Annotated in this window: 55 protein-coding genes and 1 pseudogene (1 of these 56 running past the window's edge); 23 read left to right on the forward strand and 33 right to left on the reverse strand. The window is 35.4% G+C overall.

The annotated features are described in order from the left end of the window. From HMPREF9333_RS13665 to HMPREF9333_RS09290, 6 genes and pseudogenes are all read left to right on the forward strand, one after another. Positions 1-390: pseudogene (locus tag HMPREF9333_RS13665) on the forward strand (transposase); the annotation flags it as partial. 278 nt (positions 391-668) lie between these two features. Continuing rightward, positions 669-1,772 carry a bifunctional diaminohydroxyphosphoribosylaminopyrimidine deaminase/5-amino-6-(5-phosphoribosylamino)uracil reductase RibD gene (gene ribD, locus HMPREF9333_RS09270; RefSeq protein ID WP_005541579.1) on the forward strand — a complete coding sequence of 368 codons (1,104 nt, stop codon included), beginning with the start codon at positions 669-671 and terminating at the stop codon, positions 1,770-1,772. After that, entirely contained in the window at positions 1,754-2,386 is a 633-nt protein-coding gene (locus HMPREF9333_RS09275; protein WP_005541581.1) for a riboflavin synthase, read from the forward strand. The genes ribD and HMPREF9333_RS09275 overlap by 19 nt, the downstream gene beginning before the upstream one ends. A gap of 21 nt (positions 2,387-2,407) precedes the next feature. After that, positions 2,408-3,640, forward strand: a complete 1,233-nt coding sequence (locus HMPREF9333_RS09280) for a bifunctional 3,4-dihydroxy-2-butanone-4-phosphate synthase/GTP cyclohydrolase II (protein WP_005541584.1) — start codon at positions 2,408-2,410, stop codon at positions 3,638-3,640. Between the two features lie 89 nt (positions 3,641-3,729). Then, positions 3,730-4,197: a 6,7-dimethyl-8-ribityllumazine synthase gene (ribH, locus tag HMPREF9333_RS09285; protein ID WP_005541585.1), complete on the forward strand. Its 468-nt coding sequence runs from the start codon at positions 3,730-3,732 to the stop codon at positions 4,195-4,197. Positions 4,198-4,465: 268 nt separating this feature from the next. Then, a complete protein-coding gene (locus HMPREF9333_RS09290; RefSeq protein WP_005541586.1) occupies positions 4,466-5,680 on the forward strand; it encodes an FprA family A-type flavoprotein in 1,215 nt (404 codons plus the stop codon). 120 nt (positions 5,681-5,800) lie between these two features. Here the strand turns inward: HMPREF9333_RS09290 and HMPREF9333_RS09295 are convergent, their stop codons facing one another. From HMPREF9333_RS09295 to HMPREF9333_RS09355, 13 genes are all read right to left on the reverse strand, one after another. After that, on the reverse strand, positions 5,801-6,166 hold the full coding sequence (locus HMPREF9333_RS09295) for a metal-dependent transcriptional regulator (RefSeq protein ID WP_005541587.1): 366 nt from the start codon (positions 6,164-6,166) through the stop codon (positions 5,801-5,803). A gap of 191 nt (positions 6,167-6,357) precedes the next feature. Further along, positions 6,358-7,044 carry a hypothetical protein gene (locus HMPREF9333_RS09300; protein ID WP_005541588.1) on the reverse strand — a complete coding sequence of 229 codons (687 nt, stop codon included), beginning with the start codon at positions 7,042-7,044 and terminating at the stop codon, positions 6,358-6,360. 163 nt (positions 7,045-7,207) lie between these two features. Continuing rightward, the gene (gene brnQ / locus HMPREF9333_RS09305; RefSeq protein WP_005541589.1) at positions 7,208-8,575 is read right to left on the reverse strand and encodes a branched-chain amino acid transport system II carrier protein; all 1,368 of its coding nucleotides are present in this window, start codon (positions 8,573-8,575) and stop codon (positions 7,208-7,210) included. A gap of 152 nt (positions 8,576-8,727) precedes the next feature. Beyond that, positions 8,728-10,221 carry a carbon starvation CstA family protein gene (locus HMPREF9333_RS09310; RefSeq protein ID WP_005541590.1) on the reverse strand — a complete coding sequence of 498 codons (1,494 nt, stop codon included), beginning with the start codon at positions 10,219-10,221 and terminating at the stop codon, positions 8,728-8,730. 312 nt (positions 10,222-10,533) lie between these two features. Further along, a complete protein-coding gene (locus tag HMPREF9333_RS09315) occupies positions 10,534-11,559 on the reverse strand; it encodes a branched-chain amino acid aminotransferase (protein WP_005541591.1) in 1,026 nt (341 codons plus the stop codon). A gap of 213 nt (positions 11,560-11,772) precedes the next feature. Next, on the reverse strand, positions 11,773-12,327 hold the full coding sequence (locus HMPREF9333_RS09320) for a 2-oxoacid:acceptor oxidoreductase family protein (RefSeq protein WP_005541592.1): 555 nt from the start codon (positions 12,325-12,327) through the stop codon (positions 11,773-11,775). Further along, entirely contained in the window at positions 12,327-13,076 is a 750-nt protein-coding gene (locus HMPREF9333_RS09325) for a thiamine pyrophosphate-dependent enzyme (RefSeq protein ID WP_005541593.1), read from the reverse strand. The genes HMPREF9333_RS09320 and HMPREF9333_RS09325 overlap by 1 nt, the downstream gene beginning before the upstream one ends. A 1-nt stretch (position 13,077) precedes the next feature. Continuing rightward, positions 13,078-14,136 (reverse strand): 3-methyl-2-oxobutanoate dehydrogenase subunit VorB, encoded by a 1,059-nt coding sequence (locus tag HMPREF9333_RS09330; protein WP_005541596.1) that lies wholly within the window; start codon positions 14,134-14,136, stop codon positions 13,078-13,080. Next, positions 14,133-14,369, reverse strand: coding sequence for a 4Fe-4S dicluster domain-containing protein (locus HMPREF9333_RS09335; RefSeq protein ID WP_005541597.1), 237 nt, complete (start codon positions 14,367-14,369; stop codon positions 14,133-14,135). Before HMPREF9333_RS09335 ends, HMPREF9333_RS09330 begins: the two co-directional genes overlap by 4 nt. Before the next feature lie 209 nt (positions 14,370-14,578). Next, a complete protein-coding gene (gene nifJ / locus HMPREF9333_RS09340) occupies positions 14,579-18,139 on the reverse strand; it encodes a pyruvate:ferredoxin (flavodoxin) oxidoreductase (protein WP_005541598.1) in 3,561 nt (1,186 codons plus the stop codon). A 35-nt stretch (positions 18,140-18,174) separates the two neighbouring features. Further along, positions 18,175-19,245 (reverse strand): butyrate kinase, encoded by a 1,071-nt coding sequence (gene buk, locus HMPREF9333_RS09345; protein WP_005541599.1) that lies wholly within the window; start codon positions 19,243-19,245, stop codon positions 18,175-18,177. 197 nt (positions 19,246-19,442) lie between these two features. After that, on the reverse strand, positions 19,443-20,333 hold the full coding sequence (locus tag HMPREF9333_RS09350; protein ID WP_005541600.1) for a bifunctional enoyl-CoA hydratase/phosphate acetyltransferase: 891 nt from the start codon (positions 20,331-20,333) through the stop codon (positions 19,443-19,445). Between the two features lie 98 nt (positions 20,334-20,431). Beyond that, on the reverse strand, positions 20,432-21,685 hold the full coding sequence (locus tag HMPREF9333_RS09355) for a Glu/Leu/Phe/Val family dehydrogenase (RefSeq protein ID WP_005541601.1): 1,254 nt from the start codon (positions 21,683-21,685) through the stop codon (positions 20,432-20,434). Between the two features lie 1,392 nt (positions 21,686-23,077). Between HMPREF9333_RS09355 and HMPREF9333_RS09360 the strand changes: the two genes are divergently transcribed. From HMPREF9333_RS09360 to HMPREF9333_RS09370, 3 genes are read left to right on the forward strand one after another with little or no spacing between them, the layout of a single operon-like run. Then, positions 23,078-24,526, forward strand: coding sequence for a nicotinate phosphoribosyltransferase (locus HMPREF9333_RS09360; RefSeq protein ID WP_005541602.1), 1,449 nt, complete (start codon positions 23,078-23,080; stop codon positions 24,524-24,526). Positions 24,527-24,566: 40 nt separating this feature from the next. Then, positions 24,567-25,451, forward strand: a complete 885-nt coding sequence (nudC, locus tag HMPREF9333_RS09365; RefSeq protein WP_005541603.1) for an NAD(+) diphosphatase — start codon at positions 24,567-24,569, stop codon at positions 25,449-25,451. A 26-nt stretch (positions 25,452-25,477) separates the two neighbouring features. Continuing rightward, on the forward strand, positions 25,478-26,602 hold the full coding sequence (locus tag HMPREF9333_RS09370; RefSeq protein ID WP_005541604.1) for an asparaginase: 1,125 nt from the start codon (positions 25,478-25,480) through the stop codon (positions 26,600-26,602). Between the two features lie 21 nt (positions 26,603-26,623). Here the strand turns inward: HMPREF9333_RS09370 and HMPREF9333_RS09375 are convergent, their stop codons facing one another. From HMPREF9333_RS09375 to pyrF, 15 genes are all read right to left on the reverse strand, one after another. After that, positions 26,624-26,917, reverse strand: coding sequence for a hypothetical protein (locus HMPREF9333_RS09375; RefSeq protein ID WP_005541605.1), 294 nt, complete (start codon positions 26,915-26,917; stop codon positions 26,624-26,626). 202 nt (positions 26,918-27,119) lie between these two features. Then, a complete protein-coding gene (gene acpS / locus HMPREF9333_RS09385; protein WP_005541607.1) occupies positions 27,120-27,539 on the reverse strand; it encodes a holo-ACP synthase in 420 nt (139 codons plus the stop codon). A 73-nt stretch (positions 27,540-27,612) separates the two neighbouring features. Then, positions 27,613-27,738 carry a hypothetical protein gene (locus HMPREF9333_RS13515; protein WP_005541608.1) on the reverse strand — a complete coding sequence of 42 codons (126 nt, stop codon included), beginning with the start codon at positions 27,736-27,738 and terminating at the stop codon, positions 27,613-27,615. Positions 27,739-27,812: 74 nt separating this feature from the next. After that, the gene (purD, locus tag HMPREF9333_RS09390; RefSeq protein WP_005541610.1) at positions 27,813-29,090 is read right to left on the reverse strand and encodes a phosphoribosylamine--glycine ligase; all 1,278 of its coding nucleotides are present in this window, start codon (positions 29,088-29,090) and stop codon (positions 27,813-27,815) included. 25 nt (positions 29,091-29,115) lie between these two features. Then, on the reverse strand, positions 29,116-29,721 hold the full coding sequence (purN, locus tag HMPREF9333_RS09395; protein ID WP_005541612.1) for a phosphoribosylglycinamide formyltransferase: 606 nt from the start codon (positions 29,719-29,721) through the stop codon (positions 29,116-29,118). Next, the gene (gene purM, locus HMPREF9333_RS09400; protein ID WP_005541613.1) at positions 29,715-30,740 is read right to left on the reverse strand and encodes a phosphoribosylformylglycinamidine cyclo-ligase; all 1,026 of its coding nucleotides are present in this window, start codon (positions 30,738-30,740) and stop codon (positions 29,715-29,717) included. The genes purN and purM overlap by 7 nt, the downstream gene beginning before the upstream one ends. A 17-nt stretch (positions 30,741-30,757) precedes the next feature. After that, positions 30,758-31,261: a 5-(carboxyamino)imidazole ribonucleotide mutase gene (gene purE / locus HMPREF9333_RS09405; RefSeq protein ID WP_005541614.1), complete on the reverse strand. Its 504-nt coding sequence runs from the start codon at positions 31,259-31,261 to the stop codon at positions 30,758-30,760. Between the two features lie 119 nt (positions 31,262-31,380). Continuing rightward, complete coding sequence (locus HMPREF9333_RS09410; RefSeq protein ID WP_005541615.1) at positions 31,381-33,570, reverse strand: aminopeptidase; 2,190 nt, start codon at positions 33,568-33,570, stop codon at positions 31,381-31,383. A 6-nt stretch (positions 33,571-33,576) separates the two neighbouring features. Further along, complete coding sequence (locus tag HMPREF9333_RS09415; RefSeq protein ID WP_005541616.1) at positions 33,577-34,032, reverse strand: hypothetical protein; 456 nt, start codon at positions 34,030-34,032, stop codon at positions 33,577-33,579. 30 nt (positions 34,033-34,062) lie between these two features. After that, positions 34,063-34,503 (reverse strand): VanZ family protein, encoded by a 441-nt coding sequence (locus tag HMPREF9333_RS09420; RefSeq protein WP_242822334.1) that lies wholly within the window; start codon positions 34,501-34,503, stop codon positions 34,063-34,065. A 42-nt stretch (positions 34,504-34,545) separates the two neighbouring features. Continuing rightward, complete coding sequence (locus tag HMPREF9333_RS13095; RefSeq protein WP_005541618.1) at positions 34,546-34,695, reverse strand: hypothetical protein; 150 nt, start codon at positions 34,693-34,695, stop codon at positions 34,546-34,548. 75 nt (positions 34,696-34,770) lie between these two features. Further along, positions 34,771-35,448: an orotate phosphoribosyltransferase gene (pyrE, locus tag HMPREF9333_RS09430; RefSeq protein WP_040882829.1), complete on the reverse strand. Its 678-nt coding sequence runs from the start codon at positions 35,446-35,448 to the stop codon at positions 34,771-34,773. Between the two features lie 15 nt (positions 35,449-35,463). Beyond that, on the reverse strand, positions 35,464-36,375 hold the full coding sequence (locus HMPREF9333_RS09435; RefSeq protein ID WP_005541622.1) for a dihydroorotate dehydrogenase: 912 nt from the start codon (positions 36,373-36,375) through the stop codon (positions 35,464-35,466). Between the two features lie 2 nt (positions 36,376-36,377). Further along, positions 36,378-37,178 carry a dihydroorotate dehydrogenase electron transfer subunit gene (locus HMPREF9333_RS09440; RefSeq protein ID WP_005541623.1) on the reverse strand — a complete coding sequence of 267 codons (801 nt, stop codon included), beginning with the start codon at positions 37,176-37,178 and terminating at the stop codon, positions 36,378-36,380. Further along, positions 37,178-38,110: an orotidine-5'-phosphate decarboxylase gene (pyrF, locus tag HMPREF9333_RS09445; protein WP_005541624.1), complete on the reverse strand. Its 933-nt coding sequence runs from the start codon at positions 38,108-38,110 to the stop codon at positions 37,178-37,180. The genes HMPREF9333_RS09440 and pyrF overlap by 1 nt, the downstream gene beginning before the upstream one ends. A 214-nt stretch (positions 38,111-38,324) precedes the next feature. On the opposite strand from pyrF, the gene HMPREF9333_RS09450 reads away from it, so the two are divergent. The 10 genes from HMPREF9333_RS09450 to HMPREF9333_RS09495 all read left to right on the forward strand — a co-directional run bounded on the left by HMPREF9333_RS09450 (position 38,325) and on the right by HMPREF9333_RS09495 (position 49,352). Further along, the gene (locus tag HMPREF9333_RS09450) at positions 38,325-39,218 is read left to right on the forward strand and encodes a GNAT family N-acetyltransferase (protein WP_005541625.1); all 894 of its coding nucleotides are present in this window, start codon (positions 38,325-38,327) and stop codon (positions 39,216-39,218) included. 354 nt (positions 39,219-39,572) lie between these two features. Continuing rightward, complete coding sequence (locus HMPREF9333_RS12340) at positions 39,573-40,931, forward strand: 5-bromo-4-chloroindolyl phosphate hydrolysis family protein (protein ID WP_005541626.1); 1,359 nt, start codon at positions 39,573-39,575, stop codon at positions 40,929-40,931. A 207-nt stretch (positions 40,932-41,138) separates the two neighbouring features. Next, the gene (locus HMPREF9333_RS09460) at positions 41,139-42,437 is read left to right on the forward strand and encodes a toxic anion resistance protein (RefSeq protein WP_005541627.1); all 1,299 of its coding nucleotides are present in this window, start codon (positions 41,139-41,141) and stop codon (positions 42,435-42,437) included. Between the two features lie 13 nt (positions 42,438-42,450). Further along, positions 42,451-43,467, forward strand: coding sequence for a diaminopimelate dehydrogenase (locus HMPREF9333_RS09465; RefSeq protein WP_005541628.1), 1,017 nt, complete (start codon positions 42,451-42,453; stop codon positions 43,465-43,467). A gap of 280 nt (positions 43,468-43,747) precedes the next feature. After that, positions 43,748-44,971, forward strand: a complete 1,224-nt coding sequence (pepT, locus tag HMPREF9333_RS09470) for a peptidase T (RefSeq protein ID WP_005541629.1) — start codon at positions 43,748-43,750, stop codon at positions 44,969-44,971. A gap of 27 nt (positions 44,972-44,998) precedes the next feature. Further along, on the forward strand, positions 44,999-46,138 hold the full coding sequence (locus HMPREF9333_RS09475; RefSeq protein ID WP_005541630.1) for an ATP-binding protein: 1,140 nt from the start codon (positions 44,999-45,001) through the stop codon (positions 46,136-46,138). Between the two features lie 121 nt (positions 46,139-46,259). After that, a complete protein-coding gene (locus HMPREF9333_RS09480; protein WP_005541631.1) occupies positions 46,260-47,099 on the forward strand; it encodes a pyridoxamine kinase in 840 nt (279 codons plus the stop codon). A gap of 118 nt (positions 47,100-47,217) precedes the next feature. Beyond that, positions 47,218-47,889: a uracil-DNA glycosylase gene (ung, locus tag HMPREF9333_RS09485; RefSeq protein WP_005541632.1), complete on the forward strand. Its 672-nt coding sequence runs from the start codon at positions 47,218-47,220 to the stop codon at positions 47,887-47,889. Between the two features lie 56 nt (positions 47,890-47,945). Then, positions 47,946-48,791, forward strand: a complete 846-nt coding sequence (locus tag HMPREF9333_RS09490; RefSeq protein WP_005541633.1) for an undecaprenyl-diphosphate phosphatase — start codon at positions 47,946-47,948, stop codon at positions 48,789-48,791. Positions 48,792-48,851: 60 nt separating this feature from the next. Continuing rightward, complete coding sequence (locus HMPREF9333_RS09495; protein WP_005541634.1) at positions 48,852-49,352, forward strand: CYTH domain-containing protein; 501 nt, start codon at positions 48,852-48,854, stop codon at positions 49,350-49,352. A 111-nt stretch (positions 49,353-49,463) separates the two neighbouring features. Here the strand turns inward: HMPREF9333_RS09495 and mgtA are convergent, their stop codons facing one another. From mgtA to HMPREF9333_RS12950, 3 genes are read right to left on the reverse strand one after another with little or no spacing between them, the layout of a single operon-like run. Next, positions 49,464-52,004: a magnesium-translocating P-type ATPase gene (gene mgtA, locus HMPREF9333_RS09500; RefSeq protein WP_005541635.1), complete on the reverse strand. Its 2,541-nt coding sequence runs from the start codon at positions 52,002-52,004 to the stop codon at positions 49,464-49,466. Positions 52,005-52,050: 46 nt separating this feature from the next. Continuing rightward, a complete protein-coding gene (locus tag HMPREF9333_RS09505; protein ID WP_005541636.1) occupies positions 52,051-52,767 on the reverse strand; it encodes a hypothetical protein in 717 nt (238 codons plus the stop codon). A 15-nt stretch (positions 52,768-52,782) separates the two neighbouring features. Further along, positions 52,783-52,950, reverse strand: coding sequence for a hypothetical protein (locus HMPREF9333_RS12950; RefSeq protein ID WP_005541637.1), 168 nt, complete (start codon positions 52,948-52,950; stop codon positions 52,783-52,785). Between the two features lie 529 nt (positions 52,951-53,479). On the opposite strand from HMPREF9333_RS12950, the gene HMPREF9333_RS09510 reads away from it, so the two are divergent. From HMPREF9333_RS09510 to HMPREF9333_RS12960, 4 genes are all read left to right on the forward strand, one after another. Beyond that, positions 53,480-53,962 carry a hypothetical protein gene (locus tag HMPREF9333_RS09510; RefSeq protein ID WP_005541639.1) on the forward strand — a complete coding sequence of 161 codons (483 nt, stop codon included), beginning with the start codon at positions 53,480-53,482 and terminating at the stop codon, positions 53,960-53,962. 115 nt (positions 53,963-54,077) lie between these two features. Then, positions 54,078-54,365, forward strand: coding sequence for a transposase (locus HMPREF9333_RS09515; RefSeq protein WP_005541640.1), 288 nt, complete (start codon positions 54,078-54,080; stop codon positions 54,363-54,365). Positions 54,366-54,399: 34 nt separating this feature from the next. Next, entirely contained in the window at positions 54,400-54,714 is a 315-nt protein-coding gene (locus tag HMPREF9333_RS12955; RefSeq protein WP_156797327.1) for an IS3 family transposase, read from the forward strand. Then, complete coding sequence (locus HMPREF9333_RS12960) at positions 54,708-55,202, forward strand: IS3 family transposase (protein ID WP_005541642.1); 495 nt, start codon at positions 54,708-54,710, stop codon at positions 55,200-55,202. The genes HMPREF9333_RS12955 and HMPREF9333_RS12960 overlap by 7 nt, the downstream gene beginning before the upstream one ends. 305 nt (positions 55,203-55,507) lie before the next feature. On the opposite strand, the gene HMPREF9333_RS09525 is transcribed toward HMPREF9333_RS12960, so the two are convergent. Together HMPREF9333_RS09525 and HMPREF9333_RS09530 are read right to left on the reverse strand one after the other, a co-directional pair. Next, positions 55,508-55,720 carry a helix-turn-helix domain-containing protein gene (locus HMPREF9333_RS09525; protein ID WP_005541643.1) on the reverse strand — a complete coding sequence of 71 codons (213 nt, stop codon included), beginning with the start codon at positions 55,718-55,720 and terminating at the stop codon, positions 55,508-55,510. Further along, a protein-coding gene (locus tag HMPREF9333_RS09530) for an AAA family ATPase (protein WP_005541644.1) crosses the window boundary here: on the reverse strand, positions 55,720-57,671 show its 3' portion. It continues 148 nt past the right edge of the window; 1,952 of the gene's 2,100 nt are visible here — the last part of the coding sequence; its start codon lies off the right edge, out of view; it ends in the stop codon at positions 55,720-55,722. Before HMPREF9333_RS09530 ends, HMPREF9333_RS09525 begins: the two co-directional genes overlap by 1 nt.

Here is a 57,671-nt window from a genome sequence, read left to right on the forward strand (position 1 = left end):
CATTCCATTTTTTATGCAGAAAAATAGTGAGGGAAAATCAGTACGGACGCAAGGAAGAACTGTATGAATGCGAAGACTGTAGCGGATGTCCATATGCAAAGAAAATGTAAGAAGACAGATAAGAATAGAACCGTTCGGATCAATCAGGAACTAACTTCCATGCATCAGGAAGTAATTAAAAACCTAGAAAGTATCCACGGTGCGTTATTACGAATGAACCGTTCGATACAAGCAGAAGGCACTTTCGGAATTATGAAAAATGACCGTTGTTACAAGAGAATTATCCGAAGAGGTATTCATTCAGTCAAACTGGAAGTTTTACTCGTGGCGATAGGCCATAATTTATATAAATATCAGAAAAAAAAGATGAGAAACAGAACTGCCGCATAGATTCAAAAAAAGAACTTCTATGGGGTAGGGGAAGTGTGCTTTTTTTGCGTATGATTTCAGTCATTTATACACAATAAGTGCAAAAAGGGAGATGCGAAAAAACTCAATTGAGTTTTTTCACATCCCCTTTTTTATTTTAAAACTGTGTCCCCTCTAAATTTAATCACAGTATACTTTAGCTTCACATGTCAAGAAAATCGGTTTGGATAGTTTAATTCAAGTAGTTTAATTCAAGGCATGTATTTTTTACTGCAATATTATTTCTAAGGAGGTTTAACTTGAATGATTTAGAGTATATGAAACTAGCCGTCGAACTTGCACGCAAAGGAGCCGGAAAAGTCAGTCCCAACCCTATGGTCGGTGCGGTAATAGTAAAGAATGACAAGATTATAGGGAAGGGATATCACAAAAAATTTGGTAGTTCTCATGCTGAGATAAATGCTCTAAAAGACTGTGTGGCTTCTACAAAAGATGCCACAATATACGTTACTTTGGAACCCTGCTGCCATTATGGGAAAACCCCTCCATGTACAGAGGCAATTATAAAAAGTGGTATTTCAAGAGTAGTTATAGGTACACTGGATGTAAACCCTGTTGTTGCCGGAAAAGGTTCTTATCAATTGCAGCAACATGGAATTCAGGTGGATATCGGTGTATTGGAACATGAGTGCAAACATCTGATTAGATTTTTTAAAAAATTTATAATTGATAAAAAACCTTTTGTATTGATGAAATACGCTATGACTATGGATGGTAAAACAGCGACTTACACAGGTGCTTCAAAATGGATAAGCTGCGAAAAGTCGAGAGAAAAAGTCCATCAGTTGCGAAGTGAGTTTTCAGCCATAATGGTAGGTATCACAACAGTGCTAAAGGATGATCCGATGTTGAATTGTCGAATAGAAAACGGCAGAAATCCAATTCGCATTATCTGCGATACTACTTTGAAATTACCTTTGACATCTCAAATTGTAAAAACTGCACATTCAATAGAAACATATATAGCAACCGCTCAGACGGATGATGAAAAACTGATTCCATACAAAGAGCTTGGGTGTAAATTTATCACGGTTGATAAAAAAGGGGATTTTATAAATTTAAATCAACTTATGACAAAACTAGGCAAACTGCAAATAGATAGTGTTTTATTGGAAGGTGGCGGTATGCTCAACTGGAGTGCATTAAATGAAAGGATTGTGCAGGAAATTGCAGTTTTTGTTTCTCCAAAAGTGTTTGGCGGTTCACCTCATACTCCTGTAACCGGTCAGGGCATATCTATACCTGATAATGCCATAAAACTGCAGCCCTGTTCATTTTCTTCTGTCGGCAGTGATTTTCTAATAGAAAGTGAGGTAATTTATCCATGTTCACAGGAATTGTAGAGGAATTAGGCAAAATTCAAAAAATTGAAGGCGGCTCACATTGTAAATTAACTATATCTGCAAAAAAAATTTTAGAAGATATCAAATTAGGCGACAGTATAGCTGTCAATGGCATATGTCTTACTGTAGTAAAATTCACATCCAGTTCTTTCACAGTAGATATTATGATGGAAACCTGGAAAAGAACTTCACTTTATAAATTAAATCCAGGAAGCCCTGTAAATCTTGAGAGAGCGATGCCTGCAAACGGCAGATTCGGCGGTCATATCGTATCCGGGCATATAGACGGTACGGGAGAAATAGTCAGTATCAGGCAGGACGGAAATGCCGTCTGGTACCGGATTAAAACCTCTAAAAAAATTATGAAATTTATAATCCAAAAGGGCTCTATAGCAATTGACGGCATAAGCCTGACAGTAGCAGAGGCAGGAAATGCAGATTTTTATGTATCTGTCATTCCTCATACTTTAAGCAATACCGTTTTAGCGACCAGGCATCCGGGAGATATTGTAAATCTTGAAAATGATATAGTGGGCAAATACATTGAATCCTTCACAAAAAAAAGCGAAAATTCGAAACTATGTGAAAACTTTTTACCGGGCAACTGGTTTTAAAATATGAAAGGATAAAAGACTATGAAATATCAAAATGTAAAGAATGCCATTAAGGCATTACAAAAAGGTGAACTGATTCTTGTTATGGATGACAAAGACAGGGAAAATGAAGGCGATTTAATTTGTTCGGCAAAACATGCTACAACTGAAAATGTAAACTTTATGGCGACATATGCCAAAGGCTTAATATGCATTCCCATGAGTAGTGAAATTGCCGACAGACTTAAGTTGCAGCCTATGGTTTTGAACAACACTGATAATCATGAAACTGCCTTTACCGTATCCATTGATTATAAAACTACTACTACAGGTATCTCAGCCGCAGAAAGAGCTTTAACTGCCCGCATGTGCATAGATGAAAAAGCAAGACCCGATGATTTTCGCAGACCGGGTCATATGTTTCCTCTAATTGCAAAAGCAGGAGGAGTTTTAGTAAGAAACGGTCATACTGAGGCTACTGTAGACCTTATGCGTCTATCCGGACTGGATGAATGCGGTCTGTGCTGCGAAGTTATGAAAGATGACGGAAACATGATGAGAACTTCCGACTTGCTGGATTTTGCAAAAAAGCATAATATCCCTTTTCTGACTATAAAAGAACTTCAGGAATACCGCAAGTTTTTTGATAACCTTGTAGAGTGTGTATCTATTTCAGAAATGCCTACAATCTATGGAGATTTCAAAGCTCACTGTTACATTAACAAGTTAAACAATGAGCATCACATTGCCCTGGTTATGGGAGATATTTCATCAGGCGAAAATATATTGTGCCGGGTACATTCCGAATGTTTAACAGGAGATGTTTTCGGATCGCTGCGTTGTGATTGCGGTGAGCAATTTGATAAAGCCATGAAGATGATTTCCAAAAATGGCAGCGGTATATTATTGTATATGAGACAGGAAGGAAGAGGTATAGGTATTGTAAATAAACTTAAAGCCTATCATCTCCAGGACAATGGTATGGACACTCTGGAAGCAAATCTGGCATTGGGATTTGATGCTGATTTAAGAGAATATTATATAGGTGCCCAGATACTGCGTGATCTGGGTGTCAAGTCTCTGGAATTATTGACTAACAACCCTGATAAAATATACCAGCTTGAGGATTACAATATGGTTATAGCTAAACGTCTGCCGATTGAAATAGAAGCTAATCCCTATGATCTCTTTTATCTGGAAACCAAGAAAAATAGAATGGGACATATTTTGAATATAAAGCAGTCCGGTAAACATACGAAAATAAAATTGCAATAGGTTGAGATATATTAACGATTAAACCAGCTCTAACAATAAAAACAGGTAGTTTTTAACACTAATTAATTATTATCAAGGAGGCAAAATAAATGAAAATCTATGAGGGAAAATTAGTATCAGAGGGTATGAAAATCGGCATTGTGATTGCCAGATTCAATGAATTTATAACTTCTAAATTGTTGTCAGGTGCATTGGACGGTTTGGTTCGTGAAAATGTCAGAAAAGATGATATTGAAATCGCTTGGGTTCCCGGAGCTTTTGAAATACCGCTGGTTGCATCTAAAATGGTAAAAAGCAACAAATACCATGCCATAATATGTCTAGGAGCTGTTATACGTGGAAATACGGACCATTATAATTATGTGTGCAGTGAAGTCTCAAAAGGTATAGCTCAGATTGCTTTGGAAAGCGGTACTCCCGTCATATTTGGAGTTCTTACAACAGATACTATTGAGCAGGCTATTGAAAGAGCCGGTACAAAATCCGGAAATAAAGGTTATGAATGTGCTCATAGTGCCATTGAAATGGTCAATTTGCTTAGAGAAATTAGCGGATAGCTCATATAAACTGATCATCAACTTTTTATCAAATATAATATTTTATAATATATTAAATTTTTTTATATTTATCTCTGAAACATAAATATAGAAAAATTAATATCTTTGTGTATAGGAAATAGTAGCACCAATTTAATTAAATATTTTTCTATAGCGCTTGCCAACTCTATACTAACTTGTGTATAATCAACATAAGATATTTAATAAATAAAATAACGCTATTTTATATCTTTAACACTTTTAAATAGTATTGTTTATGGAGGAAAAGATGCATCAAAGCAGAAAAATTACAGATGATGTTTATTATGTGGGAGGAAGTGATAGGCGTATAAGCCGTTTTGAAAACGTATTTCCCGTACCTGACGGCATAGCATATAATTCATATCTCGTACTTGATGAAAAAACAGTGCTGCTCGACACTGTTGATCTTTCAGTAAGCAGAGTATTTCTTGAAAATATAGAACACCTGTTAAACGGAAGAAAACTTGACTATGTAATTATAAATCATATGGAATGTGATCACTCATGCACACTTGAAGAGCTTGTACTTCGTTATCCTGATATTCAATTTATAGGGAATGCAAAGACATTTACCTTTATGAAACAGTTTTTCAAATTTCCGGTAGATGGTCATACCATTGAGGTTAAAGAGGGAAGCACTTTAACTACCGGTAAACATACATTTTCATTTCATATGGCACCAATGGTTCACTGGCCGGAAGTAATGATGACCTATGATACAACTGAAAAAATTATGTTTACATCAGATGCTTTTGGTACCTTCGGTGCTTTAAACGGAAATATATTTGTTGATGAGCTTGAAGACCGTATCCTTCTACTTCCTGAAGCAAGACGCTACTATACTAATATAGTAGGTAAATATGGTGCACAGGTACAGGCTGTGCTTAAAAAAATTGCTCCGCTTGATATACGATATATATGTGCACTTCATGGACCTGTATGGAACAATCAGGAAGATATAGCCTGGATCCTTGATAAATACAATAAGTGGTCAAGCTATACACCCGAAACTGAAGACATAGTTATATTTTATGGAAGTATTTATGGAAATACTGAAAATGCCGTTAATGTACTTTCAGTAAAACTTGCACAGCTTGGGGTAAAAAATATAAAGATGTATGATGTAGCCGAAACTGATATATCATACCTTATTGCTGAGGCTTTTCGTGCAAAAGTCCTTGTATTTGCCTCATCCTCATATAATGCAGGTGTGTTTGATAAAATGGAGTATCTTCTTCTTGACCTTAAAGCACATAATATTCAAAACAGAAGTGTAATGCTTATAGAAAACGGTTCCTGGGCACCTTCAGCCGCAAAAGCAATGAATGAGATTATATCAGGAATGAAAAATATAAATCTTTTAAACCACAACTTAAGTATAAAATCACAATTAAATCCTGAACAGGAAGAACAGATAGATGCCACGGCACAGGTGTTAAAGCAGGCACTGCAAACTTCTTAAGAGTTTGTGTAGATGCATAAAAAGGAGGATACATCAGATGTACCCTCCTTTTTACGGTTAGAATTTTTAAAACCCTTTTAATAACTTTCAGCACCTTTGACCTTTTAAGATATTTTTATCCTAGTCCATACCAAAATGTTTTTTTATACATTTAAAGGTCTCTTCACTCATATAGTGTTCAAGTCTGCACGCATCTTTTTCAGCAACTTTATCATTTACACCTATTTTTATCAAGATCTCTGTAAGCACTATATGTTTTTCAAGTGTGCGTTTAGCAATCTCCATACCGGCTTCTGTAAGGTTGATATGACTGTCTTCATCAATTTCTATAAGTCCGTTTTCACGGAATTTCTTCATCTGTTCACTTACCGTAGGTTTTGAATATCCCATCTCTCTGGCGATGTCAACAGAACGTACAGCCCCTGTTTTCTGCTTAAGTCTCAATATGGTTTCTAAATACATCTCTCCGGCTTCTTGTATGATCATATATTATCCTCCAATTTCAAAATCCGTTTTGATGCCATGCAGAACAAGTATAACATTTTATAAGAATTTATTCAATAAAATTTAAAATACTGATTAAACCATACTGATTAAACCATACTGATTAAACCATCGCTTTTAGCTGTTAAGACAAATATCAAACAGGAAATATAATCAAAACAACTTACACATACCTACATCATCCATCCTTCTCTCATAAATAATTTAAGCGGTATAATTTCACCGTCCATATTTTCAGGCAACTGTTTTGCAACCTCCTCCATAGCTGCAGTATAGAGTATAGGAAGATCAAGTGTTTTTGAAACTTCACGACATAACTGCTGACCTTTTAAAAGATCATCAACAGTAGTTGCCTTAAGCATATGTGTTGTGTTTACAATACCTGTAATATCAAGTCCTGACTGTGCTCTTATTCCGTTAATAAAATCTACGGCTTTCTCACAGGTATTTGTCTCAGGACGATTTGCATTCAATATAAATAAATGCTGAAAGCCTATATTTTTAAGGAAATTCCTGTATCTTCCCAAAGTTCTGGTACCGGCAGGGTTCCCGCCTACATCCATGATAAGCTGGCAATTATTATCTTCTATGGGTGTCATAATATCAGCTGAAACAGCAGGTATATCAACAGCAGTAGCTTTAACGGAACTTGAAAATATCCTTATTCCAAGTTTTTTCAGCTCATCTTCCTTTTCCCTGCTCCTAAAATACAGATTTATAACATCAAGATCCGCAATAGCAACATTATCATACTGCTTTTTAAGCCTTACTGCCAAATTAAGAGAAAACTCTGTTTTACCACTGCCGTAATGTCCGGTTACTATACGTATCCTATGTTCAAATCCATAAATACCATCCATATAATTTAAGTACCTCTCAAACCTAATAATACAAAGCGCATCCTCAGATATATGCAGACATAGCTGCTACATATATGAAGACACGCTCCTTATAAATTTATACTATTAATTATTATATTAAAATATAATGTTTATAAAATCTATATCCTAATTTATTTTAAAACTATTTTGAAGCCTTTTGAAGTGCTTCCTCCTGCTTTAAGAAATCCTCAAGAGTACCCCCTATACCTGTTGCCGTAGCAATTATAGTAAATATTATTCCGAACACCAGTGTAGGAACCACCCATTCAAAACCTATTGAATGAAGCGGTAACGAATTAATGAAGCTCTTAAAGCCCTCAAAGCCTGCCGACTTTATAGGAGCATTCTGGACAAAACCGACTATAAATGCGCCTGTAACCACACCTGCATAAGTAAGATTATATTTTATATATTTATCAAAGAATGATACCAGTATAAGTGCTATAATCATAGGATAAACACATGAAAGTATAGGTCCTGAGTATTCAATCATCTTAGTAACGCCTAGAAGTGAAAGAATAAATGATATAATAGTTGTAACTACTGCAACTGCTTTATATTCAAGTGCCCCCTTTGACAGAGACTGAAAATAATTGCCACATACCGATACAAGCCCTACTGAGGTTGTAAGACATGCCAGTGTAACTACTATTCCCATAAGTACTTTTCCCGTAGTTCCAAGCATCATATTAACCATACCTATAAGTATTTCCGTTCTATCATTTTCAGGGGTATAGTAGCTGCTTACAGTAGCACCTGCATAGGTAAGGCTTCCGTAAACAAGTGCAAGAAGTACAAAAGAAACTATACCGACCTGTATGCTTGCCTTTATCTGTGTCTTTTTATCTTTATAGCCCCTCCTTGCAAGATCCGCAGAAACTATACCTGCAAAAAGTGCGGATACCATAGCATCCATAGTCTGATAACCTTCCTTAAGTCCACGCACAAACATACCTGAATCTTCTGAATGTACTATCTGACCCGGAGGCTTTACTATTGAAACTATAACTACAACTGCAAGTACTATAAGAAGACCCGGTGTAAGATATTTTCCTATAATTTCTATAACCTTGCCTTCATTTAACACAAAATATAATGTTAATGCAAAAAATATAAAGCATGTAACAATCTTTATATTTCTTTGTGTACCGTGAGACAGCCCTACCGGCTGAAGCGGCTGTATAAATATCTCATATGTAGTTGCCCCTGTTCTAGGTATAGCATATAGAGGCCCTATTGTTAATATAATAAGCAGTCCGAGAGCAGCTGCAAATACAGGATTTACTCTTTTTCCAAGTGCTTCGGCTTTACCTCCAAGCATTACGGTAACTATAACTCCGAGGATTGGAAGCACCGGGTCGGAAAGAAGAAATCCAAGCATTACTTCAACCCATTTGCTCTTGGCAACCACTCCGAGATAGGGGGGGAATATAAGATTTCCCGCTCCAAAGAATATTGCGAATAGAGCAAATCCGCATATAATAATGTCTTTCTTTTTTATCTCTGTCATGTATCCTCCTGCTGCAATTTTATTTTTAACCATTTTTTACTATGTTAAAGATTTATACCTTTATTAATATAAAATTCATATTTATTATAAAACATAAAACTAAATAAGTAATCTTAACACATAATTATTAAAAACAAACTGCAACACTAAAATTAATTTTTTGAAACCCCCTGCTGTGTTTTATTAACTGCAGCAGCCGTGTCAGGCTGCATACTGCCTTTTTTATTTACACCTGCAAGGTATGCCAGTACTGCATAGATAACTGTTAATACAGCACCTATTAAATATGATACTTTTAATGGCAGATTAAATCCGATTTTTGCCTGCAGTATATAGGTTGTAATTATAAACGTATAAAATGACCCAGGAATAAGTGCAGATACAAAATTTTTATTATGCATTACAAGATAAACAACTATCATTGCAAATGCAAATATTGATATTGTCTGATTACTCCATGCAAAATACTGCCACAATATCTGGAATCCCTTTGCATTTGTTTTAGCAAACCATAGTATAGCACCTGCAGCAACAAATATAATTGATGATATTATAATTCTGTTTTTAGAGCTTTTCTGTTCAATATTAAAATACTCGGCAACCATAAGCCTAAGAGATCTGAGTGCAGTATCTCCTGAAGTGATTGGCAGCACTATTACACCTATAATAGCTATAAGTCCTCCTACAGTACCTAAAAGGTCATTAGCTACAAGACTTATTACAACAGGTTTTCCTACAGCATCCGGAGATATACCCTTATTATATATTCCCATAGCTGCAGCTGCCCATGTCATAGCTATAAAGCCTTCAACAAGCATCATATTGAAGAATATAAGTTTTCCTTCTTTTTCACTTTTTACAGAACGCCCTATAAGGGTAGCCTGAGTTGAGTGGAAGCCTGATACTATACCGCATGCTACTGTTACAAAAAATATAGGAATGAAAGGAAGCCCGTCAGGATGTATTCCACGCCAGTTATCTGCAGTAAGATTATCAAGCTGATAGCCTTTTAAAAATATACCTGCAAATATACCTACCGCAGAAAGCACCAAAACTGCACCAAATATAGGGTAAACCTTTCCTATAATTTTATCAATTGGAAACAGTGTAGCTACAAGATAATATATAAATATAGCTATATATACTACAAGTACAAGCGGATTGCTTACATCCGCTTTTTGCTTAAATATACTTGTAACTATAAGATCGCCTGGCGTGTACACAAATACTGCACCAACAAGAAGCATTAAAAGACATACAAATATATTATAAACCTGAAATGTAGTATTTCCTAAATACTTTTTTACAAGTGCGGGCATCTGTGCCCCTTTTTCCCTTATCGAAATCATTCCTGAAAGGTAGTCATGAAGTGCACCGCCGAGAACGCAGCCCACAGGTATAGCTATAAAAGCTATAGGACCAAATAAAATTCCAAGTATAGGTCCAAGTATAGGTCCAGTCCCCGCAATGTTCAATAACTCTATAAGGCTGTTTTTCCACTTGCCCATAGGCACATAGTCAACGCCGTCATTCATTGATACTGCCGGGGTAACCCTGTCATCAGGCCCAAACATATTTTCAACGTAAATGCCATAAAAAAATCCTCCGATTATAAGTATGGCAAGGCCAATTAAAAATGTAAGCATATTGAGTTTTCCCCCTCTATTAAATTTTTCTGGATTATATCACAGCTTATTTATGCAGTCTATATAAATTTAAAAAAAAATTCATATTTTTTAAAAATTTAGCCACATACTGTTCACAGTTAGTGCTTCCATATTCAGATCTACCTCTAAACGCAGAGTAATTAAATTGTCGTTTTGGTTAGATTGCTGAGTATATACAGAAAAATTGCATAGAAATAGCATAAGGCATCCGTGATTTTCATAAGGGGAACACTTAAGCAGTGTTTCTCTAAATATGCGGCTAAACTACTGTTTGCTTAAAACATATTATTTTTACATTACTTTTACAATCCAGCCTTCAGGAGCCTCTATATCGCCCATCTGTATTCCAAAAAGTGTATCATAAAGTTTTCTTGTAACAGGTCCGACTTCCTTCTCACTATAGAATACATGAAGCTTTCCTTTATGTGAGATTCCGCCTATCGGGGTTATAACAGCAGCTGTTCCGCATGCACCCGCTTCTTTAAACTCATCAATCTTATCAATATAGCAGTCTCTCTCTTCAGTAGGCATCTTAAGGTATTCTTTTGCTACATGAAGCAATGAATACTTTGTAATACTAGGAAGTATTGACGGCGAAAGCGGGGTTACAAACTTATCATCCTTTGTAATTCCAAAGAAGTTTGCAGCTCCTACTTCCTCTATCTTTGTATGTGTTGCAGGATCAAGGTAAATACAGTCAGCATATCCCTGCTTTGCAGCAAGTAAATGAGATTCAAGGCTTGCTGCATAGTTTCCTCCTACTTTTACCGCTCCGGTACCTGCAGGTGCAGCACGGTCATAGTCCGAAGTTATAAAGTTTACAGGCGACAGACCTGCTTTAAAATAAGGACCTACAGGAGTTACAAATATTGAGAATATGTACTCTTCCGCCGGACGTACTCCTACATTATCGCCTACACCTATCATAAACGGTCTCAGATATAATGTTGCACCGCTTCCATAAGGCGGGATAAATCTTTCATTAGCCTTTACAGTCTGTATACATGCATCAATAAATCTTTCTACCGGAAATTCTGGCATAAGAAGTTTCTGACAGCTTTTTATCATACGCTTCGCATTCTGATCAGGTCTGAAAAGCTGTACGCTGCCGTCTTTTGCCCTGTATGCTTTTAAACCTTCAAAACACTGTTGTCCGTAATGTAGCGCTGTGGAGCCATTGCTTATAGTAAGTGTATTTTCCTTTACAAGCTTACCGTCATCCCACTTTCCGTCTTTGTAGCAGGATACATAGTTATAATCCGCCTTAACATAGGCAAATCCCAACTTTCCCCACTCAACCTCTTTTTCATTAAACATTTTCGAGTACCTCCTCATTTAATTAAAGTAAATATATGGTATCAGCCAGAGTATCACCAGCCTGTAAATACAATAATTTTTATTACATTTTACTGTGATATCAATATATAAAGATATCATATGACAAAAATTATAAACGGCAATCTCCGGCTGTTACATACTAAAAATATATGCCCCGGGCTAAACACCACAGGAAAATTTTTATTTTATAAATTATGCATTTACTCTTTGTTTTTTCGCATACTTAGAACCTTCTTCCATTGCTTTCTGGTTCATAGGTATGAATTTAGCCTTATTTTCACCAAATACTTTTGTAAATACCTTTAATACCGTTTCCGGAGAAACGACCTTTGTTATTTCAAGAAATGCACCAAGCATAACTATATTGGCAACCTTCGGGTTTCCTATTTCTGCTGCGATATCATTTACCGGAATATAAAATCCCTCAATATCATCTCTTTGTATCTTTCTATCTATAAGTGAAGAATTTATAAAGAACTTTGCACCCGGAAGAGCTTCCGGCTCAAACTTGTCAAGCGAAGGTGCATTCATTATAATTCCCGCTGTTGAAGCGGTAACCGTAGGTGCACTTACAGGGGTATCTGATATTATTACTGCACAGTTTGCAGTACCTCCACGCATCTCGGGACCATATGAAGGAAGCCATGAAACATGTTTTCCTTCTACCATACCTGCATATGTAGTAAGCTGACCTATTGCCATAATTCCCTGTCCGCCAAAACCTGCCATTACTATTTTATGTTCCATTACTCCGCCTCCTTTGGATTTCTAAAGCTGCCCAACGGATACACCGGCATCATATTATCTCTAAGCCACTGAAGCGCATCATTGGGTGCAAGTCCCCAGTTTGTAGGACATGTTGAAAGGACTTCAACTATACCGAAACCAAGTCCTTTTTCCTGTACTTCAAAACAATCCCTTATAGCTTTTTTAGCCTTTCTTATATTTGCAGGGGTATCTACCGATACACGCTCAACAAACTTGGCACCGTCAATTGTTGAAAGAAGCTCACATACATGAAGCGGTCTTCCGCTATGCTCCACGGTTCTTCCAAGCGGAGAAGTGGATGTTTTCTGCCCTATCAGCGTAGTAGGTGCCATCTGTCCGCCTGTCATGCCGTAGATTGCATTGTTTACAAATACAGTTGAAATTTTTTCTCCCCTATGTGCCGCATGAACTATCTCCGCAGCTCCTATTGAAGCAAGATCTCCATCACCCTGATAAGTAAATACGAAATTCTCAGGGAGCACACGCTTTATACCGGTAGCAACCGCAGGTGCTCTTCCATGTGCCGCCTCATGCATATCGCAGTTAAAATAATTATATGCCAGGACCGAACATCCTACAGGTGCTATACCTATGGCTTTTCCAAGAAGATCCATCTCTTCAAGTACCTGACCGACTAGCTTATGTATTATTCCATGTGTACATCCCGGACAATAATGAGTCGGAACGTCAACTAAACCTTCCGTTCTTTTATATATAACAGCAGCCATCTTATTTACCTCCTAACAGCTCTCTTGCTACCTGTGCTATCTCCTCAGGACTTGGTATCATACCTCCCTGACGACCGTGAAAATGTACTTTTTGTCTGCCTTCAACGGCAATCTTTACATCATCGGTCATCTGACCGGTGTTCATCTCAACTACAAGAATATCCTTGCACTTTTCATTTATCTTCTTAAACGCATCATAAGGATACGGCCAGATAGTAATAGGGCGTATAAGTCCAACTTTATACCCCTCCTCCTGAAGCATTGTCATAGCACTTTTGACTATTCTTGAAGTTGTTCCATAGGCACTGAATACAAGCTGTGCATCCTCAAGTCCTACTGTTTCCACACGCACTTCATTTTCTTTTATTTTATTATATTTTTCTATAAGATGCTTATTGTGATCTTCAAGTATTGAAGCTTCAAGATATAATGAGTTTATTATATTCGGCTTTCTCTTACCCTGAGTACCTGTAGTAGCCCAGGTTTTTTCAGGAAGTTCACGTTTTGTATGATTTGTAAATTCAACAGGTTCCATCATCTGTCCGAGCATTCCGTCTCCGCAGATCATTACAGGATTTCTGTAAATATCTGCAAGATCAAAACCTTCAATTATAAGATCAACCATTTCCTGTATATTTGCCGGTGCAAATGCAAGCAGACGATAATCTCCGTTGCCGCCGCCCCTTGTCGCCTGGAAATAGTCTGTTTGTGAAGGCTGTATACCTCCAAGTCCCGGACCGCCACGCATTATATTACATATAAGACATGGAAGTTCGGCAGCGGCTATATATGAAATGCCCTCCTGCTTAAGTGAAATTCCCGGGCTTGATGAACTTGTCATAACCCTTGCACCGGCTCCTGAAGCTCCATAAACCATATTGATCGCCGCTACTTCAGATTCGGACTGAAGAAATACTCCTCCTATCTTAGGAAGCTCTCTTGACATATATTCAGGCAGTTCGCTCTGAGGTGTTATAGGATAACCGAAAAAATATTTGCATCCTGCTGCTATCGCAGCTGCTCCTATAGCTTCATTTCCCTTCATTAAAACCTTTGTCATCTTACTTCCTCCAATTCCACAGTTTCCACTGTAATTACACTGTCAGGACATATAGTGGCACAGTTGGTGCATGCTATGCACTTTTCCATCTCCTCTATCTCAGCCGGATGGTATCCTTTACTATTAATCCTGGTTTTGCTTAATGAAATAATCTTTACCGGACATACTGCTATGCATAACTCACAGCCCTTGCAAAGATAATCATTGAATGTAACCTTTCCTCTTCTTGCCATGGTATTACCCCCTCGCAAATTACTTTTATTTTATACTGTCCGGACTTATATAAAAACTTCAGTATTTGAACTATACTTTTTATACAGTCCGGACAGTATTTGATTTTTATTTATTAATTATTGCTGCAGCTTTAATATGTTTTTATACACTATTTTTATATATTTTTAAAATTTTTGAGCATTTTAGTACACTAAACATCTCCTAGATCTTAAGCACCTAATTTAAGGTCTTCCTTTCCTCCTGACGGCTGTGCAAGTGCGAGTCTCTCATACTCCTCATATTTTTCCTTTGCACCCTGTTCCGCTTCCGCAAGAAGCTTCTGTGCTTCATCAGGGAAGGTTCTGTAAAGAGATGCGAACCTGACCTCACCCATAAGGAATTCCTTCAAATCAAGTGTTGGTTTCTTTGAATCAAGTATAAAGGGATTTTTTCCTTCCTTCTTAAGCAGCGGATTATAACGATACAGATTCCAGTAACCTGATTTTACTGCAAGGTTCATCTCCTCCTGTACATTTGCCATACCTTTTACAAGACCATGTGCAACACATGGTGCATATGCAATTACAAGTGAAGGACCGTCATAATCCTCAGCCTCCTGAATTGCCTTTATAAGCTGGTTCTGGTTGGCTCCCATCGCCACTTGTGCAACATATACGTAGCCGTATGACATTGCAAGAAGACCTAAATCCTTCTTCTTCGTCTTTTTACCTGAAGCGGCAAATTTTGCAACTGCTCCTACAGGTGATGCCTTTGACGACTGTCCTCCTGTATTTGAATATACCTCAGTATCAACAAGCAGTATATTTAAATTTCTTCCACTTGCAAGAACATGATCAAGTCCGCCATAGCCGATATCATATGCCCATCCGTCTCCGCCATACATCCAGATTGATTTTTTGCTTAAATGTTCTTTATTATGTTTTATAGTTTCATAAAGTTCTTTTGAAGCACCTGTAAGATTCTGTTTGTTCAAAACATCCAAAAGACCATTGCTTGCTGTCTTTGACATATCCCCGTCATTATATGCATCAAACCATGTCTTAACCGCTGTCTGTATATCGGTATTTTCTTTTTCCATCTCGGCAAGATCATTTATCTTATTTACAAGGTTTTCTCTCTGCTGAGTTTCGGCAAGACACATACCAAGTGCAAACTCAGCATTATTTTCAAAAAGTGAGTTTGACCATGCCGGACCGCAACCATTATGGTTTGTAGTATATGGGAAACAGGGCATAGCAGCACCCCATGCCTGTGTACAGCCTGTCGCATTTGCAACTATAAGCCTTTCGCCAAACATCTGTGTAAGAAGTTTCATATATGGTGTTTCTCCGCAACCTGCACATGCACCTGAAAATTCAAGCAGAGGCTTTTCAAACTGGCTTCCTTTAACCGTCTTTTTGTCAAGAGGATTTTCTTTATAAGAAAGTGTCTGAGCATATTCCCAGTTTTCAGCTTCAAATTTCTGTGAATCCAATGATTCCATAAAAAGTGCCTTGCCTTTTGCCGGGCACACAGCAACACAGCTTCCGCAGCTTATACAGTCAAGCACTGATACCTGCATTCTATATTTGTAAGGCTCAAGACCTTTGCCCTTTGCCTGTACTGTATCAAACTTTTCAGGAGCATTTGCAGTTTCAGACTCATTAAGCAAATAAGGTCTTATACATGCATGCGGACATACATATGAACACTGATTGCATTGTATGCACTTTTCTTTATCCCATCTGGGAACATCTATTGCAACACCTCTTTTGTCATACATTGAAGTACCAAGAGGTACTGTGCCGTCCTCTCTGCCTACAAATGCACTTACAGGAAGAAGATCACCCTTAAGATCATTAATCGGTTTTGCTATCCTTGCCACAAAATCAGACAGCTTTTCATCTGCCTTCTGAACTTCAGGTACAAGTCCTCCCCAGCTTTCAGGCACATCAATCTTTACAAATTTTTTAGCACCAAGCTCAACCGCCTCATTGTTCATAGCTATGACCTTATCGCCTTTTTTGCCATAAGTCTTTACTATAGCCTGCTTCATATAATCAATAGCATCATCCATAGGAATGATATTTGACAGTGCAAAGAAAGCAGCCTGTAAAACACCATTTGTACGGTTTCCAAGACCTATCTCCTTGCATATATCAATAGCATTGATTGTGTAAAATTTAATCTTATTGTCGTATATATACTTTTTAACTTTATCGCTAAGCCTATCCTCAAGCTGCTGTCTGTCCCATGTACAGTTAAGCAGGAAAGTGCCTTCAGGCTTTAATTCCTCAACTATATCATACCTGTTTATATAGGACTGGTTATGACAGGCTACAAAATCAGCCTTTGTTATTAAATAGCTTCCTATTATCGGCTTTTTACCGAATCTTAAATGTGAACGTGTAAGACCACCTGATTTTTTTGTGTCATATTCAAAATACGCCTGTGCATATAAGTCAGTATGATCACCAATTATCTTAATTGAATTTTTATTGGCACCTACTGTTCCATCTGAGCCAAGACCCCAGAATTTACAGTTCACTATACTTTCATCAGCAACATTTACCATCTCTCCAAGAGGAAGTGATGTGAATGTAACATCATCATTGATACCGACAGTAAAATGGTTTTTAGATTCTTCCTTAAGCATATTGTCAAACACAGCTATAATCTGGTCAGGAGTTACATCCTTTATTGAAAGACCATAGCGTCCTGCATATACTTCAGGTCTTTTTTTAAGTTCATTAAATGCAGCACATATGTCAAGATAAAGTGGCTCTCCAAGTGAACCCGGCTCTTTAGTCCTGTCAAGTACAGTTATTTTTTTCACTGTTTCAGGCACTTCCTTAAGGAAATGCTTAATAGAAAATGGACGATAGAGATACACTTGTATATATCCGGTCTTTCTACCCTGCTTATTCAGATAATCAACAGTCTCCTTTATAACGCCGGCACTTGAACCCATTGAAATTATTACATGTTCAGCATCCTCAGGTCCGTAATAAGAAAATAATTTATACTCCCTGCCAGTAATCTTTTTAATGTCATTCATGTAACCTTCTACGATACCTGGTATTGCATCATAAAAGCTGTTTGCAGATTCTCTTGCCTGGAAATAAACATCCGGATTCTGCACACTACTTCTCATAACAGGTCTTTCAGGGTTAAGAGAACGCTTTCTGAAAGCATCAAGTGCACCATAATCCAAAAGCTTTTCAAGCTCATCATATTCAAGCGCTTCTATTTTCTGTATCTCATGTGATGTACGGAAACCATCAAAGAAATGTATAAAAGGAACTCTTCCTTTTATTGCTGAAAGATGTGCAACACCTGCAAGATCCATAACCTCCTGAACACTGCCTGAGCAAAGCATTGCCAGACCGGTCTGTCTGCATGCCATCACATCTGAATGTTCACCGAATATTGAAAATGCATGCGTTCCGACAACTCTCGCACTAACATGTAAAACTCCAGGCAAAAGCTGTCCGGAAAGCCTGTAAAGCGGCGGAATCATAAGAAGAAGCCCCTGTGAAGCCGTATATGTAGTGGCAAGAGCACCCGTTTCAAGAGCACCATGCATTGCACCGGCTGCACCTGCTTCAGACTGCATTTCTTCAAGTCTTACACGCTGACCAAAAATATTTTTTTTACCTTGTGCGGACCATAAGTCAACGGCCTCCGCCATAGGCGAAGACGGGGTAATCGGATAAATTGTAGCAACTTCCGTAAAGGCATAAGATATATATGCAGCAGCCTCATTTCCGTCCATAGTCTTTACAACCATTATTTAATTTCCTCCTCAATATAAAACAAATCTATTTATTTATAAACTATCGCTTCTTCTTCTTTATCAAGCACCCTTGCAACTCCAGCTGCAAGTGCTTCCATCTCTTCCTCTCCGGGGAATATATATACCGGAGCCATAAAAGATACTCTTTCTTTTATAAGCGATGTAAGTTTTTTTGAATGTGCCATACCACCTGTGAGTATAACAGCATCTATTTTTCCATATAATGTAGCACCAAGTGATGCTATCTCCTTACTTACCTGATATGCCATAGCATTATATACAAGTTCTGCATATTCATCAGTTTGAGCCATCTTTTCAACTTCTCTTGTATCATTTGTATTCAGGTAGCTTACAAAACCTCCCTGTCCGGCAAGACTTTTTTCCATTTCCTTTCTGGACTTGCCGTCATCAAACACCATCTTCATCATAATATCGCAGGGAAGTCCTCCGGAACGTTCAGGTGAAAAAGGTCCATCACCTCTAAGTCCGTTGTTTACATCTATTGCACGTCCTTTTTCATGTGCAGCTACTGTAACTCCGCCTCCCATGTGTGCCACTATACAATTCATATCCTTATACTGCGTACCAAGCATCATTGCAACTTTTCTTGCAACCGCTTTCTGGTTAAGTGCATGCCATACCGATGTTCTGTCATAACCTTTTAATCCGGACAATCTTGCAACCGGTTGAAGTTCATCAACAACAACGGGATCAACCACATAGCATGAGATACCAAGTTCTTTCCCCATCTCATAGCCTATAAGTGCCGCCAAATTTGAAGCATGTTCACGATTTGTAGTCCTTAAATCTTCACACATAGTCTCATTTACGAGATAGGTACCTCCACATGGCAACGGCTTTAAAAGACCGCCTCGTGAGGCTATCGCCTTTAATTCCCTAAGGTCTATATTTCCTGCCGCAAGTGTATCTTTTATAATTTTCATCCTGAACTCATACTGTTCAACAACTTTATTAAATCCTTCAAGTTCCTCTTTTTTATGCCTTAAAGTTTGTTCAAGAACCTTGTCGCCTCCCTTATACACGGCTATTTTAGTAGAAGTCGAACCCGGATTTATAACGAGAATTTTGTTTTGTTCCACTATCGTAATTTCCTTTCATCACATAAAGAGGTAGAATAATCATATATTATTTTGTCAGACATATATGTCTGTATTTTTTTAATATTTCCTGTATTTAAATAAAACAATTAATACAAATAAAACAATTTTATTCTACCTCTTTACAATCCTTATATTATAGACAAAAGACATTTCACTTTAATATTATCAATATACTGTTACATGAGTAAAGAAAGCATTATGCTGTTAAGCTTTGTTTCCGGAGAATCAGAACGTGAAGTTAAAACAACAGGCGCTGCAGCACCTACCACAATACCTGCAATCTTTGCCTGTGCAAGGTAAACAAGTGTCTTCCACATAACATTTCCGGCTTCTATATTAGGCATAAGGAGCGCATCGGCATCACCCTGGATTTCACCTTTATAGCCTTTATGTTCTGCAGCATGTGCGCTTACGGCTATATCAAGTGCCATAGGACCGTCAACGATCATATCCTTAATTTTTCCCTCTTTATACATCTTTGTAATAGCATCCGCATCAACTGTCGCAGGCATCTTAGGATTAAACACTTCTATTGCACATACGGCAGCCACTTTAGGGCATTTAATTTCAAGTGCATCGGTAACAGTCTTTATAGAACCTAAAATCCTAACTTTCTCTTCAAGAGAAGGAAGTATATGCATCGCCGGATCACTGACTACTAAAAGTCTATCAAGACCTGGAATCTCAAATACTCCTACATGACTTAACTCCCCGCCTGTACGCAGTCCCTTTTCCTTATCAAGCACTGCCTTTAAAAGTGTCGGAGTTTTTAAGAGTCCCTTCATAAGCACATGTGCTTTTCCATCTTTTACGAGTGCAACCGCCTTTTCAGCAGCAGCCACTACATCGGGTTCGTCTATAATCTCAACCCTGTCCATATTTATTCCAAGCTGTGCAGCCATCTCCTCTATACGAGCCTTATTACCTATAAGCGCCGCATCGGCAAGATTATCATCTATTGCATCCTTTATAGCTTCAAGCACCGGCATATCGTCAGCAGCAGCAACCGCTATTGTTTTTCTTTTTCCTGAAAGCACCTTTTCCCTTATTTGAGAAATTGATTTCATCTGCTTCCTCCTTTATATAGTCTCTATTATGAAGTTTATAAAAATATACGCCCGGATGCAGGCAAAAAATCAGCCTGCATCCGTAGCACTATAATTAATTAAACTCCTCTTAATTTCATAGAATCTACAATGCGTTTGATAGCAACAATATATGCACCTTTACGAAGTGCAACATCATATTCTTTAGCACTGTTCCATACATTTTCAAATGCAAGATCAATGAGGTGCTTAAGCTCTGTATTAACACGTTCCTCAGTCCATGCAAGCCTCTGTATATTCTGTACCCATTCAAAGTATGAAACAATTACACCACCTGCATTTGCAAGTATATCAGGAACTACCACAACACCTTTCTTCTTAAGGATCTCATCTGCCTCAACTGTACATGGTCCATTAGCAGCCTCAACTACAACTTTAGCCTTAATTCTGTCAGCATTTCCATCATTAATCTGATTCTCAAGTGCTGCCGGGATAAGAAGTGTAGTATCCAGTTCAAGAAGCTCTTCATTTGAAATTCTCTTAAGTCCTTCACCTTTATAGCCATCAAGAAGGTTTCTCTTGTCTTTTGAAAGGTATTCAAGAATCTCAGGTATATTAAGTCCGTCCTCTTTATAAATTGCACCTGATACGTCGCTTACAGCTATAACTTTCATGCCTGATTCATGGATAAGTCTTGCACTTACGCTTCCTACATTTCCCATTCCCTGAACCACTGCAGTAGTTCCCTTTAACGGGATATTAAGTTTTGCAAAAATATTGTTTACAGTAAAGCTTACACCTCTTCCTGTAGCATCACCTCTTCCAAGGCTTCCGCCTAAGGTTACAGGTTTTCCTGTAACAACTCCGTTAACTGTATAACCTTTAAGCTTGCTGAAAGCATCCATCATCCAGGCCATCGTCTGCGGATTTGATCCTACATCGGGAGCCGGAATATCTCTTTCAGGTCCTATAATAGGAGCAATACCGTTTGTAAAAGCTCTTGTAATCCTGTTTAATTCTGAGTCCGAAAGCTTCATAGGATCACATACGACACCGCCTTTAGCACCGCCATAAGGTATATTAGCCACTGCACATTTAAATGTCATCCATGCTGATAAAGCCCTTACTTCATCCGCATTTACATCCTGATGGAAACGTACACCTCCTTTTCCCGGTCCTCTTATAGTAGAATGCTGAACTCTGAATCCTTCAAATACCTTTAAAGTTCCATCATCCATAGTAACCGGAAAAGATACTTTAAGTTCACGCTCCGGGTGTTTTAACATCTCATATTCAGACGGCTTATATTTTAATAATGTTGCCACCTCCTCTATGGTTTTAATAACGTTGTCATACGGATTGTACTTGCTCATTTTGTTTTAAATTCCTTTCTGATCTTAAAAATAAATAAATCTTTTTAAATAGTTTAATTTTTGATGTCATTAAAATCAATAAAGCCTTTATACCACTTGCTTTTTAGATTAACCGTTTTACCAGTACGGTTAATACACCAAATCCTTTTTCTTTTTACCTCCTGCATGTATTTATATATAATCTTTCGAAAGTTATATAATGTATATCCCTACATATCTATCCCTTAAATATTGAAGCACTCGTATACGGTACTCCTTTTATCTCCTCTTTAAAAGAAAACTGTTATTTAACCGGATTTTTCTTAGATAAGACCACATTGATGTGCAAAAACCGTATTAAAACGGCACAAGACACCTGTGATTTCGGTACATGAAACACTTAAACAGTGGTTTTCTAAAAATATACAGTTTATACAATATTTACCTTTCGGAATGATTTCAGCTTACATAATTTCCAGCCTTGAGTTATATCAATCTCTAAATATAGCTAAATCTCTTAACTTAAATCCATCCTTTTAAAATATACAATATTCCGTACCAGAAGCACATATGTTGTATTTAATAACTATCATCGTATATATTTATAAAAACTTATAAACAGTTTCTATTCAAAACAAACTGCAAATTACATATAATCTCTTTACTCAAAGTTCAATATCCGTATAGTTTCTATACCTGTTTGCACTATACAGTTTATACATAATAACCGTCTGAATGTAACGATAAATAGCTGTTTTAACAAGCATACTCCTGACATGCTTAATATACATTATTATTTGTACAATGTCAATAGGAAATGCTATTGTATACAATTTTTATTTAAGCATTTTTTTGGTTATGTTCTTAAAAATATACATTCGTAATGATATTTTTAATTCATATTAAAGTGTAGGGAATTGCAAAATGTATTTTTTTGTCAATTTTTAATTAAACTTTGTCAATGTTTTATTTTAAAATATTTATACTAAACCGATTTACAGAAAGCATTATGTATAATTTTTTTGGTATAAAAACATTATATAAATCAGTGTATATTTTTATTTAATATTTTATACATCTGTCCGTTCTCTGAATACAGTAATATAAATCACGGATTTATATCCGGCTTTACTTCAAACAGACTGCAAAGTTTCCTGAAAAAGGAACTATTTAAACTTTTTAAATAATCAGTATATAGACATTTTTATAGTGTTATCTTTTTATCATAATTGCAAAAATTATACTTTATGCTACAATTAAGCTTAAATTTAAATATAAAAATGCAAAGACTTATATTTTCATTAAAATACGTTTAAACGTCATTTTTTATAAATTGCACTTGCCCTGTATTCACTGAAAAGCTCAGCATGTATACAGCCTCCGCTATTAAAATTGACGGACAAAGGAGAGAACATGAGTAAAAGAAACCTTACCCTGCTTACAGATCTTTATGAGCTTACCATGATGCAGGGTTATTACAAAGAAAAGGATATGAATGAAACTGCCGTATTTGATATGTTTTTTCGTTCAAATCCCAATAAAAATGCTTATTCAATATGTGCAGGACTTGCACAGGTTATAGATTATATAAATAATCTTCATTTTGACAACGAAGACATAGCATATCTTAAAAGTACCGGTCTTTTTAAAGAGGCTTTTCTTGAATATCTAAAAAGTTTTAAATTTACAGGTGATATCTATGCAATACCTGAGGGTTCACTTATATTCCCCAAAGAACCTGTAGTAAAAGTTATAGCACCTCTTATGCAGGCACAGCTTGTAGAAACTGCCATACTTAATATTATAAATCATCAGTCTCTTATAGCCACAAAGGCTGCAAGAGTCGTACATTCGGCAAGAGGAGACAAAGTCCTTGAATTTGGCTTAAGAAGAGCCCAGGGACCTGATGCAGGCATATATGGTGCAAGAGCAGCCGTGATAGGAGGCTGTGCCGCTACAAGCAATGTTCTTGCAGGACAGCTTTTTAATATACCTGTAAGCGGAACACATGCACATAGTTGGATTATGAGTTTTCCTGATGAGTTAAGTGCATTTAGGGCATATGCAAAACTCTATCCAAACTCATGTACGCTTCTTGTAGATACCTATGATACTCTTGAAAGCGGAGTACCTAACGCTATAAAAGTATTTTCCGAAATGAAGGCATCAGGCATGAAGCTTCAAAATTACGGTATAAGACTTGACAGCGGAGATCTTGCATATCTTTCGAAAAAAGCGAGGATTATTTTAGATGATGCAGGCTTTGAAGACGCCTTTATTTCAGCATCAAATGATCTTGATGAGTATCTTATAGACTCATTAAAACAGCAGGGGGCAAAAATCCACCTCTGGGGAGTCGGAACAAGCATGATTACATCAAGAGACTGCCCGGCTTTCGGCGGTGTTTATAAACTTGCCGCAATATATGATAAAAATCAATGTGCTTTTGTACCTAAAATTAAAATTTCAGAAAATACTGAAAAGGTTACAAACCCCGGAAATAAAAAAATATACAGGATATATCATAAAGATAATCATAAAATTATAGCGGATCTTATATGTCTTGAAGATGAAATAGTGGATATAAATGAAGAACTTGTGCTTTTTGACCCTAATGAAACATGGAAAAAAACCATGCTCTTTCCGGGAAGTTATACTGTTAAAGAAATATTAGTGCCTGTATTTAAAAAAGGAAAGTGCATATATGATTCTCCTGCAGTTATGGATATACAGGCTTATTGCAGACAGGAACTTGATACACTCTGGGATGAATCAAAACGTCTTGCATATCCGCATAAAATACATGTTGACCTTTCACAGAAACTTTGGAATATGAGGGTCGACCTTTTGAGCAAATATTAAAAGCTACTAAATTTTTATGAAAGGATACTTTTAAACCGGAATGTTCCATGAGATCTATCCAAAGATATTTGATCCTGAATATCTTAATAAACAGCCCCTGCCTGATTCATACCTGCTTTTTTTTGATAAATCATATGTCTTTCTTCAAAAAACAGATGCAGAATATCATTCTGAAAATGCTTGTACTGATCTACCTGAAAACGGGCTTTCAATACCAAAATTTAAATATTTCGGCGAAAATATAGACAGACTGACTCAAAATTCATATTATCTTTTTTCAATTGATGATGATGACTACTTTCTGGCACTTAATTTTGATTCAGACAAAGGTGATTCTTTGCAGCTTACAGGAGAAAAAATAGATATTTTCAGAAAACTGAGTCCAAAAAGCACCGCTTTTGCAGTACTTGTGGGCTATCATATATATACCTGGCTGCAAAACAGAAAGTACTGCGGAAGATGCGGCAGTGTAAATCTCCGCTCCGATACTGAAAGAGCTCTGATATGTCCCAGGTGCTCACAGATAGAATACCCACGTATAATACCTGCAGTTATAGTGGCGATTACAGATAAAGACAATATACTGCTCACTAAAAGAGCAAACAGCAGTTATAAGCTTCCTGCACTTGTTTCAGGTTTTCTTGAAATAGGAGAAACTCTTGAGGAAAATGTCAAGCGAGAGGTATTTGAGGAAGTCGGGATCAGAGTAAAAAATGTCAAATATTACGGTTCTCAACCCTGGGGTATAGCTGAGGCTGTAATGATTGCATTTACTGCAGAACTTGACGGAGACAACAAAATCACCATTGAAGAAAACGAGCTTTCTGAAGCTGCATGGGTAAAAAGACAGGATGTACCTATACTAAATTCAGATATAAGCATAGGTCAGGAAATGATACAGAAGTTCAGAGAAGGAAAGCTTTAAATAATATATTAAAAGGTTATATACAAATGGATATAAATAAAGATATTAAAACCCCGAACCCGGATAACACCAAATCAAATAATAAAACTTTTTATAAAGAAACTGAGAAAGCCAGCTCAAAAGACTCTTATAATAATATAAACAATCAAAAAAAGAAAATACTCCTTATAGGAACCGGAGGTACAATTGCATCACAAAAAAGTGATGACGGTCTAAAACCTTCTCTTTCCTCTAATCAGCTTCTTAAGTATGTACAGGGGGTTTTTACATTTGCAGATATTGATACTATTGAGCTCTTTAATATAGACAGTACCAATATGCATCCAAAACATTGGCTTATTATATCTAATTGTATAAAAAATAACTATATAAAATATGACGGCTTTGTAATATGCCATGGAACCGATACTATGGCATATACTGCAGCTGCTCTTTCATACCTTATACAGAACTCAAAAAAACCTGTTGTAATTACAGGTGCACAAAAGCCTATAGATATGGATGTAACGGATGCCAAAACAAATCTTTATGACAGCATACTTTTTGCTTCTTCACAAAAAGCTTATGGCATAAACATAGTATTTGACGGTAAGGTAATATGCGGCACAAGAGCAAGAAAGGAAAGGAGCAAAAGTTATAATGCATTTTCATCAATTAATTTTCCATATCTTGCTGTTATACAGGATCATCGGATATTCTTCTATATAGATGATAAAAAACACAATAATGAAAATATTGTCTTTTATGATAAATTAAATACCAGAATAGGTCTTTTAAAGCTTATACCGTCAATGGATGCACAACTGCTTAAATTCATGGCATTAAACTATGATGCTATTATAATAGAATCATTTGGAGTCGGAGGTCTGCCGTCATATGAAGATGTTGATTTTAAAGCGGCTATAAGCGATCTCACAAAACTTGGCAAAATTGTAGTAATGTCAACACAGGTACCGCTTGAAGGAAGTCATATGTCAATATATGCAGTCGGAAAAAATATAAAGGAGGAGTTTTCACTTATTGAAAACTTTGACATGACACTTGAATCAGCTGTTGCAAAACTTATGTGGATACTTGCTATAACAAAAGAACCGCATAAGGTAAGAGAAATGTTTTATACTCCAATAAACCGGGATCTGCTTTGGCAATAACACTTATGTTATTGCCAAAACCTAGCTCAGTTCTACTTTTAAAGAATCTTCAGGTTTAAACTCTGATTTCAAATCATATATATTATGCCCTGTAGAGTCTCTCAAAACTCTGCCTTCAAGTGAATAACAGCGTATAAATCTGTCTTTTTCAATACTTGACCAGTGCTCTATGTCCCATGTCAGATATCCGTCCCTATCAGTTTTCTTTTTCTTAAGATAAACATCTACCTGCCTGCCTGAATTCATCAGACTTATAAATTCTTCAACATCAGCCACTTCAACATCACATTTATTTACTGTATCATATACTTTCATATATTTAACCTCATATTTTTAATATAGTAGTAGTTTTTTTAAGACCCTCTCCAAGGTCCTTAAAAGTATTAACTATAGCACTTTTATATAATTTAAACCAATGCAAATTTTCAGCTATTATAAAATTCAAATTATAAACAGCATACAGTAGAAAGATGTCCGTTTTTAAAACAGACTTATTTGTAATAAATGTCATTCTCTGTTATATCTCTATAATTACAAATGCACAGGCATAATCTTTTGTATTTGTTATTGAAACCTGTATATTGTTAAAGCAAATACCTTGATTAATACATTTTTTCATGCCAATCTGTTTAAAACAATCATTCAATCCGTACAGCTTTTCAAGTGCCCTGCCATACAGCTTTATATACGGTTTTCCAATATTATCTCTAAGCACTTCAACTTCATATGGCATAAAACCTCGAAATCCTGTGCCCAGACTTTTTGCAAATGCTTCTTTCGCAGCAAAATTTCCTGAAAAAAAAGAAACTTTGTTATTTGATAAATGTACCTCTCTTTCAGTAAACAGCTTTTTAATAAAACGCCCTGAAAAACTGCTTTTAATTGCTGCTTTAATTCTTGCATTTTCTATAATATCAACGCCCATACCTATTATCATAATATGACCCTTAATGTGTTTATAAATCTTTCAGATACTTACGATAATTAAACATATACAAAGTATAAAATTATCACATATCTTCATCATCTTCCACGCCTATGACTCCAAAAACTGATGCCATGGTTGAAACTGCCGCAACCACAGCAACAATTATAACAAGAAAAAGTATTCCCGTAAAAATAACCATCAATTCCATTATAATACCTCCCGTATATTATTTAGCAAGACAGTTTAATACTATCACAATATCTTATATATGTAAACAACCCATCACAGTTCCAATGCCGTCTTACCTATATCAGTCCGGTTATACTTACCTTTAAAATCTATAAACTCACAGACACTATAAGCATTTTTTACAGCCTCTTTAATATCCTTTCCCTTAGCAGTTATACCAAGAACTCTGCCACCGGCGGTAACTATATTATCTCCTGATTTTTTTGTACCTGCATGAAAACAGTAAAATCCCTTATCCTCAGATAAATTGAATTTATCAAGCCCTTTAATAACCATACCTTTTTCATAATTTTGCGGATATCCGGCACTTGCAAGAATTACACATGCTGCAGCATTATCTTCAAATTTAAGCTCTATCTTATCAAGTGTACCGTCAATACATGCCTCAAATATATCGATTATATCATTCTCCATCCTTACAAGTACAGTCTGAGTTTCAGGATCACCGAATCTTACATTATACTCAAGAACTTTAGGACCGTCTTTCGTCAGCATAAGCCCGAAAAATATCACACCTTTAAACTCAATGCCTTCACAATTAAGTGCATGCAATGTTTTTTCATAAATATTTTTAATACAATATTTTTCTATATCCTTTGTATAGAAAGGACTTGGAGAAAACGCTCCCATACCGCCCGTATTTAAACCTGTATCTCCGTCCCCTATTCTTTTATGGTCTTGTGAAGATGCCATCGCCTTTACAGTTTTTCCATCACAAAATGACAGTACACTCACTTCAGGACCTGTAATAAACTCTTCAATTATTACAGTATCGCCTGAAGTACCGAATATTTTTTTAACCATAATATCTTCAATCGCATTATATGCATCATCATAACAGCTGCATATAAGCACTCCTTTTCCAAGTGCCGGACCATCCGCTTTTACCGCAATCGGGTATTTTACAGTTTTTAGATACTCTTTTGCCTTGTCTGAATTATCAAAGACTTCATAAGCGGCAGTAGGTATGCCGTATTTTTTCATAAGATGTTTAGCAAATGATTTTGAACCTTCAAGTCTTGCGGCATTTTTGGAAGGACCGAATACCCTAAGTCCCTCCTTTTTAAACTCATCAACTATGCCTTGACATAAGGGATCATCCATACCCACTACAGTAAGTCCTATATTTTTCTCTTTTGCAAATTTAATGATATCCTTAAAATTCATTACAGGTATATCTGCGATTTCCGCTATTTCCGATATCCCCGCATTCCCCGGAACACAATATATTTTATCCGCTCTGCCGCTCTGAGAAAGTTTATGGCATATAGCATGCTCTCTGCCGCCTCCGCCTACAACAAGTACATTCATATAAATCCACCATCCTTTATCTGTTTTAAACTATCGGAAGTCTTATATCACCGTTTGCAGCCATATTAACTACTTTAGGCAGTATTATATGTTCCGCCTCTTCCATGACCCTTTTTTGAAGCAGCAATGGAGTATCATCATCTTTTACCTCAACAGTCTTTTGCATAAGTATTTTTCCGCTGTCTATACCTTCATCAACAAGATGTACCGTAGCACCTGTAATCTTCACTCCTCTTTTAAGAGCAGCTTCATGTACTTTAATCCCGTAAAAACCCTTCCCGCAAAAGCTGGGTATAAGGGAAGGATGTATATTGATTATCCTACCCCTATAGCTTTGTACCACTTTATCAGGTACTTTTGGCAAAAAGCCTGCAAGCACTATGAGATCAGGTCTGTTTTCATCTAAAATCTTTAGCATAAGGTTTTCAAATTCATACTCATTATATTTTTTTGCCGGTACACATATTTTTTTAATATTCTCAGCTTCCGCTCGTTTAAGTGCATAAGCGGCTTCATTGTCGGAAAAAACCAAATCTATACATGCATTCTTTATATCGCCTGCTTTTAATGCATTTATAAGCGCCTGAAGATTTGTACCGCCGCCGCTTACCATTACCGCAACACTTAGCATAATTCTATACCGCCCGCTCCTGATATAACCTTTCCTATTACACATGCTCTTTCGCCTGATAAATGTATTGCTTTTAAAGCTTTTTCGGTTTCATTTTCATCAACGGCAATCACCATACCTATTCCCATATTGAAGGTATTATACATGACTTCTTCATTTACATTTCCATTCTTTGCTATAAGATTAAATATAGCAGGTATTTTATAAGAGTCCTTTTTTACAGAAGCTGCAACCCCTTCAGGCAGCATACGAGGTATATTTTCATAAAAACCTCCTCCTGTGATATGTGAACAGGCTTTTATCCTTACACCTGATGACTTGACTGCAAAAATCGCTCTTACATATATCCTTGTAGGTGCAAGAAGTGCCTCACCAAGTGTAATATCAAGTTCATCATAGTATCTTTCAAGGTTTTCTCTGCTCATCTCAAATACCTGTCTTACAAGTGAAAAACCGTTTGAATGAACACCGCTTGAAGCTATCCCTATAAGTATATCTCCCGCCTTTACCTGTGCACCGTTTATAATATCCTTCTTATCTGCAACACCCACCGCAAAACCTGCAAGATCATACTCATCTTCAGGATAAAAGCCCGGCATTTCAGCAGTTTCACCGCCTATAAGTGCCGCACCTGAGGCTATACAGCCTTCTGAAACACCTGATACTATACAGGCAATCTTTTCAGGATTATTTTTACCGCAGGCTATATAGTCAAGAAAAAACAGCGGCTCACCCCCTGCACATACAACATCATTTACACACATAGCAACACAGTCTATACCTATAGTATCATGCCTGTCCATAATAAATGCAAGCTTCAATTTGGTTCCAACTCCATCAGTGCCTGATAAAAGCACAGGTTCGTCCATTTCTTTTATTTTTGCAAGCGAAAATGCTCCTGAAAAACCTCCAAGCCCACTTAAAACCTCAGGTCTAAAAGTTTTTTCAACATATTTTTTTATAAGTTCTACCGACCTGTATCCTGCCTCTATGTCAACACCTGAACTTTTATAATCCATAAAAACCTCCAAAATTCTTATTCAAATGCCTTATATCCCTCTTCCTGAAGTTTTAGATCTTTTTTAATAACCTCTTCTTTCATATTCTTTGAATAATCTTCAAGTTTTTTTCTAATTGTATCATCTGACACCGCCAGTATCTTTGCCGCAAGTATTCCTGCATTTTTTCCGCCGTTTATCGCCACTGTTGCACATGGGATTCCGGAAGGCATCTGTACAATTGAATAAAGTGAATCTACGCCTCCAAGATCTGAAGTCTTCATAGGTACTCCTATAACAGGCAGCAAAAATAAAGCAGCACACATACCCGGCAGATGTGCCGCCTTACCGGCTCCTGCTATAATAACCTTTATACCCCTGTTTTGTGCATTTTTTGCCCATTCAAAAAAAACTTCCGGTTCTCTGTGTGCGGAAATTATCCTTATTTCAAAATCAATCCCCATATCTTTTAAAAAATCGGCAGCTTGAGACATTACTTTCATATCAGAATCACTGCCCATAACTATACCTACTTTAGGCATATATCCTCCTTCCCAAGACAAAAAAGCCTTGATATATACTATATTTATTATAGCATATTCAGGCTCTTTTGCACGTTTTTTCTTATTAATTACATTCGCATTATATATTTTAAATAAGACTATTTTAAATTTCTCATCATATCATTAAGCTCGTCAAGATCTTCAAGCACAAAATATCCATTTTCTATAATTAAAGTCTCATTGCCGTTTTTATCAACTGCACAAAGGCAGCCAATCTCATCATAGGGAACCGTTATATCTGTATGACAGTTAAAATACGCCTTAGATATATCATCTTTCCTAAGTATTGAAATCTCATTGTCTCTGGCTGCTATAAGCTTGCCGTCGGGATTATATGTCAGAAAATCTTCCTCATGTGAATAACATGTATCGCCAAGTGCAAAATGAGGACCGGTTTTTTCAGCTATAAGTATAGGCAGAGCCTTAAATATACCGTATTTTTTAGCAGCTGCATAAGCAGCGGTATTGGTTCCTATGGCAAATTCTCCCATAGGAAGGCTTTTATACCCCTTAAGCAAAACATTTTCAATAAGTTTCTTTTGGCTGTCTGCACCGTTTAGATTTTCTTCATCAAAATTGGAGCAGCTATAATCAGTTACCATACCATCTTTAAATTTTATAATTAAATTTTTAAAATGTATACCTCCTATATACACCTCAGAGACATTTAATATTCCGTCAGTACCCTTAAGTACGGGACTTGTAAAAACCTCTCCCAAAGGTATATTTACATCTGCAAGACAATTTTCAAATGCACTTTCCTTTCTGTGATCTTTAATCTTATATATGTTTACACATAAATCAGTCTTATTTTTATTTCTGCCCTTAATTCTTACAAAATCCGCCTTATCAAGATTATCAATTAAAATCTGCTGCATCCTGCAGTAGGAATCGGTGTCAAGAGTATTTATCCTTATAATATCATCAAATATATTTTTATAAGTAATTTCATCTTTATTGCACAACGCATTTTCACTGCTCTTTATTATACCCGGCAGCGGCCATGCAATTATAGCAAAGCTTGTTTCCTCTCTTTTTATATATTTGCTCTGAAGCACTGAAATCCGCTGTCTGTAATCAAGACTTAATTTTATATCTTTATCGGTAAATGAATAGGCAGCCGGAGCATATACAGGATTGAATTTTTCCTCTCCAAAAACTTCAATCAATGCAGGTCCGGCATTGAGTTTTATATCTTCTTTAAACTTTTCATAAGCATATCCTGCAAGCTCAATTTTCCTGTCAAGATATGCTTTTTTCATAAGTATAACATTGTCAAATTTATGATCAAGTATATACTGCTTATTTATATCAAGAGCACTGCATCCTACATCTCTTACTTCGCTCTTATCACTGAGTTTATACGGTTTTTCTTGAAGTACTGTAATTATACCTGTTTTTTCAAAATTACGGATAATCTCCCTGAGCAGCCTTTCAAATCCGAAAGTATATCGTATCGAAACATATTTTTTTTCTGAAATATCCTTTCCTGCTATTTTAAAACCACGTATAAAACCGTCAGTGAAAGCATCAGCCATATATTTGATTTTATCCTGCGTAAGCGATAAAAGATAATATGCACTGCCTATTTCTTCATCTGAGATATAATCACCGAATTTAAATAAATACCTGATATCATTTAAATCCGAATTCATTATAATATCATATATAAAATTATCATCAGGTATAAATGCCCCGGCAATACTTCTTTCAACGCTCTCATCAAGATAGTCATAAAAATGTCTATAAATTATATTTTCAATTTCCTTAGCATCTACTTCACCATCATATAAAAAAAGCGTATATATCTCTAAAAAAAGCTCAAGTACTGCCGCATACTCGTAAAGCCTGCCCCTGTAAATCATAGGAAGCACAGTCCTTATCTCACATGCAAGAAGAGACAGCAGTCTGCCTGATTTCCTGCCGAAAAACTTTTCCATATGTGTAGGACAGTAAATCGAATTTTTATAATTCTCAGATAACAATGAAGCATATAAAGCTTCCTGCCCTGCTTTAAGCTCTTCAAGACTCAAGCTGTCAAATTCCCCATTTTCAATTTTTTTCCTTATTTCATATGATGAAAGTATAAAATTTGCATTCTCAAGAAAATATTCACGGTAAACCGCATTTATATTATCCCGACTTATTTCTTTTATACGCCCTATAGCAGACTCTATACGTTCAACGTATTTTAAATCTTCAAGTTTATATGCAATTTTATTTTCATAATTATTTTCCATATTATTTTTTATTTGATTTTCTACTTCGCTTTCTGTATTATTCTCCATATTTATTTATGCCCTGTAACCTATAAAAACTACAGTGATCCATATTACAAATTGTATTCCGCCTATGCCTACTCCAAGAAATGAAAGCCAATATTTTGCAGGCCTGTTTTTAAATGAACGCAGCCCGAACCAGAGTGCCGAGGCTGAAAACAAAAAAGAACTGAAACCAAGTGCCGATACAGTCATATCAGGGCTTCCCTTATAAAATAAATTCAGATAGTAGGCAATATATAAAAATATAAGACCTATAAAGGCACAGAAAGTTGATGTTATACCTCCTTTTGCCATAGGCTTTTTAATATAATTTATTAAATTTTCATTTATATCCGCCATAGGCTTTTTCCGGTCTTCAGGAAAAGTAAATTTAGCCTCCTCAAGTATAGCCTCCCCTTTTGTTCTTGCAGGTGCCATGATTTTTTTCCTGTCTTCATCTTTTTCAAATAAATTTAAAAATTTAAACAAATCAGCCTCCATTTACTATATATATGCATATTATACAGTGTTTTTTTCAAGCCTGTGCCATATAATATTTCCAATTAAAAATACCGTATATCCTATTACGGAACCTAAGGTATTTAATATAATATCATCAATATCAAAGCTTCCTACATTTACTATAAACTGTATACCTTCAACTCCAAGCGAAAAAAGCATTCCCATAAAAACAGTTTTTAACATACCCATTTTATATTTACTTATTATAGGAATAAAAAATCCGAAAGGTATGAAAGCAACTACATTGCCGGGCACATTTATCATAAATGCCACCATACCCAGAGTATGTCTGTATTTGTAAAAGCGCATTATTTCTTTAAAAGGCTCTATATTATAACTTCTTTCTGCAAGCGGATTTTCCATCCTACCAAATACTTCTGCAAAAAACAGCAGGTAGACAAGTATAATAAGATATGCAATAAAGTATATTTTGCCCAATATTTTATACCTTGGCTTTATATCTTTTTCCATAATTTTATATTAAAAGACAATCTCATCTTTTCTTGTTAAAAGTTTTGCTCCAAAAACTATTGCAACTATGCCGGTTGCAACTCCGAGAACAATGCTTATTATACCTATTGCAATACATGCAGCTCCTGAGTTTCTCATAGTATTATATACTTTTTCCATAATTTCCTCCGCTGTATTATTTATAAATCACTTTATATTATATTTATTAAAAACCAATTACGACATAGTTTTAAATCAATTTTCTGTGCCGTAGATTTTATAATAATCATCTATAAGACCTTTTAATTTATCATCTATTATAATCCTGCCATTACAGGGCTTGTTATAAAGATAGTTTATAACTTCTCTCATACTTACTATGGAAGCGGTTTTAATATTATATTTTTTACTTATTTCCTTAAGTGCACTTTCTTCCCCTCTGCCCTTTTCACATCTGTCTACACTTACTATAAGCCCAAGCACATTTACACTGCCCTGTGCGTTTAAAATAGGCATGGTTTCTTCAACTGAAGTTCCTGCCGTAGTTACATCTTCTATTATAACAACCCTGTCTTTATCATTAACAGGTCCGCCAAGAAGTATGCCTTTGTCTCCATGATTCTTTATCTCTTTACGGTTTGAACAGTATTTTATATCAGCACCATACATATCCGACATGCTTATACAGGCTGAAACTGAAAGCGGGATGCCTTTATATGCAGGACCAAATAAAACTTCAAAATCCGTTCCGAAATTTTCCTTAATAGCTTTTGCATAGTATTCACCAAGTTTTTTAAGCTGACTTCCGGTCTTAAATGAGCCCGTATTTATAAAAAACGGAGTTTTTCTACCACTTTTTGTAATAAAATCTCCGAATTTAAGTACATCACAGTCTATCATAAATTCTATAAATTCTTCTTTATATCTATCAATTTGTTCCATAATATTCTACCATTTACCTGAAAGACCTATAATCTGATTTACATCATTAAATCCATTGTCAATAAGGTATTCATTTATTCCTTCAACTATATTTACTCCGGCACCAGGATTATAAAAATTTGCAGTACCTACACTTACCATAGATGCCCCTGCAAGCAAAAATTCTATTGCATCCTCGGCATTTGATATACCTCCCATACCTATTACAGGTATATTAACAGCCATTGCAGTCTGATATACCATACGCAGTGCCACAGGCTTTATACACGGACCCGAAAGTCCTCCGGTTTTATTTGCCAAGGCAAAACATCTTTTATAAATATCAATCTTCATGCCGGTAAGTGTATTTATAAGAGATACCGCATCAGCACCGCCTGCCTGTGCCGCCTTTGCCATTACTGTAATATCAGTTACATTCGGCGAAAGTTTCATGATTATAGGCTGTTTGGCATATTTTTTTATCTGTGAAGTTATATGTTCAACTGATTCTGCCTTCTGCCCGAAAGCTATACCGCCTTCTTTGACATTCGGGCATGATATATTTATCTCCAGCAAATCTACAGGAACATCATAAAGTTTCTCTACTACTTCTATATAATCACTTTCAGTCTTTCCGCATACATTTACTATAATCTTTGTGTCATACTGTTTTAAAAACGGGACATCCCTTTTTATAAATACATCAATCCCCGGATTTTGCAAGCCTATAGCATTTAGCATACCTCCATAAGTTTCTGCAATTCTTGGAACAGGATTGCCTGCCCATGGGATATTCGCTACACCTTTTGTAGTAACGGCACCAAGCTTTGAAATATCGGTCAGCTCACAATACTCTGCACCCGAACCGAAGGTGCCGCTTGCGACTGTTACCGGATTTTTCATAACAACACCGGCAATGTTTACTTTAAGCCTTGACATACTCACAATACCACCTCCTCGGCAGGAAATACCGGACCGTCTTTGCATACTCTTGCATTATTGACACAGCTGTGGCTGTCTTTTTCTACAGTATTGCATACACATGCAAGACAGGCACCTATAGAACATGCCATCCTTTCTTCAAGAGAAACATAACATTTTATATCATAAAGTGTACAATACTCCTTCAGTGCTCTCAGCATAGGTAAAGGTCCGCATGCCATAACCGTAGCATGATTTAGATCAATTTCATTTTTAAGCACTGCATCCATTACAGTCCCCTTTACTCCTATACTGCCGTCATCACTTGCAGTATAGACTCTGCCATATACCTCAAATTCATCTTTAAGGAACGGGCTGCCACCTTTATATCCAAGCACTGCCCTTCTCCTTCCTTTAAGTCTTTTCATAATCTCAAGCAGCGGCGGTATACCTATACCTCCGCCTATAAGGACTGTATCTGTTGAATCAAGCGGGAAACCGTTTCCGGCAGGTCCGAGCAGATCAATTTTTGCACCCCTTGGCATAGTGCTTAAAAATTCGGTTCCGCTCCCTTTCCCGGTTACTCTGTATACCAGCCTCAGACTGGTTTTATCACTGCTTACACTGCATATACTTATAGGTCTTGGCAGAAGTCTGCTTTTGTCATTTAAAAAAATTGAAACAAACTGTCCCGGCATTGCTTTTTTTGCTATATCAGGCACCTCTATCCATAACTCATATATATTTCCTTCTACACTTTGCGACTGCACATTTTTCTGTAAATTGCCATGAAATGTAATATATCCGCTGGATTTTAACATCAGTCTCCTCTGCCGGCAGCCGATGAAATATCCTTAATCATATCGGATACCGCAAGCCTTGAGGCTTCTGCGAATTCCCGGCTGCTGAATTTATTCTTATATTTTTCAGACTTATAGGCAGCTATTATTCCTCTTGAAGAATTTATAATGGCACCAAGTCCGTCATCATTAAAACAATATTTAAGTTCAGCCGCCCCTGCTCCCTGTGCACCGTATCCCGGTACAAGAAAATATGTATATGGCATAAGTTTCCTTAATTTTTTAATCACCTCAGGAAATGTGGCCCCAACCACCGCACCTACATTTGAATAATACCCGTCCATGGATAAACTTCCCCACTCTGCAACCTTTTTGCCGACATGTTCATATAATGCTCTTCCTCCGGCCTCTATATCCTGAAATTCACCGCTTGAGGGATTTGAGGTCTTAACAAGCACAAATATACCTTTATCGTATTTATTGCAGGCATTTAAAAACGGGATTATGCCATCGCTTCCGGTATAGGGGTTTACTGTAATCATATCAGTATCAAAACCGCTATATGTCATACTTCCTATCTCAATTTCTCCAATATGCCCCGTAGCATAGGCTTCACAGGTTGAACCTATATCTCCCCTCTTTACATCTCCTATGACAATAAGTCCTTTTTTATGGCAATACTCAATTGTTTCGGCATATACTTTCATTCCCTCCGGTCCGAGCTGTTCATACATAGCCGCCTGCGGCTTTACTGCAGGTATGAGATCATAAATATTGTCTATAATTTCCTTATTAAATCTCAATACCGCCTGTGCTGCACCCTTAAGTCCGGCTCCAAATTCGTCATATGACTGTATTTTTATATGTTCAGGTATAAATGACGGCATAGGATCAAGTCCTACACATACCGGTGCTTTCTTTTGTTTAATTTTTTCTATAAGTTTAGTTATCATCTGTGTACAATAATATCTCCATATATGGAATTACCTTTAAGGCTGCTTAGATTTTACCATAAAGATACATGTGCAACAAGGTATAAAATAAACCCGGCATTTTTTATCGCAATTATATGTTACTGTAAGTATCTTTATAATATATATTATATCGTTTAACTATGATTAAAATATTATCGCAATTTTACTGCCCTCATGATATACTTGAAATGCTATGAACACTGATTTAACTATAATTTTAAAAAATAAACTTGACTCACAGCTGCAAAATGATATAGATAATCTTCTAAGGATATGCTGCGATTTTGAGCCGATTTGTGTGTCATTTCCTTTTGACGAGGAAAGTTGTATTTATATACTCGGTTATAAAAATAATATACTTATATGTATGATACCGCTTATATACATAAGCGAAGGACTCTATGAGTGCAGTGCATGGACACATCCCGACTTTAGACGTATGGGATTTTTTAAGATGCTCTGGTCTTTTGCACTTAAAAAACTGCCAGACAATTCTTCAGTACAGTTTATAAATGATGCAAACAGCATCCTTGGCAGGTTTGCCGCAAAAAAAATCAACGCCTTAAAAATATACACTCAGCACTTAATGAGCCTTGATTTAACAACTATACCTGAATACATGCCGGACTATTTTTTTAAAGTTCTGCCTGTTTCTGTTGTTCAAACTAATAAAACTGTCAAAACTCACAAAGCAGAACCGCTAAATACCGATGAAAAATCTTCACATTCTGATTTAACTGATACAGATAATTCTAATCATTATATTATAAAATCTGATAAAAGAGAGCGTAAACTGAATTTATTTCAAGGTACAGTCGTAGCTGAATTTAATATAATCAACTATAAAAGTAAGAAAGATATTTATTTTTACGGTTTTTTTATAAATAAAAAGCTGCGTGGAAAAGGATTCGGATATTATATATTTAATTATATACTGAATTTTTTAAAAAAATCGGGACATAGAATGATTTATTTACAGGTTGAAGACAGCAATGTCCCTGCGTTCAGGATTTACAGAAAATCAGGTTTTTATGTGATAGAAGCAGTTGAATACTATGAATTTGTTTTGCGTAAACAGAATCATTAAATTTCTTATCCTACACAGTCTTTTATCTAAAATACCAAATCTCTTTAAAATATATTGCAGTTTAGACTGATTTATGGGATAATGATAAGCAGGTTTCGGTTTGCTTAGGATACTTAGTACTAAAGTTTTATTATTATACTTACATATACTTATATCATGAACAAATCAGAACAACCTGTACAGGCACTGCGGACAGTATATTATACATATAAAGCAGTGCTTTCTGATATTTAAAATCAAAGGCGGTTAAATCTTACTTGAATTAAAATCCGTCAAAACGGCACAGCAACAGATCCCGCCAGGAGTACAAATATATTTACGCAATATATTAAAGAATAGGATACAAAACAGATTATGAACGAAAATCAGGATTGGAACAAACTCCGCAGTGATATAGCCGACACTGCTAAAAATATACTTAAAAACGCTGATTATGAAGGCATGATCAATAATATTACAGATGCTGCACATAGTGCAATTGACGAGGTGGCATCAAGTATAAGCAGAAAATATGAAAGAGATATTAGAAAACATAACAGACATTTAAGGCGTGAGCTTGAAAGAAGTTTAAGATATAGGGATCGTTTTTCTCCGGATCTTAACGAAAACGTACCAAACAGCATGTATGGTCCTTATGATGACTTAAACGGCATGGAAGCTGAAAATAATACTCTGTATTACAAAAAAAACAAGAGGACAGGAATAAATAAATATAGTATATTCAGTGAAAATTTTTTAAGCAACAGAAAATTCAGACCTGCAAAGCAAATATCTTCTATGGTAATACTCCTGTTTTTTTGCCCTTTAGCATTTGCGATGTGTCTTGCAATGATATTATTTATAACTTTGAATATAACAGTGCCGCTCTCTGTCTATGTTATTTTTTCTATTACCGCATTGATTTCATTTTTTATGATTTTTTTATCATGTGTTAATCTGTCAACCATAAATGAATCAAAAAAATTCATGAATGTAATAGGCTCAAAAAGTTATATAAATCTAAGCGTTCTCGCACAGTTTACAGGGAAAAGTATAGCTCATATAAGGAAATCACTAAAAAAAATGATTGATCAGGGTATATTTCCGCAAGGGCATTTTGATAAGGAAGAGCTGTGTTTTATGCTTGATAATGAAACCTACAACGAATATCTTGCTATTGAAGTTGAAAAGGCTTCACTAAAACTAAATGCCAAGAATGAAACTTCTAAAGTAGACGAAAAGGATAGTGAAAGTGATTATCCTGAAGCAGCCTCATTAAATGAAGAAGATAGAAAAAAATGGTTTGAAATTATAGAGATGGGCAAAAAATATACACAGGATGTTAATAGGCTTAATGAAAGTATAAAAAGTGAAGTTGTTTCAGAAAAGCTTTCAATACTTGAAAACCTGCTTCGTGATATCTTTGCCAGAATAAAGGAAAAACCTGAAGAAATCTCACATATGTATAAATTTATGGATTATTATCTTCCTACAACCCTTAAACTTGTACAGACTTATGATGACTTTGAGAGAATCACGCAGCCGGGCGAGGATGTAATTGAGGCTAAAAAGGAAATTGAAGCAACCCTTGATACAATTAATCTTGCATTTGCACAGCTGCTTAATACGCTGTTTAAAGATGCCGCTTATGATGCCGCAACTGATGCACAGGTGCTTCAAACAATGCTTGCAAAGGAAGGACTTACAGGCGGTATTAATAATAAAACCCAATAAACTTGAACTTTCTTAAAAATACCAGAACCAGGTGAAATACTTCGCCGACCGCAGTGGAACATCTAAGTTTTTATTACATTCCAGTGTATAGCGTGTTTCACCATCAAAACATTCGCCATATGTGCAGGCAAACTCGCCATATGGCTCTTTAATCGCAGGAATAAATTTTAAATATATACTGCCGCCAGGCAGAGAATGGAGAAAAATATGAATGATGATAAATTAGAATTTTCAAAATCACCTGATGAAGAACCTAAAAGCACTGATATAATTGAGACAGGCTCAAATAACACAGAAAGTATCGATCTAAATAAAAACAATTATAATGATGCTGATTTTAAAGAGCTTCTTGATGAGGCACCCCAGCTAACACTTGAACCTTTTTCAAAAGATGAAATACAAACTGCCAATACACCGGTACCTAAACCTGAAGAATCCGTAATTAACGAACCGGAGCTTACTGAAGAAGAAAAAAAGATGGTCATGAATTTCGCTTCACAGATAGATATCGAGAATTCACAGGCAGTCCTCCAATATGGTGCAGGAAGTCAGAAGAAAATAGCCGATTTTTCGGAATCAGCACTAAGCCGTGTACGCACAAAAGACCTTGGTGAGGTCGGTCAAATTCTCGCAAATGTTGTTTCGGAGCTTAAGACTCTTGAAGATCCTGAAGAAGAAAAAGGATTTTTGGGACTATTCAAAAAAACCGGAAATAAAATTGCGGGAATAAAGGCAAAATATGACAAGGCAGAGGTAAATATAAATAAAATCTCAAAGGTGCTTGAGGAGCACCAGGTAACTCTGCTAAAAGATATAGCTATGCTTGATAAGATGTATGATCTTAACCTGAAATATTTTAAGGAACTCTCAATGTATATACTTGCAGGCAAGGAAAGACTTAGAAAAGCCACTCAGGTAGAACTTCCCCAGCTTGTTGAAAAAGCACAAAAAAGCGGTCTTCCTGAAGACGGCAGCAAAGCGAAGGATTTTTCAGAACTTTGCAGCCGTTTTGAAAGAAAAATTCATGATCTTGAGCTTACACGTGCAATTTCACTGCAAATGGCACCTCAGATAAGACTTATACAGAGTAATGATTCAACCATGTCAGATAAAATCCAGTCAACTCTTGTAAATACAATACCGCTTTGGAAAAGTCAGATGGTAATCGCCATAGGACTCAGCCATTCTACCGAGGCTGCAAAAGCACAGAGTGCCGTCTCAAATATGACTAATGAGCTCTTAAGGAAAAATGCCGACATGCTTAAAACCGCTTCCATAGAAACTGCAAGAGAATCTGAAAGAGGCATAATTGATATCGAAACATTAAAAGCTACCAACCAAACACTTATAAGTACTTTGGATGATGTGCTTAAAATTCAGGAAGAAGGTAGAAATAAAAGGATTGCGGCTGAAGCCGAGCTTAAAAATATAGAAAATGAAATGAAAAAGAAACTGCTTGAGGTAAGTGTTATAAAGACCGAAGCAAATAAAAATGATATTAATTAATACCGGAGAAATTATGACTGTTAAAATCGGTATTATGGGATATGGCAACCTTGGAAAGGGGCTTGAATATGCCATAATGCAAAATAGTGATCTTGAGCTTGCAGCAGTTTTTACAAGAAGGGACCCTAAAACTGTCAGTATAATTACACAGAATGTTAAAGTATATCATGCAGATGATGTCTTTGATTTTCAAGATAAAATTGACGTACTTATACTTTGTACAAGCAGTGCCTATGATCTTCCAAAACAAACTGCCAGATATGCTTCAGCCTTCAATGTCGTTGACAGCTTTGATACACATGCTAAAATCCCCGAACATTTTAAAGCTGTTGATATAGCGGCAAAAAATGCAGATAAAACCGCTGTAATAGCGGCAGGCTGGGATCCCGGCATGTTTTCACTAAACAGACTTTATGCACAGGCAATACTGCCTGACGGAGACAGCTGCACATTTTGGGGGAAAGGGATAAGCCAGGGACATTCAGATGCTATAAGACATATAGCAAATGTAAAGGATGCCAGACAGTATACCATACCGAAAGAAGAAGCTCTTAAACAGGTAAGAAGCGGTTCCTTTGAAAATCTCGGAATAAGGCAAAAGCATCTTAGAGAATGTTTTGTCGTAATTGATGAAACAAAGCTTTGTGATGACGAAAAGTCAGTTGATATTCTTAAAAATGAAATAGAACATAAAATAAAAAGTATGCCTGATTATTTTGATAAATATGATACGAAAGTTCATTTTATAAGTGAAGAAGATCTTATAAAAAAACATTCAGGCATGCCGCACGGAGGCTTTGTATTCCACTGCGGTACAACAGGCAAAAATCGGGAAAACAGGCATATAATTGAATATTCGCTAAAGCTTGATTCAAACCCTGAATTTACCGCCTCAATACTTGCAGCTTATGCAAGGGCGGCTTACCGACTTAATAAAGATGGTGTTTCAGGTGCAAAAACCGTCTTTGACATAGCACCTGCCTACATTATAAATAAAACGGGTGAAGAACTTAGAAGCACAATACTTTAAGGAAACGATGTTTTAAAACATAACTGCCTTAAGTAAATGTGAATGGAGCTGCACGAAATCGTATGTAAATGATACAACTAGTCTGCGGTTTTTTGCACATAAAACACTTAAATCAGTGTTTTTTAAAATTTTATGTATGATATATCCTGAAAACCGGCATATAATTTTATATATAAAATTTTATACATTACAGACAGGATAAAAATTTATGAAAGGAAAATACAGACATATATCCTGTTTTAAAGGTCTGTGTTCTGAATTGTATATAATATTTTTCAGAATGGTATTTGAAATTATGGAGAAACTAATTGAAAGATTTTTGGAGTATATCGCTATAGATACCATGTCGGATCCTAAAAGTGATACCGTTCCAAGCAGTAGTATACAGCTTCCGCTTGCAAAAAAGCTTAAAGAGGAGCTCGAAGAAATCGGATTAAAGGCAACGCTTGATGATAAAGGCTATGTTTATGCAACACTTGAAGCCAATACTGATAAAAAAGTTCCGGTTATAGGCTTTATTGCACATATTGATACAAGCCCCGCACTTACAGGAGGCTGTAAAAATCCGAAATTTACTGAATATAAAGGCGGCGATATAAAGCTTAATGAGCAGTATTCAATTAATGAAGCAGAGTTTCCCATATTAAAGAAACTTGTAGGAAAGACCATAATCACAACTGACGGCACAACACTCTTAGGGGCTGATGACAAAGCAGGAGTAGCTGAAATAATGAATGCACTTGAATATCTTGTAAAGCACCCTGAAATTAAACATGGAAAAGTAGTTGTAGGCTTTACTCCTGATGAAGAAATAGGAAGAGGTGCCGATCATTTTGATGTAAAAGGTTTCGGTGCCGACTTTGCATACACAATGGACGGTGGTGAAATAGGAGAATTCCAATATGAAAACTTTAATGCCGCTTCAGCCGTAATAAAGGTTCAGGGTAAAAGCGTTCATCCGGGCTCAGGCAAAGACGTTATGATAAATTCAATTTATATCGCCATGGAGCTTGAACAGATGTTGCCAAAAGCACAAAGACCTGAGCATACACAGGATTATGAGGGATTTTTCATGGCAAATGAAATAAACGGCACTATTGACTATACAACCGTTGAATATCTTATAAGAGATCATGACAAAGTAAAATTTGAAGAAAAGAAAGCTCTTATGAGGAGTGCAGTGGAATATATAAATAAAAAATATGGCAATGTAGTTACACTTGAACTTAACGATTCTTACTATAATATGAAAGAAATAGTTGAGCCTCATAAGGAAATTATAGATCTTGCAGTAAAATCAATGGAAAATATAGGCATCACTCCGCTTGTCAGAGCTATAAGAGGCGGCACTGACGGCTGCCAGCTTTCATACAAAGGACTTCCGTGCCCGAACATATTTGCAGGAGGATATAATTTCCACGGAAGATTTGAAATGATTCCTGTTGAAGATATGATAAAAGCTTCAGAGCTTATAGTTGAAATGGTTAAAAATGCAGCACTTTAATATATTTAAATTTATGGTTAAAAGTCTATGTATGAAATAGATTTTGATGAACTTGATAAAAATAAAAACGATAAGCTTATTATAGACCTTAGACTTAAAGAAGATTTTGATCATGATAATTATCCCGGTTCCATAAATATACCATGGAGAGATTTTGATACGCATTTAGATAATATGCCGAAAGATCGACCGGTGTACCTTATATGCAAAACCGGTCATGACAGTCTTTACCTTGCTGATCACCTGCAAAGTGCAGGGGTTGAAGCTTACAGTCTCAAAGGAGGTTTCTCAGCCTTTTTAAAAAATAAGCTTAAAGCATATTTTTTAAATGAGGCTCTGGCAGAGAAAAGATATAAGGATATAGAAAGAAGTATTATAAAAAAGTTCCGTAAGGAGATCTGGCGAAAATTTACCCGTGCAATAAATGAATACAGGCTTATAGAAAATGGAGATCGCATAGCGGTATGTATATCAGGCGGAAAAGATTCCATGCTTATGGCAAAGCTTTTCCAGGAACTTTTAAAACACGGGAAAAATAACTTCAGTGCTGTATTTCTTGTAATGAATCCGGGATATAATGAGCTTAATTATAATACTGTTATAGAAAATGCAAAGCTTTTAAATATTCCGCTTGAAGTTTTTTCATCCGAAATATTTGATATAGTTGCATCTCAGGATAATTCTCCATGTTATCTGTGTGCAAGAATGCGCAGAGGATATCTTTACAGCTACGCAAAACAGCTGGGCTGTAATAAAATAGCACTTGGACATCATTTTGATGATGTAATTGAAACCATAGTAATGGGCATGCTTTACGGTGCACAGATACAAACCATGATGCCGAAGCTGCACAGTACAAATTTTGAAGGTATGCAGCTTATACGCCCTATGTATCTTATAAGAGAAAAGGATATTATACACTGGGCGTCTTATAATAATCTGCATTTTATACAATGTGCATGCAGACTTACTGAAAGCTGCGTATCATGCGGAGGAAGCGGACAGGGTTCAAAAAGGGGCGAGATCAAAACTCTTATAAATGAGCTTGCCGCAAAAAATCCTTATATAGAAAAAAATATTTTCAGAAGTGTTGAGAATATCAATTTAAATACAATTATCGCTTATAAGGATAAGGATGGAGAACATCATTTCCTTGATAATTATTGATAATATAATGTAGGTGTCAAAAGATAATAAATTCTCTTGCAAGCAAGCTTGCATCGAATTTTTATACTTTTGACACTTGTATCATAATATTATTTAAAAATAAAAACTATAAGGCGGAATTATGAAAGACAAAAAGATTTTAACAATACAGGATATCTCATGTGTCGGACAGTGTTCACTTACTGTAGCACTTCCTATAATATCGGCATGCGGTGTTGAATGTGCTATATTGCCATCAGCCGTACTGTCTACACATACAGGCGGTTTTACAGGTTTTACATTCAGAGATCTCACAGAGGATATGCCCGACATAAGAAAACACTGGGAAAATGAAAATATAAAGTTTGATTTAATATATACAGGATATTTAGGCAGTGTAAAACAAATGGATTATGTATCTGAGATCATGGACAAGCTTCTGATTTCAGACGGTCTCAGAATCGTTGACCCTGCTATGGCTGATAACGGTATGCTCTACACCGGCTTTGACATGGATTTTGTAAGATCAATGGCAGAGTTATGTAAAAAAGCCGATATAATCCTTCCTAATATCACGGAAGCATCATTTATGACAGATACACGCTGTATACTGAAAGACCATGATGAAGAATATATAAACTCTCTTCTTGAAAAACTTTCCAAATTCGGAAATAAAAAAATAATCTTGAAGGGCATACGATTTGATGATGAAAACCTTGGGGTTGCAATATATGATAATAATACTAAAAAATGCGAGTATTATTTTAATAAAAGACTTGATAAGAGTTCACACGGCACAGGCGACTGCTTTGCTTCAGCCTTTTGCGGAACACTTTCCCAAGGAAAGACAGTATATGAAGCTGTACAGACGGCTGCTGATTTTGTATACAAATGTATCGAATGTACCATGGATGACGACAGTCATTGGTATGGTGTTAAATTTGAAAAAGCACTGCCTGTGCTTATAAATAAATTTGCATAAATTTTATACGGATTACAAATCAGATAATTTATCTGTGCATATTGTGTTTTCCGTACATTATTTTAAAAAAATCAATTTATTACAAATCAGATAATTTATCTGCATATGGAGGATTCTTATGATAGAAGGCGACTGGCTTGAACCGCTTAAGAAAGAGTTTTCAAAGGATTACTATAAAAAGCTTTACTCATTTGTAAAAGAGGAATATTCAAAATATAAAGTATTTCCTCCTTCAAAAGATATATTTAATGCACTCGGACTTACACCTCTTTCAAAGGTAAAGGTGGTTATACTTGGTCAGGACCCTTACCATAATGACAATCAGGCACATGGTTTGGCTTTTTCAGTACCTGAGGGACAGGAAATTCCGCCTTCTCTTAAAAATATTTATAAAGAACTGCATGACGATCTTGGGCTTTATATTCCTGACAACGGAAGCCTGGTTAAATGGGCAAAACAGGGAGTACTCCTGCTTAATACCGTTCTTACAGTAAGGGCACATATGGCATTTTCACATCGTCAAAGAGGTTGGGAGCAGCTTACCGATGCAATTATATATACGGTAAATCAAAAAGAAACCCCTGTAGTTTTTATGCTCTGGGGAAAACCGGCACAGCAGAAAGCTGCCATGCTTGACGGCACAAAACACCTTATACTTAAAGCGCCTCATCCAAGCCCTCTTTCAGCAAACAGAGGATTTTTCGGATGCAGTCATTTCAGCATGGCAAATAATTTTTTAATTAAAAATCATGAATCAGCCATTGACTGGCAGATAGAAAATATTACATGATATAACTTGATTTTATATTGTCTGTTATAATTAATTTTGAAGGGATATAACATAACATGGATATAATACAGCTTTTAAAAGTTATTGTTTTAGGAATTGTGGAAGGACTGACCGAATGGCTTCCAATAAGTTCTACAACACATATAAAACTTGTGGATGATATAATAAAATTTAATGCCACGGAGTCATTTAAAGAAGTGTTTATTGTATTTATACAGCTTGGTCCAATGCTTGCAGTTGCAATTACATACTTTCAAAAGCTCAATCCTTTTGATCCTGCCAAAAACTCACCAAAAAAGAAAGCTTCTTTTGTACTGTGGTTAAAAATAATTATTGCAGCACTGCCTGCCGCAATACTGGGTGTACTTCTTGATGACTGGATAGATGCACACTTTAGCTCAACCCTTATAAATTCGCTTATGCTTATCATCTACGGTCTTATTTTCATAGTTTATGAAAACATAAACAGGAACAAACAGCCTGAAATTACAAAAACCGGTCAGATAGGCTATCAAACTGCCCTTTATATCGGTATGTGTCAGGTGCTTGCACTTATTCCCGGAACCTCACGTTCAGGTGTTACTATACTTGGTGCCATGATGCTTGGCTGTTCAAGAAGTATATCGGTCGAATTTTCATTTTTAATAGGAATTCCCATACTGTTCGGTGCCGGTGTACTTAAATTATTAAAATACGCCCTTTCAATACAATTTCATTTCGACCTGCTTGAAATTGTATATCTGCTTACAGGGTGTCTTGTATCATTTATAGTTGCCGCCTACACTATAAGTTATTTCTTAAACTGGATTAAAAAGCATAATTTTAAACCTTTCGGATATTACAGGATAGCTCTAGGCATAGTTACCCTTATATGGTTCGGATTAAGAGCGCTTGTAAAATAAGATAACAGCCGAACGGTTCAATATAAGATATTTATTATTTGCACCCAGAACGTAAAAAATATGGATTATAAAAATAAAAAGAATATTGAAATAGAAAGAAAATTTCTGATCAAAAAACTGCCTGATAATTTAGACAGTTACCCTAAAAAAAAGATTTCACAGGGATATTTAAACACTTCGCCTGTGATAAGGATAAGATCCGAAGATAATAAATATTTCCTTACTTATAAAGGAAACGGTCTTATAAAACATACAGAATATAATCTCCCTCTTGATAAAATAAGCTTTGATAAACTTATACAAAAATGCGAGGGATTTATAATATATAAAACCAGATATATAATACCTCTTAAAGGATATCCTGCCCTAAAGGCGGAGCTTGACGTATTTGAGGACACATTTAAAGGACTTGTAATTGTAGAGGTTGAGTTTGAGGATGACCAGTCAGCCGGGCTGTTTATCCCGCCTGACTGGTTTGGAGAGGATGTAAGCCTTGATAAGAATTATCATAACTCCAATCTCAGTATAAAAGGTAATCCTTGTAAAACAACAGGCATATGAACATTTTTCTGTAAATAACAACCAAGTAATTCATACACCTCATATAGGCAGTACTAATACTTCGAGTTGTTTACTATGGGACTCTTTTTAATTCAGCTGTTTAATTTTGTTCTATAATCTACCTTTTCCGGAAAATGAATTATGTTTATAGAAATTCTTTTTCAATATTTCAGCAGTCAATGCATATAAGAACGAAACACCAAGCAAAGCTAACAAGATCTTAATAGGCAGAGCAATCAATCCTAGATATGAATTTATTGGACTATATATAATCATAAGCAGAACTGCGGATATACCTATTACAGCAATCAGTAATTTATCACCTGGCCTACTGGCTAAGACCGGTCTTGCTGTTCTAACTATAAGCATTACCACCACAGCAGAAATAATAGACTCTAACATCCAACCGGTATGAAATAATTCCTCGCCTGCCTTAAAAATAAACAGCAATAATGCAAAAGTTATATAGTCGAATACTGAAGAGATAATCCCAAACAGGATCATAAACTTCTTTATAAAATTAATATCCCATTTAACGGGATTCTTTAACCAGTCTTCATCAACTGAATCGGAAGCAATTTGCAGTGATGGAAAATCTGTTAGTAAGTTTGTTAAAAGAATTTGCTTAGGTAATAAAGGTAAAAATTTCAAAAATAAACTTGCCCCTGCCATTGAAAACATATTACCAAAGTTTGCACTTGTAGCTACAAATATATATTTTAAAGTATTAATAAAAGTCCTTCTGCCCTCGTTTATACCTGATATCAATACCTTTAAACTATTATGTAGGAGTACTATAGAGGCTGCATCTTTAGCCGTATCAGCAGCAGTATTTACAGATACTCCGACATCTGCCTGTTTTATAGCAGGCGAATCATTAATACCATCCCCCATATATCCTACTATTTCTCCCGCCTGCTTATATGCCATAATTATTTCTTCTTTTTGATTAGGGCTTATTTCAGCAAAAATATCTATATCTAAAACTTTCTTGTTAAGCTGGCTTAAAGAATACGCATCTAATTCCTCTCCCAATAAGATCTTTTCAGGATCAAGTCCTGTTTGACTGCCTATATTTTTTGCTATAAGACGATTATCTCCTGTAATCATTTTTAGAGAAACTCCCAATCTGTTCATTTCCCTGACAGTATCCTTTATATCTTCTTTTAATGGATCTATAAATAGTAATAGACCTGCAAAGACCATATCTTCAGCTTTTTGTTTTTGAATATCCGTCCCGTCTTCTATCGCTTTGTAGGCAAGCCCTAAAACCCTATAGCCTTGACTTGAGTACTTATCAAATAAATCCAGTATCTGTGTCTTAATCTTTTCAATGCCTCCACCAGTCTTATCTGCTCTTTCATAAGTTTTGCATACATTAAGTACACTTGTTAAAGCCCCCTTTGTAATCATTATATTTTTACCGAAAAAATCCGGTTCGGTCCTTACCATGACACTCAAAAGCTTAACTTCAAAAGAGTATGGTATTTCAAATAATTTTTTATATTCAGAAAAATTATTCGTATTTGCTTCTAAAATAGCCTGATCAATAGGATTTGAATATCCTTCCTGGAAATATGAGTTTATAGCTGCCAGCTTGCCTATATTATCTGATTTTTCACCGTTACAATCTAAAGCAGAATCCAGCTTTACCTTGCCCTGAGTTATAGTTCCTGTTTTATCAGAGCACATTACAGTCATTGAACCGAAATTTTCAATAGCATTTAATTTTTTTACTATAACTCCTTGCTCTGACATTCTCTTAGCACCCTGCGACAAATTTACACTTATAATCGCCGGCAACATTTGAGGAGTTAAACCTACTGAAAGAGCTAAAGCAAACATAAAAGATTCTAAAAACGGCTTATTTAAAATTATATTAAATAAGAATATTAGACCGATTAATAAAGTTGTAACATGAAGTATTAAATTACCAAAGTCTTTTATACCTTTTTCAAAATCTGTGTCAGAGTCTTTTTTATTTAAAGATGCAGTAATTTTTCCAAACTCCGAATCTTTAGCTAGATTTACTATTACTGCCTTTCCCGATCCGCTTATAACATGAGTCCCCATCCAAAGTGAATTTTTCCTATTAGAAAGTCCTGTATCAGCTGATAGCTTTTGTGGTATCTTTTCAACAGGGAAGGTTTCACCGGTTAAGCTTGATTCGTCCATTGAAAGAGAGTTTTCTGATATAAGCAGACAATCAGCGGGTATCATGTCCCCTGTTTTTACGTTTAATATATCCCCTACTGTCAGCATTGCATTATCTATTTCTTCAAACTTTCCATCTCTTAAAACAGAAGATTTTACACACACCGAAGAAAGAAGTTTTTTTACTGCATTATTAGCCTTACTTTCATGGCTATAACTCAAAAATGCAGAGAGCATAATAATGATTAGTATAATAATACCGTCAGAATAATCTTTTAAAAATATTGATAAGACTGCCGCAAAAATCAATATCATGATTATAGGATTTTTGAATTGATTTATAAACATCTCCAGTTTTGAAGATGACTTCTTTTCTTCAAAAATATTCTGTCCATATTTATCTATTCTTCTTTCTGCTTCCTTGCCTGATAATCCATCTTTACCGGTATTTAGCTGTTTTAATATATAATCTGAATCATAAGACCAAAATTCTTTCATAATCTCCTCCTTGTTACAATTAAAGTATATTACTAAAGCGGACAGATTACAATAGGTCTTTACATAAGATATCATAAGTACCGCCATCTGGAATATCACTATTTATTCTAAGACCTATTAACCGCTGCCTCTTATTTGCTTTTTTCGTAATCAGAATATTGTAAGGTCCGAATATTGAAACATCTTTTAGCGTCATCTCAGGCTTGGGTATTTCAGGCTCTAAAATTTCTTTAATATCATCCCCTGAGTCTATAACCATATCTATATTTGGATCATTGTGTACGGCTTCATCTAAGGAGTAATATACTCTTTTATGAAATGAAAGATAATCCAATCCTTTGTATTCACGGTATTTTTTAAACCAGAGGCAGGTTTTTTTTATCATTTTTATTATTTCTTTATTATTTCCTTTATATTCCATATAGCCGTATTCAAAACCCGGTATATCATATGTACCGGAAACCGGTATATACAAGGCTTCCGGGTAATATATGACCTTTTCATCATTTAATGCATATATCTCACAGTTCCATTCGGGGTACAGTTCATAACCTTTTTTTGATAAAGAACCAGATGCATCTTTATCTTCTAAAAATGAAATATGAAAATTTACCTGTAAAAAATTTTTCACCTCTTCAAGATGCTCTCTTCTGCAAACTATTAAATTCATAATTGAAAGTATTGTCGTTGCAAAAATCAGTATTGCTGCAACTTTTGCAGTTTTATTTATTTTAAAAATTTTTTTAAAAAGTTTACTAATCATGATATGTTACCTCCCCTATTTTAAAATCATTTTCCAGATCTGATCTGTACTGCCTATTATTTTTTTCTTTTTATCATTTGCTACCATTTTATAATTATGCTCCATATATATATTTCCTGCAACCTTATTTAGAATAAACTCATATGTTTTAGAAGGATAAAACCCTGGTTCTTCTCTATTCATAAATATTCTCTCTATTTCTTAATAATATCCATGTAAAAACGAAATTTTTTCTAGAGTCTTTTTCAATAATTTTTTTATCAGATAAGCTGTCATCATCAGGGTTTGCTACATCTCCATACAGTATATTAGTGTAAAAGTTTTCTCCCACCTGTGAGTAAGTGGCATAAACAGTGGTTTAACTGCTGTTTCTGCCACTGTCAAAGGACGCTGCCATTATATCCTACATAGAACGTGATATAAAAAACATCACTGTTAAACGCCATTAAAAATGGCAGTATAAACGGTAATCCGTTTTACAAATAGAACATAGATCATTTTTATATATATAATACATGGAGTACTCAGCAAATTTCTACACAAATGAAATTACATGGTTATAATATTGACAAATACAAGTCTGTATGCTATATTCTCTATCTGCCATCAACTTATACATAATATCGGTTCATCATAGAAATCTTAGATTTTTGTCTTGATAACTGAACCATTACAAATTAGCTTTATTATAAAAATAAGGAACAAAAGTATTATGAAGAAGATTAATTACAAAGTTGCTGATGTTATTCTTTTGATTATCATATTTTTAGCATTTAAAATATTTGAAAAATATATATTTGGAATATTAAAATCCAATAAAGATACAATTTTTATAGCTTTAGGGGTTTCGCTGATATTTTTTAGTATTTATATTAATAGTTTTTTTTTCAGACTTTCACATAAAGAAATAATACATCTCAGTCAAAAAGGTTGGAAAATCACAGGATATTATTCAAAGCTTTCGCTTAGCAATGAAGATATATATAATAAATCTTACAATATCTGGATCAAATACGGTTGTATATTCCTATTGATTGAGCTGTTTGGACTGTTAATTGTATATGTACTAAATAAATGTTTTTTGACAAATAATATGTTTTTCGTTCATATTGTAATAGCTTTTATATCTCAAATAATTTCATGGATTATAACAATGATAAGAGAGAAAAATATACTAAATAATAAGAAAAAGTAGGTACTTCATCGCTTATTTGTCTTTTTAGATATAATGAACCCATAAATTAAGACAAAAAAATTATTGTTTCTAAGTTGGATTTTCCTTATAATTTTATAGCGAAAGGAGTCCAAATATGGCAAGACAACAACACTCCCCGAAGGAAAAATCGAAACTCGTACTTGAAGCAATTCGAGGCGAGCGTACAATCAATGAGATAGCTGCCGAGAACAATATTCATCCAAACATACTTTCAAAATGGAAACGAGAAGCTGAGTCTCAATTGTATACACTATTCCAAGATAATTTATCAAAAGAACGCAGAGCTCAAAAAGCACATGAATCCGAAATAAATGATTTGTATGCTCAGATTGACAAACTCACCACTCAGAACGAGTGGCTTAAAAAAAAATCTGGTTTCTAAGTTTAATGTAGCACAACGCCGTCTGCTTGTTGAGATGAATGGCTCACCCCTTCCTATTTCTACACAAGTTCGCCTTTTAGAGCTTAACAGAAGCGGTCTTCATTATCAGCCGATTCCGCATTCCACGGAAGATTTGCATATAAAGCAGATGATTGATAAAATCTATACCAGATACTCCATGTATGGATACCGTCGCATTTGCTGGTATATGAATAAAATAGAGCATTATGTGATTAATCATAAAGCAGTCGTCCTTCGCCATATGAAGGAAATGGGTATACAGGCAGTATATCCACGGCAAAATACAAGCAAATCTGAGCCGGCTAATAAAATAATCCCTACTTGCTAAAAGGGCTTAAAATTGATCATCCGGATCAAGTCCGGTCAATTGATATTACCTATATTCCTGTAAAAACAAACCGGCTATACTTGGTAGCAATTATTGATTGGTATTCAAGGTTCGTGCTACACTGGCAATTGAGTGATACTATGGAAATAGATTTTGTTCTTGATACCAGCCGTAAGGCATTAAATGTATCCAGTCCTGAAATCATGAATTCAGACCAAGGAAGTCATTTTACAAGCCCAAAATTCACACAGATTTTTCTGGATGCAGGTTCTAAAATTAGTATGGATCACCGTGGGCGTGCCTATGATAATATATTCATAGAAAGGCTCTGGCGAACCATAAAATATGAGGATATATATCCTAAGGCTTACGAGACACCAAAAGAAGCACGTATCGGAATTCATAACTATATAAAATTTTATAATCACGAGCGTCCACACTCACGCTTAAAAGACCGCACACCGGAAGAAATATACCGGTACAGATAATTATCCTGTTTCTCCCTCTTGTGTAGTATAAGTGCAGATATATGAGCTGTAAAGGGTTCCTTCGGAAGCTGCTTTGCAGCACACCCTTGACAGTTCATATATCCACACTTGGTGGGTAACTAATGGAGAAAAGGATGGAATAATCTCTTCCGAAATCCAACTTAAATTTTTAAAAAATTGTCTTGACAAATGGGTTCACTTTAAACTGAGCATGTGTATCTATTTTACAACTAAAAACGCACTCTCCTCCAGCCTTCTAAAGAGCTAATCTAAAGCCACCTATACCTGCAAACAAATCTATAAACTTAAATGTTTTCATTATTTTTAAACTCCAATATCTCCGAAATATCACAATTAAATTCAATACAAATTTTTTCTAGAATTTCCATACTAACATATTGATTTTTACTCATTTTGGCAAGAGTAGATGGTGAAATTTTTATTTTTTCTCTAAGATCAGTTTTAGACATTCCTTCATCAATAAGTTTTTTCCAAAGTTTACTATAAGTAAATCCCATCAGTTTTTCTCTCCTTCAATAAATCTAAACAGTTTAACCCATTTATCAATATATACTTGCTCTATTTTTACATTTTCTTTAACTAGCTCTTTACTGACACTCTTTGAAAACTCTACTTTATATCCTTTAGTAAGCAAGTTTATATCTATACAATCTTCTAAAGATTGATTAAATGTTTTATTATCACCAAACACCTCATCAAAATCCAACTCATAGTTTACTTTATTAATAATTTTCATAAAACTTTTTCTAAACAGTTCCACTGGAATTAAATCTTCAATTTCAGATTCAACCATATCGGTTATATCTGAAACATTTAGTATTAAATCTTCATTTCCTACATACAGCTCTTTTTCTAACTTAATTTTAAAATCATTTCCGCTTCTATCTGAGTCCAAAATGACCTTTGGTAGCCCTTCTTTCACTGACAATAAACTTGATATTTGATTTATTCCTCGTATGCCACCAGATGGAATAAAAACAATATCTTTAACTGGATGTAATAATTTATGTCCAACCAAGTATTGTTTAATTGAATTTAAATAATATTGATCTGAAACACCTTCAACTATTACCAGATTACAACCTTGTAAAAATATATCGGATACACTCAATCCTAAAGCTGCATGAATAGCGTAAATAGATTTAGATTCATTTGGTTTTTGATTGGAACGCAAGTCATTGGAAACAACTGTAAAACCATCTTTATCTATATACACAACTTTAGCTCTTTCAAGATGCATTGTATCTACTAAAAATGGAGAGTGTGTTGTGTGAATAATCTGATTTGTTATTGATAATTTATCAAAAAATGCAACTAAATCCTTTTGAGCTAAAGGATGTAGTGATAATCCTGCTTCATCTAGCAAAATTATTGCATCTGAATGAGCCTCTTTACTTTCAACTAGAAACACAAGATAAAAGCTTAAAAACCATTGTAAGCCTGTACTTCGGTTTTCCAATACTATTTCTTCAGGTCTTTCCTCATCAGAAACCCAAATTCTAAAATGACTTCCATCAGCTTGTAGTCTAAAGATATAATTTCCTTGTTTCCACCACTCTTTAAACTCTCTTGTGAGTTTACTACTAGCAGATTGCAAAAGAATATCTCTTTGCTTAGTTTTTTCTATATTTTCAGCTACTTTTTCTTCGTTATCCTCAATTATATTATTATACATATCATACCGTATTTTATCTGGAGCCATTTCTAAAATTTCATGCGGATCAAGACCAACATATTCAAACAAAACTTTTATAGTTCTTGCCTTAGCTTTAGTTACTCCTGATAAGTCTTGCCTTTTTAAATTATCAATAACATGTGGTAAATAAATTTCTGAATCTAAATTACCATAATTAGAGTAGTATACAAACTTAGGTATATTATCAATAATTAATTTCCCAACTTCCTCTGATTCATTAATAGTTTCTCTTTGAGTATCAATTATTAATGTTTCTAATTCATTAATTAAAATATTAACCTGAGGTCTAATTGTTGATCTTGCCATTTCTTTTGATTTTAAATTACCTAACCTATCTACAAACTTGTTTACAATTTCTATATTTACTGGATCAGTATCATTATATTTTTTTATTATATCAAGAACCTCATTTTTAATTCCTGCTTCTGTTTTTCCTTCTTCTTTTAATTGAGAAATAATTTTATTGTATCTCTCACAAATGATTCCAAGTTCTATTTGAATATTAATTTTCTTACATGCTGCATCACGAAATATAATTTCATAATTATTATCGTAATTTTTTGATATCCATACTCTCCTTAAATTTTCTATTTCTTCATTATATTTTGCGGATAATTTATCTAATATATCATTTGCTATTATTTCAAATTCACATTCGATAAAATTTGGTTTTTTAATCAAATTTCTGTATTCTGCAAATTTAGAAACTGGCATATCATCAGAGAAAACTATTGCTCCATCTTTTGCTGGAT

The sequence above is a fragment of the Johnsonella ignava ATCC 51276 genome, assembly GCF_000235445.1.
Taxonomy (GTDB): domain Bacteria; phylum Bacillota; class Clostridia; order Lachnospirales; family Lachnospiraceae; genus Johnsonella; species Johnsonella ignava.

Coding starts and splice junctions, on each gene's coding strand:
- HMPREF9333_RS09275 (WP_005541581.1), top strand. CDS start 1,754: ATGTTCACAGGAATTGTAGAGGAATTAGGCAAAATTCAAAAAATTGAA.
- HMPREF9333_RS09280 (WP_005541584.1), top strand. CDS start 2,408: ATGAAATATCAAAATGTAAAGAATGCCATTAAGGCATTACAAAAAGGT.
- ribH (WP_005541585.1), top strand. CDS start 3,730: ATGAAAATCTATGAGGGAAAATTAGTATCAGAGGGTATGAAAATCGGC.
- HMPREF9333_RS09290 (WP_005541586.1), top strand. CDS start 4,466: ATGCATCAAAGCAGAAAAATTACAGATGATGTTTATTATGTGGGAGGA.
- HMPREF9333_RS09295 (WP_005541587.1), bottom strand. CDS start 6,166: ATGATCATACAAGAAGCCGGAGAGATGTATTTAGAAACCATATTGAGA.
- HMPREF9333_RS09300 (WP_005541588.1), bottom strand. CDS start 7,044: ATGGATGGTATTTATGGATTTGAACATAGGATACGTATAGTAACCGGA.
- brnQ (WP_005541589.1), bottom strand. CDS start 8,575: ATGACAGAGATAAAAAAGAAAGACATTATTATATGCGGATTTGCTCTA.
- HMPREF9333_RS09310 (WP_005541590.1), bottom strand. CDS start 10,221: ATGCTTACATTTTTAATTGGCCTTGCCATACTTATAATCGGAGGATTT.
- HMPREF9333_RS09315 (WP_005541591.1), bottom strand. CDS start 11,559: ATGTTTAATGAAAAAGAGGTTGAGTGGGGAAAGTTGGGATTTGCCTAT.
- HMPREF9333_RS09320 (WP_005541592.1), bottom strand. CDS start 12,327: ATGGAACATAAAATAGTAATGGCAGGTTTTGGCGGACAGGGAATTATG.
- HMPREF9333_RS09325 (WP_005541593.1), bottom strand. CDS start 13,076: ATGGCTGCTGTTATATATAAAAGAACGGAAGGTTTAGTTGACGTTCCG.
- HMPREF9333_RS09330 (WP_005541596.1), bottom strand. CDS start 14,136: ATGACAAAGGTTTTAATGAAGGGAAATGAAGCTATAGGAGCAGCTGCG.
- HMPREF9333_RS09335 (WP_005541597.1), bottom strand. CDS start 14,369: ATGGCAAGAAGAGGAAAGGTTACATTCAATGATTATCTTTGCAAGGGC.
- nifJ (WP_005541598.1), bottom strand. CDS start 18,139: ATGGTTGTAAAGACTATGGACGGAAATGAGGCTGCTGCATATATATCT.
- HMPREF9333_RS09350 (WP_005541600.1), bottom strand. CDS start 20,333: ATGAAATCAATTTCTCAAATAAGGGAAAAGGTGCTTTCAGGAAAAAGA.
- HMPREF9333_RS09355 (WP_005541601.1), bottom strand. CDS start 21,685: ATGAGCAAGTACAATCCGTATGACAACGTTATTAAAACCATAGAGGAG.
- HMPREF9333_RS09360 (WP_005541602.1), top strand. CDS start 23,078: ATGAGTAAAAGAAACCTTACCCTGCTTACAGATCTTTATGAGCTTACC.
- nudC (WP_005541603.1), top strand. CDS start 24,567: ATGTTCCATGAGATCTATCCAAAGATATTTGATCCTGAATATCTTAAT.
- HMPREF9333_RS09370 (WP_005541604.1), top strand. CDS start 25,478: ATGGATATAAATAAAGATATTAAAACCCCGAACCCGGATAACACCAAA.
- HMPREF9333_RS09375 (WP_005541605.1), bottom strand. CDS start 26,917: ATGAAAGTATATGATACAGTAAATAAATGTGATGTTGAAGTGGCTGAT.
- acpS (WP_005541607.1), bottom strand. CDS start 27,539: ATGATAATAGGTATGGGCGTTGATATTATAGAAAATGCAAGAATTAAA.
- HMPREF9333_RS13515 (WP_005541608.1), bottom strand. CDS start 27,738: ATGGAATTGATGGTTATTTTTACGGGAATACTTTTTCTTGTTATAATT.
- purD (WP_005541610.1), bottom strand. CDS start 29,090: ATGAATGTACTTGTTGTAGGCGGAGGCGGCAGAGAGCATGCTATATGC.
- purN (WP_005541612.1), bottom strand. CDS start 29,721: ATGCTAAGTGTTGCGGTAATGGTAAGCGGCGGCGGTACAAATCTTCAG.
- purM (WP_005541613.1), bottom strand. CDS start 30,740: ATGGATTATAAAAGTTCAGGTGTTGACATAGAGGCAGGATACAGGTCG.
- purE (WP_005541614.1), bottom strand. CDS start 31,261: ATGCCTAAAGTAGGTATAGTTATGGGCAGTGATTCTGATATGAAAGTA.
- HMPREF9333_RS09410 (WP_005541615.1), bottom strand. CDS start 33,570: ATGGAGAATAATACAGAAAGCGAAGTAGAAAATCAAATAAAAAATAAT.
- HMPREF9333_RS13095 (WP_005541618.1), bottom strand. CDS start 34,695: ATGGAAAAAGTATATAATACTATGAGAAACTCAGGAGCTGCATGTATT.
- HMPREF9333_RS09435 (WP_005541622.1), bottom strand. CDS start 36,375: ATGTCAAGGCTTAAAGTAAACATTGCCGGTGTTGTTATGAAAAATCCG.
- HMPREF9333_RS09440 (WP_005541623.1), bottom strand. CDS start 37,178: ATGTTAAAATCCAGCGGATATATTACATTTCATGGCAATTTACAGAAA.
- pyrF (WP_005541624.1), bottom strand. CDS start 38,110: ATGATAACTAAACTTATAGAAAAAATTAAACAAAAGAAAGCACCGGTA.
- HMPREF9333_RS09450 (WP_005541625.1), top strand. CDS start 38,325: ATGAACACTGATTTAACTATAATTTTAAAAAATAAACTTGACTCACAG.
- HMPREF9333_RS12340 (WP_005541626.1), top strand. CDS start 39,573: ATGAACGAAAATCAGGATTGGAACAAACTCCGCAGTGATATAGCCGAC.
- HMPREF9333_RS09460 (WP_005541627.1), top strand. CDS start 41,139: ATGAATGATGATAAATTAGAATTTTCAAAATCACCTGATGAAGAACCT.
- HMPREF9333_RS09465 (WP_005541628.1), top strand. CDS start 42,451: ATGACTGTTAAAATCGGTATTATGGGATATGGCAACCTTGGAAAGGGG.
- pepT (WP_005541629.1), top strand. CDS start 43,748: ATGGTATTTGAAATTATGGAGAAACTAATTGAAAGATTTTTGGAGTAT.
- HMPREF9333_RS09475 (WP_005541630.1), top strand. CDS start 44,999: ATGTATGAAATAGATTTTGATGAACTTGATAAAAATAAAAACGATAAG.
- HMPREF9333_RS09480 (WP_005541631.1), top strand. CDS start 46,260: ATGAAAGACAAAAAGATTTTAACAATACAGGATATCTCATGTGTCGGA.
- ung (WP_005541632.1), top strand. CDS start 47,218: ATGATAGAAGGCGACTGGCTTGAACCGCTTAAGAAAGAGTTTTCAAAG.
- HMPREF9333_RS09490 (WP_005541633.1), top strand. CDS start 47,946: ATGGATATAATACAGCTTTTAAAAGTTATTGTTTTAGGAATTGTGGAA.
- HMPREF9333_RS09495 (WP_005541634.1), top strand. CDS start 48,852: ATGGATTATAAAAATAAAAAGAATATTGAAATAGAAAGAAAATTTCTG.
- mgtA (WP_005541635.1), bottom strand. CDS start 52,004: ATGAAAGAATTTTGGTCTTATGATTCAGATTATATATTAAAACAGCTA.
- HMPREF9333_RS09505 (WP_005541636.1), bottom strand. CDS start 52,767: ATGATTAGTAAACTTTTTAAAAAAATTTTTAAAATAAATAAAACTGCA.
- HMPREF9333_RS12950 (WP_005541637.1), bottom strand. CDS start 52,950: ATGAATAGAGAAGAACCAGGGTTTTATCCTTCTAAAACATATGAGTTT.
- HMPREF9333_RS09510 (WP_005541639.1), top strand. CDS start 53,480: ATGAAGAAGATTAATTACAAAGTTGCTGATGTTATTCTTTTGATTATC.
- HMPREF9333_RS09515 (WP_005541640.1), top strand. CDS start 54,078: ATGGCAAGACAACAACACTCCCCGAAGGAAAAATCGAAACTCGTACTT.
- HMPREF9333_RS12955 (WP_156797327.1), top strand. CDS start 54,400: ATGAATGGCTCACCCCTTCCTATTTCTACACAAGTTCGCCTTTTAGAG.
- HMPREF9333_RS09525 (WP_005541643.1), bottom strand. CDS start 55,720: ATGGGATTTACTTATAGTAAACTTTGGAAAAAACTTATTGATGAAGGA.